General features: G+C 66.7%; 38 protein-coding genes, 1 pseudogene and 1 riboswitch (1 of these 40 running past the window's edge). Of the genes and pseudogenes, 27 read left to right on the forward strand and 12 right to left on the reverse strand.

Features of this window, described 5'->3' with window-relative positions:
• A partial coding sequence (locus tag AC5Y4F_RS23920) for an amino acid adenylation domain-containing protein (RefSeq protein WP_499999057.1) occupies positions 1 to 8,358 on the forward strand: 8,358 nt, incomplete at its 5' end.
• 14 nt (positions 8,359 to 8,372) lie between these two features.
• Positions 8,373 to 16,457: pseudogene (locus tag AC5Y4F_RS23925) on the forward strand (amino acid adenylation domain-containing protein); the annotation flags it as partial.
• A 31-nt stretch (positions 16,458 to 16,488) separates the two neighbouring features.
• Here AC5Y4F_RS23925 and AC5Y4F_RS23930 read toward each other — a convergent pair.
• A complete protein-coding gene (locus tag AC5Y4F_RS23930; RefSeq protein ID WP_499999059.1) occupies positions 16,489 to 17,163 on the reverse strand; it encodes a methyltransferase family protein in 675 nt (224 codons plus the stop codon).
• Between the two features lie 312 nt (positions 17,164 to 17,475).
• Between AC5Y4F_RS23930 and AC5Y4F_RS23935 the strand changes: the two genes are divergently transcribed.
• From AC5Y4F_RS23935 to AC5Y4F_RS23965, 7 genes are all read left to right on the forward strand, one after another.
• A complete protein-coding gene (locus AC5Y4F_RS23935; protein ID WP_082947546.1) occupies positions 17,476 to 19,050 on the forward strand; it encodes an MFS transporter in 1,575 nt (524 codons plus the stop codon).
• 116 nt (positions 19,051 to 19,166) lie between these two features.
• The gene (locus AC5Y4F_RS23940) at positions 19,167 to 20,888 is read left to right on the forward strand and encodes an AMP-binding protein (protein WP_067933298.1); all 1,722 of its coding nucleotides are present in this window, start codon (positions 19,167 to 19,169) and stop codon (positions 20,886 to 20,888) included.
• A gap of 63 nt (positions 20,889 to 20,951) precedes the next feature.
• Positions 20,952 to 21,518: a carboxymuconolactone decarboxylase family protein gene (locus AC5Y4F_RS23945; RefSeq protein ID WP_499999064.1), complete on the forward strand. Its 567-nt coding sequence runs from the start codon at positions 20,952 to 20,954 to the stop codon at positions 21,516 to 21,518.
• Between the two features lie 46 nt (positions 21,519 to 21,564).
• Complete coding sequence (locus AC5Y4F_RS23950; RefSeq protein WP_067933290.1) at positions 21,565 to 22,689, forward strand: NAD(P)H-dependent flavin oxidoreductase; 1,125 nt, start codon at positions 21,565 to 21,567, stop codon at positions 22,687 to 22,689.
• A 180-nt stretch (positions 22,690 to 22,869) separates the two neighbouring features.
• A riboswitch (M-box (ykoK) riboswitch) is annotated at positions 22,870 to 23,055 on the forward strand.
• A gap of 288 nt (positions 23,056 to 23,343) precedes the next feature.
• Positions 23,344 to 23,589, forward strand: a complete 246-nt coding sequence (locus AC5Y4F_RS23955; protein WP_067933288.1) for an Rv1535 family protein — start codon at positions 23,344 to 23,346, stop codon at positions 23,587 to 23,589.
• Between the two features lie 260 nt (positions 23,590 to 23,849).
• On the forward strand, positions 23,850 to 27,005 hold the full coding sequence (gene ileS / locus AC5Y4F_RS23960) for an isoleucine--tRNA ligase (RefSeq protein ID WP_499999067.1): 3,156 nt from the start codon (positions 23,850 to 23,852) through the stop codon (positions 27,003 to 27,005).
• 97 nt (positions 27,006 to 27,102) lie between these two features.
• Positions 27,103 to 27,963, forward strand: a complete 861-nt coding sequence (locus AC5Y4F_RS23965) for a type IV toxin-antitoxin system AbiEi family antitoxin (protein ID WP_499999069.1) — start codon at positions 27,103 to 27,105, stop codon at positions 27,961 to 27,963.
• 49 nt (positions 27,964 to 28,012) lie between these two features.
• On the opposite strand, the gene AC5Y4F_RS23970 is transcribed toward AC5Y4F_RS23965, so the two are convergent.
• Both AC5Y4F_RS23970 and AC5Y4F_RS23975 read right to left on the reverse strand, forming a co-directional pair.
• Complete coding sequence (locus AC5Y4F_RS23970) at positions 28,013 to 28,549, reverse strand: hypothetical protein (protein ID WP_499999160.1); 537 nt, start codon at positions 28,547 to 28,549, stop codon at positions 28,013 to 28,015.
• Positions 28,549 to 29,112 (reverse strand): class I SAM-dependent methyltransferase, encoded by a 564-nt coding sequence (locus AC5Y4F_RS23975; protein WP_499999071.1) that lies wholly within the window; start codon positions 29,110 to 29,112, stop codon positions 28,549 to 28,551. Before AC5Y4F_RS23975 ends, AC5Y4F_RS23970 begins: the two co-directional genes overlap by 1 nt.
• Positions 29,113 to 29,164: 52 nt before the next feature.
• Here AC5Y4F_RS23975 and AC5Y4F_RS23980 point away from each other — a divergent pair, with 52 nt between their 5' ends.
• Positions 29,165 to 30,574, forward strand: coding sequence for a DNA polymerase IV (locus AC5Y4F_RS23980; protein ID WP_067933282.1), 1,410 nt, complete (start codon positions 29,165 to 29,167; stop codon positions 30,572 to 30,574).
• On the opposite strand, the gene AC5Y4F_RS23985 is transcribed toward AC5Y4F_RS23980, so the two are convergent.
• Positions 30,539 to 31,495 (reverse strand): asparaginase, encoded by a 957-nt coding sequence (locus AC5Y4F_RS23985; protein ID WP_499999073.1) that lies wholly within the window; start codon positions 31,493 to 31,495, stop codon positions 30,539 to 30,541. The genes AC5Y4F_RS23980 and AC5Y4F_RS23985 overlap by 36 nt on opposite strands.
• Positions 31,496 to 31,548: 53 nt before the next feature.
• On the opposite strand from AC5Y4F_RS23985, the gene lspA reads away from it, so the two are divergent.
• Together lspA and AC5Y4F_RS23995 are read left to right on the forward strand one after the other, a co-directional pair.
• On the forward strand, positions 31,549 to 32,175 hold the full coding sequence (gene lspA, locus AC5Y4F_RS23990) for a signal peptidase II (RefSeq protein WP_082947545.1): 627 nt from the start codon (positions 31,549 to 31,551) through the stop codon (positions 32,173 to 32,175).
• Positions 32,168 to 33,094, forward strand: coding sequence for an RluA family pseudouridine synthase (locus AC5Y4F_RS23995; protein WP_499999076.1), 927 nt, complete (start codon positions 32,168 to 32,170; stop codon positions 33,092 to 33,094). The genes lspA and AC5Y4F_RS23995 overlap by 8 nt, the downstream gene beginning before the upstream one ends.
• 1 nt (position 33,095) lies before the next feature.
• On the opposite strand, the gene AC5Y4F_RS24000 is transcribed toward AC5Y4F_RS23995, so the two are convergent.
• The gene (locus AC5Y4F_RS24000; RefSeq protein WP_067933413.1) at positions 33,096 to 33,854 is read right to left on the reverse strand and encodes a class I SAM-dependent methyltransferase; all 759 of its coding nucleotides are present in this window, start codon (positions 33,852 to 33,854) and stop codon (positions 33,096 to 33,098) included.
• 103 nt (positions 33,855 to 33,957) lie between these two features.
• Positions 33,958 to 34,368: a group I truncated hemoglobin gene (locus AC5Y4F_RS24005; protein WP_499999079.1), complete on the reverse strand. Its 411-nt coding sequence runs from the start codon at positions 34,366 to 34,368 to the stop codon at positions 33,958 to 33,960.
• A 278-nt stretch (positions 34,369 to 34,646) separates the two neighbouring features.
• Between AC5Y4F_RS24005 and AC5Y4F_RS24010 the strand changes: the two genes are divergently transcribed.
• The 5 genes from AC5Y4F_RS24010 to dnaE all read left to right on the forward strand — a co-directional run bounded on the left by AC5Y4F_RS24010 (position 34,647) and on the right by dnaE (position 43,083).
• A complete protein-coding gene (locus AC5Y4F_RS24010) occupies positions 34,647 to 35,687 on the forward strand; it encodes an SDR family NAD(P)-dependent oxidoreductase (RefSeq protein WP_067933279.1) in 1,041 nt (346 codons plus the stop codon).
• 4 nt (positions 35,688 to 35,691) lie between these two features.
• Complete coding sequence (locus tag AC5Y4F_RS24015; RefSeq protein WP_067933278.1) at positions 35,692 to 36,495, forward strand: SDR family NAD(P)-dependent oxidoreductase; 804 nt, start codon at positions 35,692 to 35,694, stop codon at positions 36,493 to 36,495.
• A gap of 2 nt (positions 36,496 to 36,497) precedes the next feature.
• Entirely contained in the window at positions 36,498 to 38,750 is a 2,253-nt protein-coding gene (locus tag AC5Y4F_RS24020; protein ID WP_499999082.1) for an MMPL family transporter, read from the forward strand.
• Between the two features lie 248 nt (positions 38,751 to 38,998).
• Entirely contained in the window at positions 38,999 to 39,430 is a 432-nt protein-coding gene (locus AC5Y4F_RS24025) for a type II toxin-antitoxin system Rv0910 family toxin (protein ID WP_067933407.1), read from the forward strand.
• 119 nt (positions 39,431 to 39,549) lie between these two features.
• The gene (dnaE, locus tag AC5Y4F_RS24030) at positions 39,550 to 43,083 is read left to right on the forward strand and encodes a DNA polymerase III subunit alpha (RefSeq protein ID WP_499999085.1); all 3,534 of its coding nucleotides are present in this window, start codon (positions 39,550 to 39,552) and stop codon (positions 43,081 to 43,083) included.
• A gap of 89 nt (positions 43,084 to 43,172) precedes the next feature.
• Here dnaE and AC5Y4F_RS24035 read toward each other — a convergent pair whose 3' ends face one another.
• Positions 43,173 to 43,616 carry a PPOX class F420-dependent oxidoreductase gene (locus tag AC5Y4F_RS24035; protein ID WP_067933272.1) on the reverse strand — a complete coding sequence of 148 codons (444 nt, stop codon included), beginning with the start codon at positions 43,614 to 43,616 and terminating at the stop codon, positions 43,173 to 43,175.
• 61 nt (positions 43,617 to 43,677) lie between these two features.
• Here AC5Y4F_RS24035 and AC5Y4F_RS24040 point away from each other — a divergent pair, with 61 nt between their 5' ends.
• The 5 genes from AC5Y4F_RS24040 to AC5Y4F_RS24060 all read left to right on the forward strand — a co-directional run bounded on the left by AC5Y4F_RS24040 (position 43,678) and on the right by AC5Y4F_RS24060 (position 49,245).
• Positions 43,678 to 44,073 (forward strand): helix-turn-helix domain-containing protein, encoded by a 396-nt coding sequence (locus AC5Y4F_RS24040; RefSeq protein WP_067933270.1) that lies wholly within the window; start codon positions 43,678 to 43,680, stop codon positions 44,071 to 44,073.
• Positions 44,070 to 44,546 carry a VOC family protein gene (locus AC5Y4F_RS24045; RefSeq protein ID WP_067933268.1) on the forward strand — a complete coding sequence of 159 codons (477 nt, stop codon included), beginning with the start codon at positions 44,070 to 44,072 and terminating at the stop codon, positions 44,544 to 44,546. The genes AC5Y4F_RS24040 and AC5Y4F_RS24045 overlap by 4 nt, the downstream gene beginning before the upstream one ends.
• A 77-nt stretch (positions 44,547 to 44,623) precedes the next feature.
• Positions 44,624 to 46,450, forward strand: a complete 1,827-nt coding sequence (gene fadD11, locus AC5Y4F_RS24050) for a fatty acid--CoA ligase FadD11 (RefSeq protein ID WP_067933267.1) — start codon at positions 44,624 to 44,626, stop codon at positions 46,448 to 46,450.
• Positions 46,447 to 48,348, forward strand: a complete 1,902-nt coding sequence (locus AC5Y4F_RS24055) for a lysophospholipid acyltransferase (protein WP_067933265.1) — start codon at positions 46,447 to 46,449, stop codon at positions 48,346 to 48,348. Before fadD11 ends, AC5Y4F_RS24055 begins: the two co-directional genes overlap by 4 nt.
• A 117-nt stretch (positions 48,349 to 48,465) precedes the next feature.
• The gene (locus AC5Y4F_RS24060) at positions 48,466 to 49,245 is read left to right on the forward strand and encodes a DUF6065 family protein (protein WP_067933263.1); all 780 of its coding nucleotides are present in this window, start codon (positions 48,466 to 48,468) and stop codon (positions 49,243 to 49,245) included.
• Positions 49,246 to 49,252: 7 nt separating this feature from the next.
• Here the strand turns inward: AC5Y4F_RS24060 and AC5Y4F_RS24065 are convergent, their stop codons facing one another.
• Both AC5Y4F_RS24065 and AC5Y4F_RS24070 read right to left on the reverse strand, forming a co-directional pair.
• Positions 49,253 to 50,722: an FAD-dependent oxidoreductase gene (locus AC5Y4F_RS24065; protein ID WP_499999094.1), complete on the reverse strand. Its 1,470-nt coding sequence runs from the start codon at positions 50,720 to 50,722 to the stop codon at positions 49,253 to 49,255.
• A complete protein-coding gene (locus tag AC5Y4F_RS24070) occupies positions 50,719 to 51,126 on the reverse strand; it encodes a hypothetical protein (RefSeq protein ID WP_499999096.1) in 408 nt (135 codons plus the stop codon). Before AC5Y4F_RS24070 ends, AC5Y4F_RS24065 begins: the two co-directional genes overlap by 4 nt.
• Positions 51,127 to 51,223: 97 nt before the next feature.
• On the opposite strand from AC5Y4F_RS24070, the gene AC5Y4F_RS24075 reads away from it, so the two are divergent.
• The 4 genes from AC5Y4F_RS24075 (at position 51,224) to AC5Y4F_RS24090 (ending at position 54,566) form a co-directional block, all read left to right on the forward strand.
• Entirely contained in the window at positions 51,224 to 51,775 is a 552-nt protein-coding gene (locus tag AC5Y4F_RS24075; RefSeq protein ID WP_067933259.1) for a TetR/AcrR family transcriptional regulator, read from the forward strand.
• A 97-nt stretch (positions 51,776 to 51,872) separates the two neighbouring features.
• Positions 51,873 to 52,310 (forward strand): nitroreductase family deazaflavin-dependent oxidoreductase, encoded by a 438-nt coding sequence (locus AC5Y4F_RS24080; RefSeq protein ID WP_499999101.1) that lies wholly within the window; start codon positions 51,873 to 51,875, stop codon positions 52,308 to 52,310.
• 38 nt (positions 52,311 to 52,348) lie between these two features.
• Complete coding sequence (gene ilvA / locus AC5Y4F_RS24085; protein ID WP_067933255.1) at positions 52,349 to 53,632, forward strand: threonine ammonia-lyase; 1,284 nt, start codon at positions 52,349 to 52,351, stop codon at positions 53,630 to 53,632.
• Between the two features lie 16 nt (positions 53,633 to 53,648).
• Positions 53,649 to 54,566 carry a phosphatase PAP2 family protein gene (locus AC5Y4F_RS24090; protein WP_499999103.1) on the forward strand — a complete coding sequence of 306 codons (918 nt, stop codon included), beginning with the start codon at positions 53,649 to 53,651 and terminating at the stop codon, positions 54,564 to 54,566.
• Between the two features lie 13 nt (positions 54,567 to 54,579).
• Here AC5Y4F_RS24090 and AC5Y4F_RS24095 read toward each other — a convergent pair whose 3' ends face one another.
• Positions 54,580 to 55,251, reverse strand: a complete 672-nt coding sequence (locus AC5Y4F_RS24095) for a pyridoxamine 5'-phosphate oxidase family protein (RefSeq protein ID WP_067933250.1) — start codon at positions 55,249 to 55,251, stop codon at positions 54,580 to 54,582.
• Positions 55,252 to 55,291: 40 nt separating this feature from the next.
• On the opposite strand from AC5Y4F_RS24095, the gene AC5Y4F_RS24100 reads away from it, so the two are divergent.
• Complete coding sequence (locus AC5Y4F_RS24100) at positions 55,292 to 56,620, forward strand: aminotransferase class I/II-fold pyridoxal phosphate-dependent enzyme (RefSeq protein WP_067933248.1); 1,329 nt, start codon at positions 55,292 to 55,294, stop codon at positions 56,618 to 56,620.
• Between the two features lie 7 nt (positions 56,621 to 56,627).
• Here the strand turns inward: AC5Y4F_RS24100 and AC5Y4F_RS24105 are convergent, their stop codons facing one another.
• Together AC5Y4F_RS24105 and treZ are read right to left on the reverse strand one after the other, a co-directional pair.
• Positions 56,628 to 56,801, reverse strand: coding sequence for a hypothetical protein (locus AC5Y4F_RS24105; protein ID WP_197520524.1), 174 nt, complete (start codon positions 56,799 to 56,801; stop codon positions 56,628 to 56,630).
• Between the two features lie 55 nt (positions 56,802 to 56,856).
• Positions 56,857 to 57,671 carry the 3' portion of a malto-oligosyltrehalose trehalohydrolase gene (treZ, locus tag AC5Y4F_RS24110; protein ID WP_067933247.1) on the reverse strand. Its footprint extends 916 nt past the window's final position, so only the last 815 of its 1,731 coding nucleotides appear in the window; the start codon falls outside the window, past its right edge; the stop codon is at positions 56,857 to 56,859.

Below are 57,671 nucleotides of genomic sequence, written 5' to 3' on the forward strand. Positions count from 1 at the left end.
GCCGAGGCGCCCGGAGCACGGATGTATCGCACCGGGGATCTGGTGCGGTGGAGCGCTGACGGACAGCTGGAGTATCTGGGCCGCGCCGATGACCAGGTCAAGATCCGCGGCTATCGCATCGAGCTCGGTGAAGTCCAAGCCGCACTGTCCGGTTTGGACCGGGTGCAGCAGGCGGTAGTGATCGCGCGCGAGGATCGCCCCGGCGACAAACGTCTGGTGGGTTATGTGACCGGGACTATCGACCCAAGCACCGCGCGGACCGCACTGGCTCAGCAGCTGCCGCCGTATATGGTGCCCAGCGCGGTGGTCGTGTTGGAAGCCTTGCCCTTGACCGTCAACGGCAAGCTTGACAAGCGAAGCCTTCCGGCGCCGGAGTACCAGGATGGGGCTGGCTATCGGGCTCCGAGCACCCCCACCGAAGAGATCGTGGCCAGCATTTATGCGCAGGTGCTCGGTTTGGAGCGGGTGGGCGTCGAGGAGTCCTTCTTCGACCTCGGTGGAGATTCGTTGTTGGCGATGCGGGCGGTCGCCTCGATCAACAAGTCGCTGCGCGCCGGGGTTTCGGTCCGTGCTTTGTTCGAGGCGCCGACGGTCGCTCAATTGGTGCCCCATATCGGCGGAGGCGGGAATGGGCTGGAGCCGTTGGTGGCCGGCGAGCGGCCGGCGGTGGTTCCGCTGTCGTTTGCCCAATCCAGGTTGTGGTTCTTGGATCAGTTGCAGGGGCCGTCGGCCGTTTACAACATGGCGATGGCATTGCGGCTCGATGGGCCCTTGAATCCTGAGGCGTTGGGCTCGGCACTGGCCGATGTGGTGGCCCGCCATGAAAGTCTGCGGACGCTGTTTGTGGCGGCAGACGGCATCGCCCAGCAGGTCATACTGCCGGCTGAGCGGAGCGATTTCGGTTGGCAGGTCATTGATGCCAGCGGGTGGTCTACAGACCGGCTACGCGAGGCCGTCGGCGCCGTGGCCCGCCACAAGTTTGACTTGGCGACCGAAATCCCTTTGCAGGCAAGGCTTTTCCGAGTTGCCGACGACGAGCATGTGCTGGCGGCCGCGGTGCACCACATCGCCGCCGACGGCTGGTCGGTGGCCCCGCTGGTACGCCAGCTTGGTGTGGCGTATGCCAGCCGCAGCGTCGGGCAGGCTCCTGATTGGTCGCCATTGCCGGTCCAGTACGTCGACTACACGCTGTGGCAACGCGCGCAGCTAGGTGAGCTAGAAGACGTGGACAGCCGCGTCAGCATCCAGCTGGCCTACTGGAAAGACGCCCTGGCCGGAATGCCAGAACAGCTGCAGCTTCCCACCGACCGGCCCTACCCCCCGGTTGGGGGTTACGACGGCGCCACCGTGGCGGTGAACTGGCCCGCCGAGCTGCAATCGAGGGTGCGGGAATTGGCGCGTGAGCACAACGCGACCAGCTTCATGGTGGTCCAGGCCGGCCTGGCGGTGTTGCTGTCCACGCTCGCCGCCAGCACCGATGTAGCGGTCGGATTTCCCATTGCGGGACGCCGCGATGCCGCACTGGATGAGCTGGTCGGGTCTTTCGTCAACACCTTGGTCCTGCGGGTTGACCTGGCCGGTGATCCCACTGTTGCCGACTTGCTGGCCCAGGTGCGAGGGCGCAGTCTCGCCGCCTATGAGCATCAAGATGTGCCCTTCGAGGTGCTGGTGGAGCGCCTCAACCCGGCCCGGAGCCGCGCCCATCACCCACTGGTCCAGGTGTTGTTGGCCTGGCAGAACCAGCAGCCCGCGAAATTGAAACTAGGCGATTTGCAGGTCACTCCGCTGCCGGCGGAGACCCGCACTGCTCGCATGGATCTCGCGTTTTCGCTCGCCGAACGGTGGACCGATGCGGGTGAGCCGGCCGGGATCGGCGGGGAGGTGGAGTTCCGCACCGATATTTTCGATGCAGCGAGCATCGAGAGGCTGATCGAGCGGTTGCGGCGGGTGCTCGTCGCACTGACCACCGACTCGAAACGGCGATTGTCCTCGATCGATCTGCTCGATTTTGCCGAAGAGGCTCAGCTGTTTGACCTAGGCAATCGGGACGCGTTAGACCGGCCGGCAACGTCGCCGGTGTCGATCCCGGGGGCGTTTGCCGCGCAGGTGGCGCGCACCCCGGATGCGGTGGCGCTCACGTTCGACGGCCGCTCCATGACCTATCGCGAGCTCGATGAGGCCGCTAACCGGTTGGCGCATTTGCTGGCGGCTCAGGGTGCTGGACCCGATGAGTCGGTGGCCCTGCTGTTTTCCCGGTCGGCCGAGGCGATCGTTTCCATTGCCGCGGTGCTCAAGACCGGGGCGGCCTATGTGCCGATCGACCCTGGGCATCCCGACGAGCGGATCAGTTTCATGCTGGCCGATGCTGGCCCTGTCGTCGCCGTTACCGGCGCCGACCTACGCTCCCGGCTCGAGCGGCACGGGCTGCCGGTCATCGATGTGAACGACCCCGTCGTCGATGCTCAACCCAGCACGGCGTTGCCCGAGCCCGCTGTGGATGACATCGCCTACGTGATTTACACCTCGGGTACTACCGGCCTGCCCAAAGGGGTGGCCGTCACCCATGGCAACGTGACCCAGCTCCTGACTGAGACGGACGCTTATGTGCCGCCGGGGACCTGGACCCAGTGCAATTCCTATGGTTTTGACACCTCGGTCTGGGAGGTGTGGGGTCCGCTACTGCACGGCGGGCGGGTGCTGGTGGTGCCAGAATCGGTGGCGGCGGCCCCCGAAGACTTCCACTCCTTGTTGGTCGAGGAACGAACCAGTTTTCTTGCGTGGACCCCGTCTGCGGTGGCGACGTTGTCGCCGCAGGGTTTGGATCAGATGACATTGGCTGTCGCCGGTGAGGCGTGTCCGGCCGAGGTGGTGGACCGCTGGGCTCCGGGACGGGTGATGCTCAATGCCTACGGTCCTACCGAGACGACGATGGTTTTGACGTTCAGTGCCCCGTTGAGGGCGGGGTCGGGAGTGCCGCCGATTGGTTCGCCGGTGCCCGGGGCGGCCTTGTTTGTTTTGGACCAATGGTTGCGTCCGGTGCCCGTCGGTGTGGTCGGTGAGTTGTATGCGGCAGGTCGTGGCGTGAGCTATGGCTATGTGCGTCGGGCGGGGTTGACGGCGTCGCGGTTTGTGGCATGTCCGTTCGGCGGCGTCGGTGTGCGGATGTATCGCACCGGGGACTTGGTGCGCTGGAGCGCAGACGGGCAGTTGGAGTATCTGGGTCGCGCCGATGAGCAGGTCAAGATCCGCGGGTATCGCATCGAGCTTGGTGATGTGCGGACGGCGCTGGCCGGGCTGGACGGGGTGGATGACGCGGCGGTGATTGCGCGCGAGGACCGTCCCGGCGACAAGCGTCTGGTGGGTTACATCACCGGGACCGCGGACCCGAGCATGCTGCGCGAACAACTTTCGGATCGGTTACCGCCGTATATGGTGCCCGCCGCGGTGTTGACGATCGACGCTTTGCCGTTGACCGCCAATGGCAAACTCGACGTCCGTGCCTTGCCGGCGCCGGACTATCAGGACGGCCAGCACTACCGCGCGCCATCCGGCGCAGTCGAAGAAATTCTGGCCGGCATTTATGCCCAAGTGTTGGGGCTCGATCGGGTGGGCGTCGACGACTCATTCTTTGATCTGGGTGGGGACTCGCTGTCGGCCATGCGGGTCATCGCCGCAGCGAACAAGGCCTTGCGCGCCGGCCTGGCGGTACGCACCCTGTTCGAGGCGCCCACGGTCGCCCAATTGGCGCCCCGCGTCGGTGCTGGTGGTGGTGGGCTGGAGCCATTGGTGGCCGGCGAGCGGCCGGCGGTAATTCCGCTGTCGTTTGCCCAGAACCGGTTGTGGTTCCTGGATCAGCTGCATGGCCCGTCACCGGTCTACAACATGGCGGTGGCGTTGCGGCTGCGCGGACCGCTGGACGCCGAGGCGTTGGGTTCAGCGCTGGCCGATGTGGTGGATCGACACGAGAGCCTGCGCACCCTGTTCGCCGCCTTGGAGGGAACGGCTCAGCAGGTAGTCATTCCGACTGACCGGGCCGATTTCGGTTGGCAGGTTGTGGATGCCGTCGGTTGGTCGGTTGACCGGTTGGAGGAGGCGATCGGCGCCGCGGCGCGTTATGCGTTCGATCTGGCCAGTGAGATCCCATTGCAAGCGCAGCTTTTCAGGCTTGCCGAGGACGAACACGTGCTGGTGGCAGTGGTGCACCACATCGCTGCCGATGGCGCCTCGGTAGGCCCGCTGATGCGGGATTTGGGCGTGGCGTATGCCGGCCGGTCGGTGGGGCAGGCTCCTGATTGGGCGCCGTTGGCGGTGCAGTATGTCGACTACACGCTGTGGCAGCGCGCGCAGTTCGGCGAGCTCGACGACAGCGACAGCCGTATCGCTGGGCAGTTGGCCTATTGGGAAGATGTGTTGGCCGGGATGCCCGAGCGGGTGCAGTTGCCGACCGATCGGCCCTATCCGCCGGTGGCGGATTATCGCGGCGCCACGGTGGCCGTGGAGTGGCCGGCTGAGTTGCAGGCTCGCGTGCGTCAGGTGGCCGGTGAGCACAATGCGACCAGTTTCATGGTGGTGCAGGCCGCGTTGGCGGTGTTGTTGTCGAAGCTCAGTAGCAGCGTTGATGTGGCGGTTGGATTCCCGATAGCTGGGCGGCGTGATCCTGCGCTGGATGAGTTGGTGGGATTTTTCGTCAACACGTTGGTGTTGCGGGTGGATTTGGCCGCCGATCCGACCGTTGCGGACTTGCTGGCTCAGGTGCGTCAGCGCAGTCTGGCTGCCTACGAGCATCAGGATGTGCCGTTTGAGGTGCTGGTGGAGCGGCTTAATCCGGCGCGGTCGTTGACGCATCATCCGTTGGTTCAGGTGATGTTGGCGTGGCAGAACTGGCAGGACGCCGATGCCGCCGGGACGATGTTGGGCGACATGCAAGTCACGCCGATGCGGGCCGATACCCACACTGCGCGTATGGATTTGACGTGGTCGTTGGCTGAGCGTTGGACCGATGCCGGTGAGCCCGCCGGGATTGGTGGGGAGGTGGAGTTTCGCACCGATGTGTTCGATGCGGCCACCATTGAGGTGTTGATCGGGCGGTTGCAGCGGCTGGTGCTGGCGATGACCGTCGATCCGGCGCGGCGGCTGTCCTCGGTCGATGTGTTGGGCGCTGGTGAACTTGCCCAGTTGGAGGGTTGGGGGAATCGGGCGGCGTTGGCTCATCCCACGCCCTTGGGGCTGTCGATTCCGGCGGTGTTCGCCGCGCAGGTGGCCCGGGCGCCGGATGCGGTGGCGCTGACGTTCGACGGCGGCTCGATGAGTTATCGCGAGCTCGATGCGGCCGCCAACCGGTTGGCGCATCTGTTGGCCGGCCATGGTGCGGGACCGGGTCAGCGGGTGGCGTTGCTGTTGTCTCGCTCGACCGAGGCGATCGTGGCCATCCTCGCGGTGCTCAAGACCGGGGCGGCGTACGTGCCGATCGACCCGGCGGTGCCGGCAGCGCGGGCTGAGTTCGTGCTCGGTGATGCGAAGCCGATCGCTGCGGTCACCACCAGTGCACTGGTCGACCGGCTGAATAGTCATGGCCTCCTGGTCATCGATGTCGACGACCCGCGGATCGAAAGCCAACCCAGCATTGCCTCGCCCGGACCGGCCGCCGACGATGTTGCCTACCTGATCTACACCTCGGGCACCACCGGGATCCCCAAGGGCGTCGCGATCACCCACCACAACGTGATCCAGCTGTTGGAGTCCATGGACGACAGCCTGGAGCTAGCCGGGCAGGTATGGTCCCAGTGGCATTCCCTGGCCTTCGACGTCTCGGTGTGTGAGATCTGGGGCGCGCTGCTGCATGGTGGGCGACTGGTGATAGTGCCCGAGTCGTTGGCTCGCTCGTCCGAAGATTTCCACGCGCTGCTGGTACGTGAACAGGTCAGCATGTTGAGCCAGACCCCCTCGGCGTTCTATGCGCTGCAAGCCGCCGACGTGCACGCACCTGAGTTGGGGGATCAGCTCAAGCTCGAGACCGTGATATTCGCTGGTGAAGCCCTGGAACCACAACGCCTTGCGCCGTGGCTGGACCGCCACCCGGGAGTACCCCGGTTGATCAATATGTACGGCACCACCGAGACGACGGTGCACGCCTCGTTTCGCGAGATCGTCGACAGCGACACCGTTAAAAGTGCGAGCCCGGTCGGGGCGCCGTTGGCGCACCTTTCCTTCTTCGTGCTGGACCGCTGGCTGCGTCCGGTACCGCCCGGTGTGGTCGGCGAGTTGTATGTGGCCGGTTCGGGGGCGGGGTACGGCTACGTGCGCCGGGCCGGTTTGACGGCATCGCGGTTTGTGGCGTGTCCGTTCGGCGGCCCCGGGGTGCCCGGAGCACGGATGTATCGCACCGGGGATCTCGTGTCATGGGGCCCCGACGGGCAGTTGCAGTACGTTGGGCGTTCCGATGACCAGGTTAAGATCCGCGGCTATCGCATCGAGCTCGGTGAAGTCCAAGCCGCGCTGACCGATTTGGACGGGGTGCAGCAGGCGGTAGTCATCGCGCGCGAGGATCGACCCGGCGACAAGCGGCTGGTGGGCTACGTCACCGGTACAGCAGACCCCGCCGGGCTACGGGTGCAGCTGGCGGAGCGGCTTCCGGCCTACATGGTCCCGGCCGCGATAGTCGCGGTCGACGCAATACCGCTGACGGTCAACGGCAAGCTCGACAAGCGGGCCCTGCCGGAACCGGAATATCAAGATGCGGGAGGTTATCGGGCCCCCGCCAGCGCTGTCGAGGACATTCTTGCGGGTATCTTTGCTCAGGTGCTCGGGTTGGAGCGCGTCGGCGTCGACGAATCGTTCTTCGACCTGGGTGGTGATTCGTTGTTGGCGATGCGGGTGATCGCCTCGGTGAACCAGTCGTTGGATGCCGGCGTCTCGGTGCGCGCGTTGTTCGAGGCGCCCACGGTCGCCCAGCTGGCACCCCGTATTGGTAGCGATGACGATGGGCTGGAGCCGTTGGTAGCCGGTGAGCGGCCCGCGGTGGTGCCGCTGTCGTTTGCCCAATCCCGGTTGTGGTTCCTGGAGCAGTTGCAGGGGCCGTCGCCGATCTACAACATGGCGGTGGCGTTGCGGCTCGGTGGGCGATTGGAAGCCGAGGCGTTGGGTGAGGCACTGGCCGACGTGGTGGGCCGTCACGAGAGTCTGCGGACGCTGTTTGTGGCGGCCGACGGGATCCCTCAGCAGGTGATACTGCCGGTTGAGCGGATCGATTTCGGTTGGCAGATCATAGATGCCAGCGAATGGTCGGCGGCGCGGCTTGAGGAGGCCGTCGGCGCGGCAGCCCGTCACACCTTTGATCTGACGACCGAAATCCCGTTGCGGGCAACCCTTTTCCGGGTCACCGACGATGAACATGTGCTGGTGGCCGTGCTGCACCATATCGCCTCCGACGGGTGGTCGGTGAACGTGCTGGTGCGTGATCTGGGTGTGGCCTACGCCGATCGGTGTGTGGATAGGGCTCCTGATTGGTCGCCGTTGCCGGTTCAGTACGTCGATTACACGCTGTGGCAGCGCGCGCGGCTGGGCGATCTGGCCGATAGGAACAGTCGCATCGCCGCACAGCTGAGCTACTGGCAGGATGCCCTGGCCGGGATGCCCGAGCAGCTGCAGCTACCCACCGATCGGCCCTACCCGGCGGTCGCCGATCAGCGGGGTGCCACTGTGCTCGTGGACTGGCCCGCCGACCTGCAGGCGCGGGTGCGCAGGGTGGCCCGAGAGCATAAGGCGACCAGTTTCATGGTTGTCCAGGCGGCCTTGGCGGTGCTGCTGTCCAGGATGAGCGGGAGTAGCGATGTGGCGATAGGTTTCCCCATCGCCGGACGCCCCGATCCCGCCCTCAACGAACTGGTCGGGTTCTTCGTCAATACCTTGGTGCTGCGGGTTGACGTCGCCGGTGACCCCACTGTCGCCGAGTTGCTCGACCAGGTGCGAGAGCGCAGCCTGGCCGCCTACGAGCATCAGGATGTGCCTTTCGATGTGCTTGTTGAGCGGCTCAATCCGTCGCGAAACCTCGCCCATCACCCGTTGGTACAAGTGGCGTTGACTTGGCAGAATCTCGTCGGGCAGGACAATAACCTCGCCGCCGCATTGACCCTGGGTGATCTGCGGGTCACCCATATGCCCCTCGAAACCCACACCGCCCGTATGGATCTGGTTTTCTCGCTCATTGAGCGCTGGACCGATGCTGGTGAGCCCGCCGGGATCGGCGGGGAAGTGGAATTTCGGACCGACATCTTCGACACGGAAACCGTGGAGGCGCTGACCGAGCGGTTGCGCCGGGTAGTGGTGGCAATTACGGCCGATCTGGAAGAGGAGTCGTGACCGGCCGTCCGAAGCAGCGATTGTCGTCAATCGATCTGCTCGACGAAGATGAGCAAGCTCAGTTGGCCCGGTGGGGCAACCGCTCGGTGCTCAGCCAACCCCCGACCGCCGCGTCGTCTATCCCGGAAATGTTTGCCGCACATGTGGACAGCGCCCCGGAGTCAGTCGCGCTGTCATTCCAGGGTGGGTCCATGACCTACCGCGAGCTTGACGAGGCCACTAACCGGTTGGCACATCTGCTGCTGGGTTTCGGCGTGGGTCCGGGACAGAATGTGGCGCTGCTGTTTTCCCGGTCGGCTGAAGCGGTCGTTTCGATTCTGGCGGTTTTGAAGACCGGCGCGGCGTATGTGCCCATTGACCCGATGGTGCCGGCGGCACGGGTTGAGTTCGTCATTCAAGACGCTGCTCCGATCGCCGCCATCACCACGACCGACCTACGGTCACGGCTGGACGGATTCGGCCTGCCGGTCATCGACATAAACGACGCACCGGCCGATCTTCAACCCAGCACCGCATTACCGGCGCCGGCGCCAGACGACATCGCTTACCTGATCTACACCTCGGGTACTACCGGTATCCCGAAAGGCGTCGCCATCACCCACCAGAACGTGACCAGCCTGCTGAGTTCTCTGGACGCGGGCCTGCCGGCGCAGGGGGTTTGGCCGTTGTGTCATTCGCTGGCGTTCGATGTTTCGGCGTGGGAGATATTGGGTGCGTTACTGCGCGGCGGGCGCTCAGTGGTGGTGCCTGAGTCTGTAGTGAGTTCACCGGAAGACTTTCAGGAGTTGTTGGCTGCTGAGCAGGTCAGCGTGTTCACGCAGACTCCGTCGGCCGTAGGAACGCTCTCCCCGGAGAGATTGAAGTCAACGGCGTTGGTGATGGCCGGCGAGGCATGTCCGCCCGAGGTGGTGGAGCGGTGGGCGCCGGGACGGGTGCTGATTAACGCTTACGGCCCGACCGAGACCACGATGTGTGTGGCGATCAGCGCCCCGCTGACTCCGGGGCCGGGAGTGGTGCCGATCGGCTCGCCGGTACCCGGGGCCGCGTTGTTCGTGCTTGATGGGTCGCTGCGGCCGGCGCCGATCGGCGTTGTCGGGGAGCTCTATGTGGCCGGTGCCGGTGTCGGATGTGGTTATGTCGGCCGGTCGGCTCTGACGGCGTCCCGGTTTGTGGCGTGTCCGTTCGGCGGAGCGGCAGCGCCGGGTATACGCATGTATCGCACCGGGGATCGAGTGCGGTGGCGCTCTGATGGGCAATTGCAGTATCTCGGTCGTGTCGATGAGCAGGTCAAGATCCGCGGGTATCGCATCGAAGTCGGGGAAGTGCGCGCGGCGCTGGCCGGGCTGGACGGCGTGCGCCAGGCGGCGGTGATCGCACGCGAAGACCGCCCGGGTGACAAGCGCCTGGTCGGTTATGTCACTGGAACCGCCGATTCGGACGAGATTCGCGCTGCGCTGGCAGAGCGCCTGCCCGCCTACATGGTCCCGGCCGCGGTGATCGTGCTCGACGCGTTGCCGTTGACTTCCAACGGCAAGCTCGATACACGCGCCCTGCCGGCACCGGCTTACCAGGACTCGGATCACTACCGCGCCCCATCCAGCCCCGTCGAGGACATCCTGGCCGGCATCTATGCCCAAGTGCTCGGACTCGAGCGGGTTGGCGCGGATGAATCGTTCTTCGATCTGGGTGGGGATTCGTTAACGGCGATGCGCGTCATCGCCGCGGTCAACACCGCTTTGGATTCCGAACTCGCGGTGCGCGCTTTGTTCGAGGCGCCCACGGTCGCACGGTTGGCGACCCGTATCGGTGCTGGTGGTGGGGGGTTGGAGCCGTTGGTGGCCGGTGAGCGGCCGGCGGTGGTTCCACTCTCCTTTGCCCAGAACCGGTTGTGGTTCCTGGATCAGCTGCATGGGCCGTCACCGGTCTACAACATGGCGGTGGCGTTGCGGCTGCGCGGATCGCTGGACGACGAGGCGTTGGGTGCGGCACTGGCTGACGTGGTGGACCGCCATGAAAGCCTGCGCACCCTGTTCGTCGCGCTCGATGGCATTCCCCAACAGCTGGTGGTTACGGACCCTGTGCGAATCGATTTCGGTTGGCAGGTTGTGGATGCCACCGGCTGGTCGGCCGCCCGGTTGGAGGGGGCGATCGGCGCCGCGGCGTGCTATGCGTTCGATCTGGCCAGTGAGATCCCATTGCGGGCGCAGCTTTTCCGGGTTGCCGAGGATGAGCATGTGCTGGTGACTGTGGTGCACCATATCGCTGCGGATGGGTTGTCGGTGACTCCGCTGGTGCGGGATTTGGGTGTGGCGTATGCCGGCCGGTCGATGGGGCAGGCTCCTGACTGGGCGCCGTTGGCGGTGCAGTATGTCGATTACACGCTGTGGCAGCGTGCGCAGTTCGGCGAGCTCGACGACAGCGGCAGCCGCATCGGCGCACAGCTGGCCTACTGGGAAGACGTGCTGGCTGGGATGCCCGAGCGGCTGCAGTTGCCTACCGATCGGCCGTATCCGCCGGTCGCCGACTACCGCGGGGTCACCATGGCGGTGGAGTGGCCCGCGGAATTGCAGCATTTGATCCGCCAGATGGCCGGTGAGCACAATGCGACCAGTTTCATGGTGGTGCAGGCCGCGTTGGCGGTGTTGTTGGCGAAACTCAGCGCGAGCGCTGACGTGGCGGTGGGTTTCCCGATCGCTGGGCGGCGTGATGCCGCGCTAGACGAGTTGGTGGGTTTTTTCGTCAATACCTTGGTGCTGCGGGTCGATGTTGCGGGGGATCCCACCGTTGCTGAGGTGCTGGCTCAGGTGCGTCAGCGCAGTCTGGCTGCCTACGAGCATCAGGATGTGCCGTTTGAGGTGCTGGTGGAGCGCCTGAATCCGGCGCGATCGTTGACGCATCATCCGCTGGTTCAGGTGATGTTGGCCTGGCAGAACTGGCAGGACCGCGATCCGGCCGGCGGGGTGACCTTGGGAGATTTGGCGGTTACGCCGTTAGCGGCGGATACCCACACCGCGCGTATGGATTTGACGTTGTCGTTGGCCGAGCGTTGGACCGAGGCCGGTGATCCTGCCGGGATCAGCGGGCAGGTGGAGTTTCGCACCGACGTGTTCGATGCGGCCAGCATTGAGGTGTTGATCAAGCGGTTGCAGCGGGTTGTGCTGGCGATGACCGCCGACCCGACCCGGCGACTTTCGACGGTGGATGTGCTCGATGCTGGTGAGCTTGCCCAACTGGCAGGGTGGGGTAATCGGGCTGCGCTGGGCCGGCGCGCGGTTTCGGCGGTGTCGATTCCGGCGTTGTTTGCTGCGCAGGTCGCGCGGGCTCCAGAGGCGGTGGCGGTTAGTTTTGAGGGCCAGTCGCTGACATACCGCGAGCTGGATGAGGCCGCGAACCGGTTGGCGCACCTGTTAGCCGGTCATGGTGCCGGGCCGGGTCAGCGGGTGGCGTTGCTGTTTTCCCGGTCGGCCGAGGCGATCGTGGCGATCTTGGCGGTGCTCAAGACCGGAGCGGCCTACCTACCGATCGATGCGGCGATGCCGAACACCAGAGCCGAGTTCATGCTCGGAGATGCGAAGCCGGTCGTGGCGGTCACCACCAGCGGGTTGGCCGAGCGGCTGCACAAACATGACCTGCCGGTCATCGACGTTAATGACGCGCGGATCGATACCCAGCCCAGCACCGCGTTGCCGGCGCCGGCCGCCGATGATGTTGCCTACCTGATCTACACCTCGGGCACAACCGGCGTCCCCAAAGGGGTGGCGGTCACCCATCGGAACGTGACTCAACTATTGGAGTCGCTGAACGCTGACCTCGAATTGACCGGGCAGGTGTGGTCCCAGTGCCATTCATTGGCCTTCGATTTCTCGGTGTGGGAGATGTGGGGTGCGCTGCTGCATGGTGGCCGGCTGGTGATTGTGCCCGAATCCGTCGTCCGGTCCTCGGAGGAGTTGCACGCGTTGCTGGTCCGTGAACAGGTCAGCGTGTTAAGCCAGACGCCTTCGGCGTTTTATGCGCTGCAAGCGGCCGACGCGCACGCACCGGAGTTGGGGGATCAGCTCAAGCTCGAGACGGTGGTATTCGGCGGTGAGGCGCTGGAACCCCCGCGGCTTGGGCCCTGGTTGGACCGCCATCCGGGATCGCCCCGCCTGATCAACATGTACGGCATAACCGAGACGACGGTGCATGCGTCATTTCGGGAGATCGTCGACACCGACGCGGCCAGCGCCGCCAGTCCTATCGGAGTACCGCTGGCCCACCTCGGTTTTTTTGTGTTGGACGATTGGCTGCGACCGGTGCCGGCCGGTGTGGTCGGCGAGTTGTATGTTGCCGGCGCGGGGCTCGCCCAGGGGTACGTCGGCCGGGCGGGACTGACCGCGTCGCGATTCGTGGCGTGTCCGTTCGGCGGCGCGGGAGCGCCCGGAATCCGGATGTACCGCACCGGGGATGTCGTGTCGTGGGGGGCCGACGGCCAGTTGCGATACCTGGGGCGTTCCGATGATCAGGTCAAGATCCGCGGCTATCGCATCGAGTTGGGTGACATAACGGCGGCAATGTCCGGGCTGGACGGCGTGCAGCAGGCGGTAGTCATCGCGCGCGAGGATCGACCCGGCGACAAGCGGCTGGTGGGCTACGCCACCGGTACCGTAGATCCCGCCGGGCTGCGCGCACAGCTGGCCGAGCGGCTCCCGGCGTACATGGTCCCGGCCGCGGTAGTCGCGGTCGACGCCCTACCTTTGACTTCGAACGGCAAACTGGATATCCGGGCCCTCCCAGAGCCGGAGTACCAAGATGGGGACCATTACCGGGCGCCGGCGACCGCCATAGAAGAAATCCTGGCCGACATCTACGCCGAAATCCTGGGGCTGGAACGGGTCGGCGTCGACGACTCGTTCTTCGGGCTGGGCGGAGACAGCATTTTGTCGATGCAGGTGGTGGCGCGGGCCCGGGCAGCCGGTGTGTTGTGCCGACCGCGCGACATTTTCGTCGAGCAGACCGTGGCTGGTCTGGCGCGGGTGGCCACGGTGGTCGACGACGTTGACAGGACGGTCGATGAGGGCCTCGGGCCCGTGATAGCCACCCCGATCATGCACTGGCTGCAGCGACTGGACGGCGCTGTCGATCAGTTCAACCAGACCGTGGTGGTGCAGGCTCCATCGCGTGTGACCGAAGCCGACGTGTTGGTGGTGTTGCAGGCCTTGCTCGATAGGCACGCCATGTTGCGGCTGCGTGTCGACGACGGCGCAGGCGTATGGTCGCCAAAGGTGCCCGACCCCAGTTCGGTCGATGCCCGTAGGTGCCTGCAATCAGTGGACGAGTTGTCGGAGGAGGCGTTGCTCGCGGCGCGCTCCCGGTTGGACCCCGGAGCCGGAGCGATGCTCAGCGCGCTATGGGCGACGCGCACCGGCCAGCTGGCGTTGATCATTCACCATCTGGCCGTCGATGGGGTGTCGTGGCGGATATTGCTGGAGGACCTCAATATCGCTTGGGCACAGCATCACAGCGGGCAGCCGATAGATCTCCCGGCGACCGGGACGTCGTTTGCCCGGTGGTCGGCAATGCTCGCCGCGCACTCGCGCCACCCTCGCACAGTCGACGCGGCCGGGGCGTGGCAGCAAGTATTGGCGACCCCGGCCGCGTTGCCGTCTTCCCAACCTACGGTCGATACCTTCGTCACCGCTGGACACCTATCGATGGAACTCGATGTACGGACTTCCGGCATGCTGCTTGGCGAAGTGCCCAAGGCATTTCATGCCGGGGTGCAAGACATTTTGTTGATTGCGTTCGCATTGGCGTTGGCGGAGTTTGTGGGAACCCGAGCCGCGCCGATCGGCATCGACGTGGAAGGCCACGGTCGTCACGAAGAACTGATGCCGGATGTGGACCTGTCGCGGACCGTCGGGTGGTTCACGGCCATCTACCCGGTGTCCCTCGCAGTCGACGACTTGCCGTGGGCGCAGGTGGTGGCGGGCGAGGCTGCACTGGGAGCGGTGATCAAGAGTGCCAAAGAACAGTTGCGCGCCCTCCCCGACCCCCTGAGCTACGGGCTGCTGCGTTACCTGAACACCGATGTCGGCCTGGTCGGGTCCGACCCGCCGATCGGCTTCAATTATCTGGGGCGCCTAGGCGGTGCCGTGGGTGGGGATTCGACTGATCTGTGGCAAATCAGTCACGACGGTCTGTCATTGACTCGGGCGGCTGTGGCGGTGCCCATGGCGTTGCCGCACGCGCTGGAGCTCAATGCCGCCACCGAAGAAACCGACGTTGGCCCGCGCCTGCACGCGAATTGGACGTGGGCGCCCTCCGCATTGGATCGCGAACAAATCAGCCGCCTCGGCCAGTTGTGGTTCGACGCTTTGACCGGTATCTGCGCCCATGTGAGCCGCGGCGGGGGCGGGCTGACACCTTCCGACATCCCGTCTGCCCGACTGACTCAGCAGCAGATCGACACGCTGCAGGCGCAATACCGTATCGCTGACGTTCTGCCCCTGACGCCGCTGCAACGCGGACTGCTCTTTCATGCCAGAGCGGCTCAGGACAGCGACGACGATGTGTACGCAGTGCAACTCGACGTCTCGGTGACCGGCCCGCTCGACCGCAGCCGGTTACGCCAGGCGGTACACGCGGTCGTCACCCGGCATCCGAACCTAGCGGCCCGATTCAGCGAACAGTTCGACCAACCCGTCCAGATCATCCCGGCTGATCCCGTCGTGCCGTGGCGCTGCGTCGAGCTCGAGGGCGATGCCGACGTCGATGAGCACGTCCAGCGAGTGTGTGCGACCGAGCGCGCCGCGGTATGCGACTTGGCTGACCAGCCGGCCGTGCGCGCCGCTCTGGTCCGCACCGGGGCAGACCAACATCGGTTTGTGCTGACCAACCATCACATCGTGCTGGATGGCTGGTCGATGCCGATCCTGCTGGGAGAGATCTTCGCCAGCTATCACGGCCAGCGCCTACCGGCGCCGGTTGCGTTTAGCAGGTTTTGTACGTGGCTGGCCGATCGGGACAGTGCCGCCGCGCAGGAGGCCTGGCGTGAGGTCCTCGCCGGTTTCAAGGAACCCACACTTGTGGGCCCGCCCGATCGATTGGGGTTGGGACCGCGAGGCGTTGCGTCGTTCAAGGTCCCCGAGGAGACCACGCAGGCGCTCAACGAGCTCGCGCGTTCGCACCACACAACTGTCGGCTCGTTGCTGCAAGGCGCGTGGGCGCAGCTGCTGATGTGGATGACCGGCCAGCGCGACGTGGTGTTCGGCACGGTGGTTTCGGGTCGTCCGGCGGAAGTGGCCGGCGCGGAGTCGATAGTGGGCCTGTTGGTCAACACGGTGCCGGTGCGGGTCCACATCACGGCGGAGACCACCACCGCAAACCTGCTGGATCAGCTGCAGAGCGCGCACAACAACACCCTCGATCACCAGCACCTGGGGCTTAGCGACATTCACCGGATCACCGGTCACCAACAACTCTTCGACACCGTTTTCGTGTACGAGAACTACCCGAACGCCACCACGGCATCATGGGGCGAGCAGCAGTTGACCGTCGCCGATTTCCGCGATTACTACCACTATCCGCTGACGGTCCAGGCCGGCCCGGGCCGCGAACTGGACCTGCGCGTTCAATTCCGCAGCGACGTGTTCGGCATTGCCGGCATCGAGGCGCTAATCGAACGACTGCAGCGAATTCTGGTGGCCATGGCCTCCGATCCGGTGCGGCCGTTGGTGTCGACGGGTCTACTGGAGGACGGCCGGGGCCACCATGTAGCGGGTGCCCGGTCGGCGAGCGCGACGGTGGCCGAACCCGACAGGCGCGACAACGGTGATGGTCATCGCGCGCCGGCGACCGTGGTCGAGCAGATGCTGGCCGACATTTACACCGCGGTGCTGCGGGTAGACGGCTTCGGGGCCGACGAGTCGTTCTTCGACCTGGGTGGTGATTCGCTGTCGGCTTTGAAGGTGGTTGCTGCAATCAACGCGGTATTCGACGGCGGCGTTTCGCTGCGTACCTTGTTCGAGGCGCCGTCGGTGCGAGCTTTGAGCCGGCGCTTGGGCAGTCAAGCCGGTTCGGTAAACGAAGTCCGCGACGGTAGCCATACTGGCGACCGCTAAGACGTAGGCCCAATCTGGCCCCGGACGGCGGCTACCACATGAGTGGCACTACGCGATAGCGAACTTTCTGCCTGTACTCGCGGTATCCATCCAACTGTTCCTCGAGAAGTCTTTCCTCGTCGCGGATTCGCACGGCGAGCACGATCAGGTGCGGTATGACGAAGATGAGGCCCCAGTAGGAACCGAGCGCGAGGGGGACGCCGACCATCATGATCACATTGCCGGTGTACATCGGATGGCGCACGAGCCCATACAGACCAGTCGAGGTGAGCTTCTGGCCTTCTTCCACTCGCACGGTCGCGGCCGCATAGCTGTTTTGAATCACCACCAACATCACCACGCCAAGTCCGGCGGCGACCAGCACATCACCGACCAAGCAGACCGCCGTGGGTACCGCCGACCACCCAAAGCGATGGTCGAGGGCGCTGACCACCAGCGTCGCCGTCAGCGACATCCATATGCCACCCATCACGAACTTCTGGACCGTTCGCGACTCCGCTGCTGGCCCCCCACGCATTCGCCGCTGCAGCGCAACGGGATTCGTTCGCAACAAGTAGATGCTGGGAATCCATGCCGAAACGGCATACACCGCGAGAAACACCCATGCTTGCCAGTAATGCAGCGTGAATGCCGACAAAAAGAGGATCAAGCCAAACATGCCCGGCTCAATCAGGCCGAATACCAACATCTTAGGAATGGTCTTCAAAAATTTTCCCTACCCTCCGTCCGGTGCACCACGCTAACAGCGCGCACACCGCGGCGCCGAAAAGCCGCCGCTCCCAGCGCACCGCCGATTGTCAGCGGCCACAACAACAGCGCAGGGCTGACACTACCGTCGGCTATCCAAAGGTTGTGCGCGATTGGGCAAAGGGTGAGTGGCCGGGCCAAGCCGCAAAGCCGTCTCGTCCGGCTTCGCGATTGGCCCGCCAGTTGCCTGGCCTCACCAGCAAAGGCGTTGAGCGCGGCGATTTACCGAACGGTGTCTGCGCGTTGCGCGTTTGCTGTACCCTAGCCCGCTATGGCGGGGGGTTCCCATCGGCCCAGAGCCGGCACGATCTCGCTAGACGACATAACTCGCAGGATCAGCGGCCTCGACGCCGCCCACAGTTGCCACGCTATTGCGCAGGAAGCGTATCCGCCGGCCGGACTGTCTCGGGGACGATTCATCGCCGCGATCATCGCGCTCGGCAGCGCGGAGCTGATGGCGTCGATAGAGCTCACGATCGGGATTGTGGCGCTGCCCAGGATCCAGAATGAGCTGAACCTGTCGAGCGCTGGGCGAAATTGGGTAGTGTTCGCCACCCTGTTGGCCTGCAACGGATTGATATTGGTGGGCGGTCGTCTCGGTGACACGATCGGCCGCAAACGCGCCTTCGTCATCGGCACGGTGCTCTCCACCGTCGCGTCGGTGATGTCCGCGATCGCGTGGGATGAAGGCAGCCTCGTTGTGGCGCGGATGCTGAAAGGCGTATCTATCGCGATCCTCGCGCCGACGTGTTTGGCCCTGGTCGCGACGACATTCCCGAAGGGCCGCCTACGCAATGGCGCGATGGCGGTATTCACCGCGATGGGGAGCGTCGGCTCGGTGCTGGGCCTGGTAGTGGGCGGAATAATCACCGAAGTGTCTTGGCGGCTGGCGGTTTTCGTGACCGCTCCGATCGGGCTGCTGGCGCTCTACCTGGCCCACATTGCGCTTCGGGAAACCCAGAAGGAGCGGATGAAGCTCGACGCCACCGGGGCTGTGCTGGCCACGTTGGGCGTCACCGCGGTGGTCCTCGGCTTCTCGATGCAGTCGGGTGAGGGAGTGCTGTCGGGCTCCACCATCGGGGCAGGTGTGGTGGCTCTGGCGGCTTTCACCGCATTCGTCGTGGTCGAGCGCAGGGCGGAGAACCCGGTCCTGCCATTCAGCTTGTTCGCCGACCGCAATCGGCTGGCGACGTTCGCTGCCTTGTTTTTGACCGGTGGGGTGATCATGTCGCTGATGCTCGTGGTCACCGTGTACGTGCAGGACATCATGGGCTACAGCACGCTTCAATCCGGCCTGGCCTTCATCCCGTTCGTCGTGGCGGCGGCCGTCGGGCTGGGTGCGGCCTCGCGGCTGGTGGCGTCGTTCCCGCCGCGGCTGGTGGTGATCGCCGGGAGCATCTTGATGTTCGGCAGCGCGGTGTACGCGTCGAAGCTGCACCGTGGCGTCCCATACTTTCCCGACCTGGCGCTGCCGATCGTCGTCGCCGGTGTGGGCGTCGCCCTGATCGTCGTGCCGCTTTCGCTATCGGTGATAGCCAGCGTAGGCGCCGACCGCATCGGGCCCACCTCGGCGATCGCTGTGGTGTTGCAGGGCCTGGGCGGTCCGGTGGTGCTGTCCGTGATCCAGGCCGCCATCACCTCCCACACGCTGTCCCTGGGCGGCGTCAGCGGCCCGGCGAAGTCCATGACCGCCGCCCAGCTGTATGCGCTCGACCGTGGCTATACCTATGGCTTGCTGTGGCTTGCCGGGGTGGTCGTCCTGCTGGCCGCGGTGGCGCTGCTCATCGGTTACAACGCGCAGGAGGTGGCGCGCGCGCAAGAAGCGAAAATGGCCGCTGAGCTCTAGCTGCCGCTGCGCATCGCCTATGCCTGCGAACGCGAGCGGGTGGCGGGTGAGCCACAGCTAACCCAATCTGCCCTATTCGAACATCCAGCGGCGAGGGCCCCGGTAATCTCAGGCACGTGTTTGAGACGTCCATTCCGGATGTGCTGCGTGAGCGTGCAAGTTTGCAGCCCAACGACCCAGCGTTCACGTTCATCGATTACGAGCAGGATTGGGCCGGAGTCCCCGAAACCCTGACCTGGTCGCAGCTGTATCGCAGAACTTCGAATGTCGCACACGAACTCAGCCGCAGCGCATCCAGCGGTGACCGGGCGGTGATCTTGGCACCCCAGGGGCTCGACTACATCGCCGCATTTATCGGCGCATTACAGGCCGGGCTCATCGCTGTGCCGCTTTCGGCTCCCACGGGCGGCGTCCACGACGAACGGGTCGACTCGGTCCTGCAGGACACGTCGCCGTCGGTCATCCTCACCACGTCCTCCGTCGTCGGCAATGTCGGCGAGTATGTCCAGTCGCGCAACGGTGATTCCCGTCCGTCGGTCATCGAGATCGACGCCCTGGACCTGGACTCGCACGCAGCCTCGGACGGCGGCAGCGCTCGGTCCGATACCGCCTACCTGCAATACACGTCCGGATCGACGCGCCGGCCCGCCGGCGTCATGATCTCGTATGAAAACGTGCTGGCCAACTTCCAACAGTGGGTGCAGGCCTACTTCGCCGATACCGGCATGGACATGACCGTCGTGTCGTGGCTGCCGTTCTATCACGACATGGGCCTGATGGCCGGAATCTGCAAGCCGATCCTCGGCGGGGTGCACGCCGTTCTCATGAGCCCGGTGGCTTTCCTCCAACGCCCCGCACGCTGGATGCAACTGATGGCAACCCATAGGCGCGCCGCCACGGCAGGACCGAACTTTGCCTACGAACTGGCGGTACGAAAAACCACGGACGACGACATGGCCGGGCTTGATCTCGGCGACGTTCTGGCGTTCATCAGTGGCAGCGAACGCATCCATGCGGCGACGGTGCGGCGTTTCACCGAGCGGTTCGCCGAGTTCAATCTGGACCACAGGGCCATTCGTCCCTCGTATGGGCTGGCCGAGGCAACCGTGTACGTGGCGACCAGCGCGTCGGGTCAGCCCCCACGGATCGCTCGCTTTGACTCCGATGCGTTGTCCGCCGGCCGTGCGGAGCGTTGTGCCAGCGCCGGCACCCCGCTGGTCGGCTATGAGCTGCCGCAGTCGCCGACGGTGCGGATCGTCGATCCCGAGACCAGCACCGAGTGCTCGGACGGAACGACCGGGGAGATCTGGGTGCACGGCGACAACGTCGCGACGGGTTACTGGGGCAAACCCGATGAAACGCAGAAAACGTTCCGCGCGAAACTTGTCAGTCCATCGGTGGGCACCCCCGAGGGGCCGTGGCTGCGGACCGGTGATCTGGGTTTCATTTCGGATGGCGAGATGTTCGTCATGGGCCGCATCAAGGATCTTTTGATCGTCTACGGGCGCAACCACTCTCCCGACGACATCGAGGCGACCATCCAGGAGATCACGCGGGGCCGCTGCGTGGCGATCGCGGTCCCCGACAAGGAGACCGAAAAGCTCGTCGCGATAATCGAGTTCAAGAAGAACGGCGATAGCGCAGAGGTCGCGGCGGAAAAGCTGTTGGCCGTCAAACGCGAAGTCGCCTCGGCGATCTCCAATTCACATGGTTTGGGTGTGGCCGACCTCGTTGTGGTAGCTCCCGGTTCGATCCCCATCACCACCAGCGGCAAGGTCAGGCGAGCGGCCTGCGTCGAGCAGTACCGGCAGAATCAGTTCGCCCGCTTGGACGCTTAGGCATTGGCCCAGCGTCTGGGAGCGTCGGCGGCGTTTGCGCCGAACGCGTGGGATGCTCAGACCATGACCACAGCCCGTGTCCCGGGACTGCCGCCCGGTGAGGCCAAAGCCGCCGCCGACGAAGCTGCCGTGCCCAACTACATGGCCGAACTCCATATCTTCCAAGTGCTTCTCAACCATCCGCCGCTGGCGCGCGCGATCAACGATCTGCTCGCCACCATGCTCTGGCATGGTGCGCTCGACCCGCGGTTGCGCGAGTTGGTGATCATGCGAATCGGCTGGCTCACCGCGTGCGACTACGAATGGACACAGCACTGGCGGGTCGCGTCGAGGCTGGGCGTGGCCCCCGACGACCTGCTCGGGGTCCGCGACTGGCAAACCCACGCCGGGTTCGGTCCCACCGAGCGCGCTGTGCTGGCCGCGACCGACGACGTGGTGCGCGACGGTGCGGTGAGCGCCGAGAGCTGGGTGGCCTGCGAGCGTGAATTAGAGGGCGACACAACGGTTCTCATCGAGCTCGTCACCGCCATCGGCGCGTGGCGAATGGTTGCGTCGATTTTGGATAGCCTCCGGGTCCCGCTCGAAGAGGGCGTGTCCAGTTGGCCGCCGGACGGTCGACAGCCCGCGTAGGCGCAATCGATTGACAGATCAATCCGTAGCTCCTTAGCGTCGGGCAATGAGAACCAGGGTCGCCGAGATGCTCGGAGTGGAATTCCCGATCTGTGCCTTCAGCCACTGCCGCGACGTGGTGGCGGCTGTGACCAACGCCGGCGGCTTCGGGGTCCTGGGCGCGACCGCGCACAGTCCCCGACGGCTGCAGAGCGAGCTGACCTGGATCGAGGAACAGACCGGGGGCAAACCCTATGGGGTCGACCTACTGCTGCCGCCCAAATACGTCGGTGCCGAGCAGGGCGGCATCGACACCACAAAGGCCCGCACCCTGCTGCCCGACGAGCATCGCGCGTTCGTCGAGGACCTCCTGGCCCGCTACGGCGTCACGGCGACCGCCGAGGAACCGCGCGGCTCCTTGGGCGGTCTGAGCGTCTCGCCCAAGGCGTACGAGCCGCTGCTCGACGTGGCCTTCTCCCACAACATCCGGCTGATCGCCAGCGCGCTCGGGCCGCCCCCGGCGGACCTCGTCCGTCGGGCGCACGACCAGAACGTGGTGGTGGCCGCGCTGGCCGGTACCACCCGGCACGCGCAACGCCACGCCGCCGCCGGCGTCGACCTGATCGTCGCGCAGGGCACCGAGGCGGGCGGTCATACCGGCGAGGTGGCAACCATGGTTTTGGTGCCCGAGGTCGTCGATGCCGTGGCGCCGGTGCCCGTCCTCGCCGCCGGCGGCATCGCCCGCGGCCGCCAGATCGCCGCGGCGCTGGCTCTGGGCGCCGAGGGCGTGTGGTGCGGCTCGGTGTGGCTGACCACCGAAGAGGCCGAGACGGTGCCCGTGGTCAAGGAGAAGTTCCTGGCCGCCACCTCGTCGGACACTGTGCGGTCGCGCTCGATGACGGGCAAGCCGGCGCGGATGCTGCGCACGGCCTGGACCGACGAGTGGGAGCGGCCGGAAAACCCGGATCCGCTGGGCATGCCGTTGCAGACCGCGCTGATCACCGAGCCGCAGGTGCGCATCAACCAAGCCGCCGCCCATCAGGGCGCAAAGGCGCGTGAGCTGGCTACCTACTTTGTCGGACAGGTGGTGGGCTCGCTGGATCGGGTCCGCCCGACGCGCTCTGTCGTGCTCGACATGGTCGACGAGTTCATCGACACCATCGGCCGCCTCGACGGCCTGGTCGAGACGTGATGCCCCGCGGACCAGCCGCGCCGCACTGACGTTTCCCTGCCCACTGGTACGGCAAACGCCCAGGTCAACCCGGTGGGCCTGGCCGAATGCTGTGGGCACCCCTGGCGAATGCGTACAGATCTTCCGACACGCTATCGGGGGATTTGACCGCGTCATACCCGTCGTGCATTATCGGTCCGGTAAGCACCTCGTTAGGTGAGGCGTCTACACGAATACAGGCCACTGACCCCGAACGTCGAAAGACGCCCCGGGTCAGGACAGCTCCTCCCGGCTTAAGGGTTGAGCCCAGGTGGCTTCCGGCTCGGATTGTGTTTCTGGGCCAGGACACGTCGTGTGGTGCCGAAGCTCTGACGAGAGGGGTGCGGATCTCCGACGGTCGTCGGATTCTGTTCCTCTGCTGCGCATAGATTGCATGCGACCCGCGCATGCGTCGTGACCGCGAGGAGGTGAGGGACACATGAGTTCAAGCGATAGTCCGGACCGAAGTCCGAACGGTGTCTCGTCCCGATCCGGTCTCCGGCGCGACCTTCTCGGTTGAGTCGTTCGCAACGCTGAGTCGTTCTCGGCCAAGCGTTTTGAGATCGGAACCGCCACGGGACGGGACACATACGTCTGTCCAATGAGTCCCCGTCGGATCTCCCTCTAGGAGCGAAAATGACCGCAGCCTTCTACGACGAAGTAACGACCGTAGCGCCCGCCCGCATGCTGACCGTGGTGCGCGACACCGATACGTTTCCGGCTCCCGCTCCGGTGGCCAAGGACCGCCGCCGTGGCGACACCCCCCGATTCGGCGCCGGTGGCGACCCGCTGGTGGACGGCGCGGCTCGCCTGCTGAGCGTTCCGCTGCGTCACGTGTACGCCGCGCTGTGGCGAGCTGGTGTCCTCGAAGTGCGGGCCTGACGGCCCAACCGTGAGAGGCGTCGAGAAACGTATTTGCGGGTCTTCGTAGAATCGTCTTACTGGCGTCGATCCGGCCATCACCGGGGAGCCTTCGGAAGAACAGCCGTCGGCGGCTCAGTAGAACCGAACGGGTAGGCCCGTCACAGCCGCGATCGAGTGGCCACGCGAAAGCGCGGCAAGCGGGGTGGTACCGCGGCGCTCGCGCAGCCAGCGCATCGTCGTCCCCGGTTTGCACCGTGGCACAGGAGACAACGCGCACAGTGACCGATACATCCGGCTCCGAAGCCGACCTAAAGGCTCAGCCCGCGGATTCCGTCCAGGCGTACCCGAAGCCAGGGGCGCCCGACTTCCCGGCGCTCGAGCTCGAGGTGCTGGACTATTGGGCTCGCGACGACACCTTCCGCGCCAGCATCGCGCGTCGTGACGGCGCACCGGAATACGTGTTCTACGACGGGCCGCCGTTCGCCAACGGGCTGCCGCACTACGGGCACCTGCTCACCGGCTACGTCAAGGACATCGTCCCGCGCTACCGCACCATGCGCGGCTACAAGGTGGAGCGCCGCTTCGGCTGGGACACCCACGGCCTGCCGGCCGAACTCGAGGTCGAGCGCCAACTGGGCATCACCGACAAATCGCAGATCGACGACATGGGCATCGCCGCGTTCAACGAGGCTTGCCGCGCCTCGGTGCTGCGCTACACCGACGAGTGGCAGGCCTACGTCACCCGCCAGGCGCGCTGGGTCGACTTCGACAATGACTACAAGACGCTGGATTTGCCCTACATGGAGTCGGTGATCTGGGCGTTCAAACAGCTGTGGGACAAGGGGCTGGTCTACGAGGGCTACCGGGTGCTGCCGTACTGCTGGCGCGACGAAACGCCGTTGTCCAACCACGAATTGCGGATGGACGACGACGTGTACCAGAGCCGGCAGGACCCCGCCCTTACGGTGGGGTTCAAGGTGGTCGGCGGACCGTTGGACGGGGCCCACCTGCTGGTGTGGACGACGACACCGTGGACCCTGCCGTCCAACCTCGCCGTCGCCGTCAACCCCGACGTGACCTACGTCGAGGTAAAAGCCGACGGGCGTCGTTTCGTCCTCGCGCAACCGAGACTGGCCGCTTACGCCCGGGAGTTGGGTGAAGAACCGGAGATCCTCGCCAGTTATCTCGGCGCGGACCTGCTCGGCACCCGCTACCTCCCGCCGTTCGCGTATTTCATGGATACGGCGAACGCATTTCAGGTGCTGCCCGGCGACTTCGTCACCACCGAGGACGGCACCGGCATCGTGCACATCGCGCCGGCCTACGGCGAGGACGACATGGCAACCACCGACAAGGCCGGCATCGCCCCGGTCACGCCGGTCGATTCCAAGGGCCGGTTTGACGCAGCGGTCCCGGATTACCAGGGACAGCACGTTTTCGACGCCAACCCGCACATCATCCGCGACCTGAAAAACGGTAGCGGTCCCGTCGCGGCCAACGGTGCGATACTGCTTCGCCACGAAACCTACGAGCACCCCTACCCGCATTGCTGGCGCTGCCGCAATCCGCTGATCTATCGGGCGGTGTCGTCGTGGTTCGTCGCGGTCACCGAATTCCGGGACCGCATGGTCGAACTCAACCAGCAGATCACCTGGTACCCCGAGCATGTCAAGGACGGTCAGTCCGGCAAATGGCTGCAGGGCGCCCGCGACTGGTCGATCTCACGAAACCGCTACTGGGGCAGCCCGATTCCGGTATGGAAGTCCGACGACCCCGCATACCCGCGGATCGACGTCTACGGCAGCCTCGACGAACTCGAACGCGACTTCGGGGTGCGGCCCACCAACCTGCACCGGCCCTTCGTCGACGAGCTGACCCGGCCCAACCCCGACGATCCGACGGGTGCCAGCACGATGCGGCGCATCCCCGACGTGCTCGATGTCTGGTTCGACTCGGGGTCCATGCCGTACGCCCAGGTGCACTTCCCGTTCGAGAACGAGGAGTGGTTCGACGGTCATTACCCGGGCGACTTCATCGTCGAGTACATCGGGCAGACCCGCGGCTGGTTTTACACGCTGCACGTGCTGGCCACCGCGCTGTTCGACCGTCCCGCCTTCAAAACCTGCGTGGCACACGGCATTGTGCTGGGCTCTGATGGCCAGAAGATGAGCAAGTCGCTGCGCAACTATCCCGATGTCAGCGAGGTGTTCGACCGCGACGGATCCGACGCCATGCGCTGGTTCCTGATGGCCTCGCCGATTCTGCGCGGGGGCAATCTCATCGTCACCGAGCAGGGCATCCGCGAGGGCGTGCGCCAGGTGCTGCTGCCGTTCTGGAACGCCTATAGCTTCCTGGCCCTCTATGCGCCCAAAGTCGGTACCTGGCGCACCGATTCGACGCAGGTGCTGGACCGCTACATCCTGGCCAAGCTCGCCGAACTGCGCGACGACCTGACCCACGAGATGGACACCTGCGATATCTCGCGGGCCTGCGAGCAGCTGCGCCAGTTCACCGAGGCGCTGACGAACTGGTATGTGCGACGGTCGCGTTCGCGGTTTTGGGAGGAGGACGTCGAGGCAATCGATACCTTGCACACCGTGCTGGAGGTGACCGCACGGCTGGCCGCGCCGCTGCTTCCCTCGGTGACCGAGATCGTTTGGCGCGGCCTGACCGGGGGACGGTCGGTGCACCTGACCGATTGGCCGCACGCCGGCGAGCTGCCCGCCGACCCCGACCTGGTCGCTGCGATGGATCAGGTGCGCGAGGTCTGCTCGGCGGCGTCCTCGTTGCGGAAGGCCAAGAAGCTGCGGGTGCGGCTGCCGCTGCCGAAACTGACGGTGGCGGTGGATAATCCAGGGCGCCTCGAGCCGTTCGTCGACCTCATCGCCGACGAACTCAACGTCAAGAGCGTCGAGCTGACCGATGCGATCGACGCCTACGGGCGCTTCGAGCTCACCGTCAACGCTCGGGTGGCCGGGCCGCGGCTGGGCAAGGATGTGCAGGCGGCTATCAAGGCCGTCAAGGCGGGACAGGGCGTCGTCAATCCGGACGGCACCCTGACCGCCGGACCCGCGGTGCTGCAACCCGAAGAATACAGCTCACGGCTGGTCGCGGCCGACCCGGAATTCACCGCGGCACTACCCGACGGGGCGGGCTTGGTGGTGCTGGACGGTACGGTGACCCCCGAGCTCGAGGCCGAGGGCTGGGCCAAGGACCGGATCCGCGAGCTGCAGGAGCTGCGCAAATCGACGGGTCTGGATGTCTCCGACCGGATTTCGGTGGTGATGGCGGTGCCCGGGGAGCGCGCCGACTGGGCGCGCGCCCACCGCGACCTCATCGCGGGTGAAATCCTGGCCACCAGTTTCGAGTTCGGCGATCCGGTCGACGGTGCCGAGATCGGTGACGGCGTGCGGGTGAGCATCGCCAAGGCCTAACTACCCGCGAAACTGTATTCCATGACGTATTTCCCAAGTGGAGCTGTCGGCAGTTGCAGTCTCGTGACATGTCAGGAGCGTCTGGCACCCTGCTGTCGTGAGCGCAGAACCCTTCATCGGTACCGAGGCCGTCCGCGCAGGAGCGTATACGGAACGTGAGCTTCGTGGCTCGTGCACCCGCATCTACCGGAACGTGTACCAACTGCGCGGCAGGGAGCTGACTGCCCGGGATCGCGCGATCGCCGCGTGGCTATGGTCCGGGAAAGAAGCCGTCGTGGCAGGTTGCTCCGCAGCAGCGCTTCTCGGCGCTGAGTGGATCGATCCCCACACACCTGCTGAATTGGTATGTGACCGCACCCGTCCGCCGTCGTTGATCATCACCCGCAACGAGACTTTGACCGAGGGTGAGGTTGTAGCGGTCAACGGCGTGCCGGTCACCTCGCCCGCCCGTACGGCGTTTGACCTTGGGCGGCGGCCAGGCTTGACGGTCGCGGTGATCCGGATCGATGCCCTGGCACGAGCCACCGGAGTTACCGCCAAAGACGTGTACCCACTGGTGCACTCCCGCCGTGGCGCTCGCGGCATGAAGCAGTTGCGGCGCGTGCTGCCCTTGATCGACGCGGGTGCCGAATCGCCGCAGGAGACGAGGACCAGGCTCGTCCTGATGCGCGGCGGCCTGCCCAGGCCGCAGACCCAAATCGAGGTGCGCAACGTCTGGGGCGCGGTGTTGGCGAGGATCGACATGGGCTGGAAGGAGTGGCTCGTCGGGGTGGAATACGACGGCGCGCAGCATTGGATGGATCCGCGCATTCGCGCCGACGATATCGATCGCACCGCCGAACTGGAGCGACGGGGATGGCGCTTGGTCCGGGTCAGCGCCGACCTACTACGCCATCGGCCCCAGGTCGTCGTGGACCGGACGCGACGTGCTTTGGCCGCCGCCGGCTGTCCAGTGTGACAGCGAGATTGCAACTGGCGACACGTTTCTCGAGAAGACCGGTCGCCACTTACAGTGTCGCGGAGGAATTCCGAGACCGCAGCGCCCGGTGGGCATGCGGCCAGAACGGCATGCCCGCCACCACCGTCGCCCCGGTGGCGATCAGCCCTACCGCCACATCGACGCTCTTACGACCATCCGATGCCCAGTAGACGTCCTTGAGGTCTAACAGCAGCGCCAGTTCGTCGACGATCATGGCGTTCGCGGCGCCATACGCCACCGCCGCTGCGGGATGCCGCCGTTGCTTGTCGCTTCCACGCAGCCCCACACCGGCCACCGTCGCCAGCATTCCGATGCCGATGTTGTAGTGGTGGAAGTGCGTGCCGCCCAAGGATATACCACCACCCGAGGGTCCATGGCCGGCGCGAATCCAGTGGGTGAGGCCGCGCAGGCCGGCGAAGGTGAGGGTGAACGACGCCCACGCCAGCACCGTCGTTTGCTCCCCGGGTTGCAGCCGCTCGTCCCATTGATGACGCAGCCGCGCCCGTCGCGTCGAGGGCGGCGAACCCCCGGGCGGGACGGCCGCGTCGCCGGGCTCGGCGCCCATCATTTGACCGCGCGCCAGCGCAGCCGACCTCGGCGAACGTCCACCTCGACGCGGTCAAACCCGGGCGCGCGCAATCGATCCGGCAGGGTATCCGGGGACACCGTGTTGCAGGTGTCACGGAAATGCAGGATCCGGAACCGCAGCGAGTTCACGCTGTCGCTGCCGGCGAACACGCCGCCGGGGCGAAGGACCCGGAACGCCTCGGCGAACAACCGGTCCTGCAGCTCGGCGGTCGGGACGTGATGCAGCATGGTGAACGACACCACCGAGCTGAACTCGTCGGCCGGCAAGCCGGTGGCGGTGGCGTCGCCGTTGATGATGCGCGCCCGGTCGCCGTAGAGGCGCTGCAGTCGTTCGGCCATCGGCGTGTCGATCTCCACCGAGGTAAGCCGTGGCGTCTTGTCGACCAAGACCCGCAGGATCGCGCCGTAACCGGGCCCGATCTCGAGCGTGTTGTCGCCCAAGTCCACATCGGCGAGCGCCCACGGGAGCAGATCCTTTTCGACAGCCTTCGCCCAGCGCTTCGAGCTGCAGATCCGGCGGTGCGCCAGGTTCATGGCCACGGCGAAAACGTTAGTCCAACTGGCCCGTCATGTGAGCCCTAGCATCGAGCCTGTGGAGTCGCGGTGGGTGCTGCACCTGGACATGGATGCGTTCTTCGCCTCCGTCGAGCAACTCACCCGCCCGACGTTGCGCGGGCGCCCGGTGCTCGTCGGCGGTGTGGGCGGGCGCGGGGTGGTGGCCGGGGCCAGCTACGAGGCGCGCGTGTTCGGGGCTCGCTCTGCCATGCCCATGCATCAGGCAAGACGGCTCGTCGGTGTCAGCGCGGTGGTGCTGCCGCCGCGTGGCGTGGTGTACGGGCTGGCCAGCCGGCGCGTTTTCGACACCATTCGCGCCGTGGTGCCCGTCGTCGAGCAGTTGTCCTTCGACGAGGGTTTCGCCGAGCCCGCCCAACTCGCCGGTGCCCCCGTCGAGGACGTGGCGGCGTTCTGCGAAGGCCTGCGGCGACGGGTCCGCGACGACACCGGCCTGATCGCCTCGGTGGGCGCCGGTTCGGGCAAGCAGATCGCCAAGATCGCCTCCGGACTGGCCAAGCCGGATGGGATCCGGGTGGTGCGCCGTGACGAAGAACGACCGCTGCTGGGCGGGTTGCCGGTGCGCCGGTTGTGGGGGATCGGCCCGGTCGCCGAGGAGAGGCTGCATCGTCTCGGCATCGAGACCATCGGCGAGCTGGCCGCGCTGACCGAGCCCGAGGCGGCCAACATTCTGGGCGCCACGATCGGGCCGGCGCTGCACCGGCTGGCCCGCGGTATCGACGACCGCCCGGTTGCCGAGCGTGCCGAGGCCAAACAGATCAGCTCGGAATCGACCTTCGCCGTAGACCTGACCAGTCTGGAGCAGTTGCGTGAGGCCATCGAGCCGATCGCCGAGCACGCCCATCACCGGTTGATGCGCGACGGCCGCGGCGCGCGCACCGTCACCGTCAAGCTGAAGAAATCCGACATGAGCACGCTGACCCGGTCCGCGACGCTGCCCTATGCCACCACCGAGGTCGCCACGCTGGCGGGCATGGCCCGCCGGCTGCTGCTGGATCCACGCGAGATCGGGCCCATTCGCCTTCTCGGCGTGGGCTTTTCGGGGCTGAGCGACGTGCGTCAGGAATCGCTGTTTCCGGACCTGGAACTGCCGGAGCCGCAACCGGATTCATCGTCGGTCGAAACCGCGACCGAGGCAATGTTTGGACCCGGCGCCCAGGCCGGAGAGGACGCCGGCTGGCGGATCGGCGACGACGTGGCCCACCGCGAGCTCGGGCACGGCTGGGTCCAGGGAGCGGGCCACGGTGTGGTCACCGCGCGGTTCGAGACCCGCAGCTCCGGTCCCGGCCCGGCCCGGACGTTTCCCGCCGACGGCGGCGACCTGGTGCGCGCCAACCCGGTGGATTCACTGGATTGGCCCGATTACACCGGCGGGCTGCAGGCCGAGGCGCTGTCAGCCCCACCGGGCGACGACGTCGGCGACCGGTAGCTCCGCGGCCAGCGCGGCGATCAGCAAGACGCGCGCCTGAGCCGGTCGCAGCCGCGGCACCATCACCGCCCCGGCGGCGGCCATGTCGTGCCCGGGGCCGTAGCTGGCGCCGACCCGCCCGCCGGGGACGCGGGTGGACACCGCGACGACGATGCCGTCGCCGCAGTGCCGGCGCACCCCGTCGACCACCGCGGGCCCGGCGTTTCCCGAGCCCAACGCCTCGAGCACCACGCCCCGCGCCCCGGCGGCCACGCACGCATCGAGGGCCACCGTGTCGCTGCCCAGGTACGCCGCGACGATGTCGACGCGCGGCGCGGCGGCGGCCCGCAGGTCGCCGACGTACGGGCGTGTCTTCGGGCTGGTCAGCGCCACGCCGTCGGCCACGGTGCCGAGCAGCTGACCGGTGAAGCCACTCAGGTCCTCGGTGGCCACCTTGCTCATGCCCAGCGGTTGCAGCACCCGTCCGGCGAAGCACAGCACCACGCCCAGGTCCCTGGCGGCGGGACTGGCCGCCACCGCCATGGCGTCGCGCACATTCGCCGGACCGTCCGCGTCGGGGGCGTCGGCGCTGCGCATCGCGCCGGTCAGCACGACCGGGGCCCGGCCCGCATAGGTGAGATCGAGCCACAGGACGCTCTCCTCCATGGTGTCGGTGCCATGAAGCACCACCACACCGTCGGCGCCGCCGTCGACCGCGGCCCTCACCGCATCGCCGATGCGGTCCCAGTCGGCCAGCGTCAGCTCCGAACTGTCGACCGCCAGCAGGTCAACGACGTCCACCTCGTGCTGGTCACGGAAGGACGCCGTCAGATCCGCCCCGCTGTAGGACGGCCGGTGCACGCCGTCGGGGCCGGTGCCGGTCGATATCGTGCCTCCGGTGGCGATCACGGTGAGGCGGGCCATGCTGGCATCATTGCGCATCGGCGCTGCGCGAACATGGCTAGCCTGCGTGGGCAGTAGGGGATGATGGGGAAGTGCCTGAAGAACCAACGAAGTCGACTGAGCCGGTGACCTCAGCCCAAGAGGCTGGTGCGGCCGCCCCGGTCGAGCGGGACGCGGTGCCGGAAACCGACGCGGCACCCGAACGTGCGCCACGGCGGTTGCGGCTGCTGCTGTCGATCGCGGCGATAGTCCTGATCCTCGACGTCGTCACCAAGGTCCTCGCCGTCAAACTGCTGCCGCCCGGCCAGCCGGTGCCGATCATCGGCGACACGGTGACCTGGACCCTGGTGCGCAATTCGGGCGCGGCCTTCTCGATGGCTACCGGCTACACCTGGGTGCTCACGCTGATCGCGACCGGTGTGGTGGTCGGCATCTTCTGGATGGGGCGGCGGCTGGTGTCGCCCTGGTGGGCGGTGGGCCTGGGCATGATCCTCGGCGGCGCGATGGGCAACCTGGTCGATCGCTTCTTCCGCGCCCCCGGACCGCTACGCGGGCATGTCGTGGATTTCCTGTCGGTCGGCTGGTGGCCGGTGTTCAACGTCGCCGACCCCTCGGTGGTCGGCGGCGCCATCCTGCTGGTGGTGCTCTCGATCTTCGGGTTCGACTTCGACTCCGTTGGCCGGCGCAAGGGCGACGGCGGAGACCGCGCGGGTGAGTGACCGCTCGATGCCCGTCCCGGACGGGTTGGCGGGCATGCGCGTGGACGCCGGGCTGGCGCGGCTGTTGGGGTTGTCGCGGAGCGCGGCGGCCGCCTTGGCAGAAGACGGCGGCGTGGAACTCGACGGCGTGCAGGCCGGCAAGTCCGACCGGCTGACCGGCGGCGCCTGGCTGCAGGTGCGCCTGCCCGAGCCGCCCGCGCCGCTGCAGAACACGCCCGTTGACATCGAGGGCATGACGATCCTGTACTCCGACGACGACCTCGTCGCGGTGGACAAGCCGGCGGCGGTCGCCGCGCACGCCTCGGTGGGGTGGACCGGGCCCACGGTGCTCGGTGGCCTGGCCGCCGCCGGTTACCGGATCACCACCTCGGGGGTGCCCGAGCGGCAGGGGATTGTGCATCGGCTCGACGTCGGCACGTCCGGGGTGATGGTGGTGGCGCTGTCCGAACGGGCTTACACCGTGCTCAAGCGGGCGTTCAAACAACGCACCGTCGACAAGCGCTATCACGCGCTGGTGCAAGGACATCCGGATCCGTCCAGCGGGACCATCGACGCCCCGATCGGACGTCACCGCGGCGGCCAGTGGAAGTTCGCGGTCACCAAGGACGGCCGGCACAGCCTCACCCATTACGACACCGTGGAGGCGTTCGTCGCCGCCAGTCTGCTCGACGTGCACCTGGAAACCGGTCGCACCCACCAAATCCGGGTGCATTTCTCCGCACTGCACCACCCGTGCTGCGGTGACCTCGTCTACGGTGCCGATCCGAAGCTCGCGAAAAGGCTTGGGCTGGAACGCCAATGGCTGCATGCCCGCTCGCTGTCATTCGCCCATCCGGCCGACGGCAGGCGGATCGAGATCGTCAGCCCCTACCCGCCCGACCTGCAACACGCGCTGGACGTGTTGCGCGAGGAGGGCTGACTCACCCGGGCTTGCGGGCCTCGACGAGCAGCCGCACGGAGTGGGCGACGAACGGACCGCCGGATTCGATGCGCTCGTGCAGTTCGGCCAGCCGCTCGCGGTAGCGCTGCACGGTGAAATCGGGCACCGTCCAGATCACCTTGCGCAGGAAGTACACGACGGCGCCGACGTCGAAGAACTCGGCCCGCATCCGCTCCATCCGCAGATCCACGATCTGCAGGCCGGCCGCCTCGGCCTGTGCACGCACGGCATCCGGATGAAACTCGGCCCATTTCTGTGGCTGTGGCCCGATGAAGTACTCGACCAGCTCGCCCATGGTGGCCGGTCCGATGTGCTGTGCGAAGTACGTGCCGCCCGGCCGGAGCACCCGCAGGATCTCGGTCCACCAGACGGAGATCGGATGGCGCGTGGTCACCAGGTCGAAGGCGGCATCGGCGAACGGCAGCGGCGGTTCGTCGCGCGTCGCGACGACCACCACGCCGAGCGGATGCAGGCGCTGGGTGGCCAGCGCGGCGTTCGGCGGCCACGTCTCGACCGCCGCCATGGTGGGCGGGAACGGCGCCGCGCCGGACAACACCTCCCCACCGCCGGTGTGGATGTCCAGCGCGGCCGACACCGTCGCCAACCGGCTCTTGAGCAGGCGCTGGTAACCCCACGACGGGCGTTCCTCGGTGGCCCGCCCGTCCAGCCAGGAAAACTCCCAGCCATCGACCGGGGCGGCCTGTGCCTCGGCGATCAGGTCGTCGAATGTGCGCCGCATGTCAGGCATGCTAGGCACTGTTGCACGCCCGTAGGCCGCGATTGCCGCCATGGCCGTCGCCGGCGCGCCGACGCCGGTGCGATGGCGATCCGGGCGGACCCGTTTAGACCTTGACCTTGCCGACGTCGGCGGTCGCGATCTCGGGGGCCAACGGTGCGATCGCGCCGAGTATCTCGGACACCGTCTCGGACGGCACCCCGGCGGCGGCCAGCGCGTCGGCCAAATGCCCGGCCACCAAACTGAAGTGGTGCATGGTGATGCCGCGGCCTTGGTGCACCTGCTTCATCGGGGCGCCCGTGTAGGGCTCCGGGCCGCCCAGGGCGGCGGCGAAGAACTCAACCTGTTTGCCCTTGAGGCGGTTCATATTCGTGCCGGTGAAGAAGCCGGACAGCTGTTCGTCGGCAAGCACCCGGACGTAGAAGTCCTCGACCACGACTTCGATCGCCTCGTGTCCACCGATCCGGTCATAGATGGGAGCCGGTGCCGACTTGCGGAAGCGAGCCAGAATTTTCATGAGCACGATTGGAACATCTCGACGTTGCTCGTCAGTAAGTGCGCGATCACACTCGAATTGCCCTGTGTAACAAGCAGATTGCCCACAGGTGGCAATTGTTCTCGGCGAGCTGTGAGAGCGGGCGTCCTGTCACATGACGGCAATTTGCATCGAGGTGAGCCGCTGATGCCCTAGGTTGGCTTAATGATGCACGTCACATCACTCGCCCGGCCCAGTGTCATGGTCTACGGGCAGGCCAGTTGGGTTCGGGGGGCTCTGATCATCAGGAGCGAAAGCCGATGAATCTTGGTGACTTAACGAACTTGGTGGAGAACTCGATCGGGAACCTGGTGGAAAAGCCACTGGCTGCGGTGTCTCAGATCGTCAACACCCCGAACTCGGCCGGACGGTATCGGCCGTTCTATCTGAGGAATCTGCTCGACGCGGTGCAGGGCCGCACGCTCGCGGAGGCCGTCAAGGGCAAGACCATCCTGATTACCGGCGGATCCTCGGGCATCGGTGAGGCCGCGGCGAAGAAGATCGCGGAGGCCGGCGGCGCGGTGGCGTTGGTGGCTCGCACCCGAGAAAACCTCGAGAAGGTCGCCGACGAGATCCGCGGCGACGGCGGCACCGCCAACGTGTACCCCTGCGACCTGTCCGACATGGACGCGATCGCCGCGATGGCCGATCAGGTGCTCAGCGACCTCGGCGGCGTCGACATCCTGATCAACAACGCCGGGAGGTCGATCCGGCGCTCGCTGGAGCTGTCCTACGACCGGATCCACGACTACCAGCGCACCATGCAGCTCAACTATCTGGGCGCGGTCCAGCTCATCCTCAAATTCATCCCCGGGATGCGGGAACGCGGCTTCGGCCACATCGTCAACGTCTCCTCGGTGGGCGTGCAGACCCGCGCGCCGCGGTTCGGGGCCTACATCGCCAGCAAGGCCGCGCTGGACAGCCTGTGTGACTCGCTGCAGGCCGAGACCGTGAACGACAACGTGCGGTTCACCACGGTGCACATGGCGCTGGTCCGCACCCCGATGATCAGCCCGACCACGCTCTACGACAAGTTCCCGGCACTGACGCCGGACCAGGCGGCCGGCGTGATCGCGGACGCGATCGTGCACCGCCCCCGCCGCGCCAGCTCCCCGTTCGGACAGTTCGCCGCCGTCGCCGATGCGGTCAACCCGGCGGTGATGGATCGGGTACGCAACCGGGCGTTCGCCATGTTCGGCGACTCCAGCGCCGCAAAGGGCGGTGAAACTTCAACCGACACAACAGAATTCGATAAACGCAGCGAGAACTTCGTGCGGGCGACCCGAGGGATACATTGGTGACACCATGAGCCTGCCAAAACCTGACATCCAGACCACCGTTGTCATCACCGGCGCCTCGTCCGGCATCGGGGCCGAACTGGCTCGCGGGCTGGCCCGTCGCGGCTTCCCGCTGTTGCTGGTCGCGCGTCGTCGCGAGCGCCTCGACGAGTTGGCCAACGAGGTGGGCCGGGAGTACTCGGTCGCCGTCGAGGTGCTGCCGCTGGATCTCGGCGACAGCAAGGCCCGCGCCCAACTGGCTGATCGGCTGCGCAGCGAGTCGATCGCCGGCCTGTGCAACAGCGCCGGTTTCGGGACCAGCGGCGTGTTTCACGAGCTGCCGCTGGACCGCGAGAGTGAAGAGGTCACCCTCAACGCGCTGGCATTGATGGAGCTGACCCACGCGACGTTGCCCGGCATGGTCGAGCGCGGTGCCGGCGCGGTGATGAACATCGCGTCGATCGCGGGGTTTCAGCCGGTTCCCTTCATGGCGGTGTATTCGGCCACCAAGGCTTTCGTGCAGACGTTCTCCGAAGCGGTGCACGAGGAGTTGCACGGCACGGGGGTGTCGGTCACCTGCCTGTGCCCTGGACCGGTGCCAACGGAGTGGGCCGAGATCGCCAACGCCGAGCGGTTCAGCATTCCCATCGCGCAGGTCTCGCCGCGCGACGTGGCCGAGGCGGCGATCGGCGGCATGCTGTCCGGCCGGCGCACGGTGGTGCCCGGCGTGGTACCCAAGGTGGTCAGCACCGGCGGCCGCTTCGCGCCGCGCAGCCTGCTGCTGCCCGGCATCCGGATCGGCAATCGATTCCGCGGCGGCCCCAAGAACTGACGGTGCTACGGGGAGCCGCTCGACTCGCGATAATCGCGCCGCGCAGAATCGTGACCGCGGCTTTCCTGGTCATGGTCGCAGCCGGAATTTTCGGGTTCGCCGCCCTCGAAGTGCTGTCGGCGGGGGGCTATCAGGATCCGTCATCGCAGTCGTCACAAGCTCAGCGGGTGCTCGCGGAGAAGTTTGACCTCGGCGACCAACAGATGGTTTTCGAGGTGACCACCGCGGCGGGCGCCCAAAGCGACTCCGCCCGAAACGTGGCAACCGACATCGTCGCGCAGCTTGAATCGTCGCCGGATGTTGCCCAAGTCAGCTCGGCCTGGACCCTTCCGCCCCCGGCCGCGGCCGGCCTGATCAGCAAAGACGGTAAGACCGGACTGATCGTCGCCGGCGTTCGCGGTGGCGAAACCGGCGCCCAGAAGAACGCCGCGGCATTGGCGAAGAAACTCGCGCACGATCGTGACGGCGTCACGGTGCAGGCGGGGGGCGAGGCCCTGACGTACGCACAGATCAACAAGCAAAGCGAAAAGGACCTGTTGGTCATGGAATCCATCGCGTTTCCATTGAGCTTCGTTGTCTTGGTCTGGGTGTTCGGCGGAATGCTCGCCGCGGCGATTCCGATGGCGGTCGGCGGCTTCGCCATCGTTTCCACCTTGGCGACGCTGCGAGCGATCACACTCTTCGCCGACGTCTCGATATTCGCGCTCAACCTGACGGTGGCCATGGGTTTGGCGTTGGCGATCGACTACACCCTGTTGATCGTCAGCCGATACCGCGACGAGCTCGCCGCCGGCATGCAGCGCGACGATGCACTGGTTCGCACCATGCGCACGGCCGGGCGAACCGTGCTGTTCTCGGCGACGACCGTCGCACTGTCCATGGTCACGATGGTGCTGTTCCCGATGTACTTCCTGAAGTCGTTCGCCTACGCGGGCGTCGCGGTGGTCGCTTTGGCGGCCGTCGCTGCGGTGGTGATCACTCCAGCCCTGATCGTGCTGCTCGGCGACCGGTTGGACTCGTTCAACGTGCGGCGGCTGATTCGCCGAGTGACCGGGCGCCCAGAGCCGGTGTCAGGCCCGATCCACGAGACCTTCTTGTACCGCTCGACGAAAGCCGTGATGCGACGGCCTATTTCGATCGGCGTAGCCGTCATCACGTTCTTGTTGGTGCTGGGGGCGCCCTTTCTGGGGGCGAATTGGGGCTTCTCCGACGAACGAGTGCTGCCGAGATCGGCATCGGCGCGTCAGGTCGGCGACGACATGCGCTCAGATTTCATGGTCGACACTGGTAGGGACGTGACCGTCGTGATCCCTGATGCGACCGGATTGGCGCCCGGCGAAATCGAGCGCTATGCCGTCCAACTCTCGCAGGTATCCGACGTCGTGTCGGTGTCAGCGCCTGGTCGGACCTTCCAGAACGGCGGGCCGATCGGGCCGCCGTCCGCACCCACCGGCGCGAAAGACGGCAGTGCCTTCCTCACCGTGCGCAGTGCGGCCGCGTTGTACTCCGTCGCATCCGAAAGACAACTGGATCGTCTGCGAGCCATCGCCGGACCTGGCGGCCGAGACGTGAAATTCACCGGCAGAGCGGGGATTAACCGCGACAGCGCGGGGGCCGTGACGTCGCGGCTGCCACTTGTCTTGTCGGTCATCGCAGTGATCACCTTCGCGCTGTTGTTCTTGTTGACCGGCAGTGTGGTGATGCCGCTGAAAGCTTTGGTGCTCAACGTCTTATCGCTGACCGCTGCATTCGGCGCGCTGGTATGGATCTTCCAGGAAGGCCATCTGCATGGCCTGGGCACCACCGCCAACGGCACCCTGATGGTCCACATGCCGGTGCTGCTGTTCTGCATCGCGTTTGGTCTTTCCATGGATTACGAGGTCTTTTTGGTGTCCCGGATCCGCGAGCACTGGTTGGCGTCGGACAGAACGCCGGAGGATAACGACGAGGCCGTCGCGCAAGGCGTGGCTCGCTCCGGTCGGGTCGTGACAGCAGCGGCGCTCTTGATGGCGATCTCGTTCGCCGCGTTGATAGCCGCGCGGGTGTCGTTCATGAGGATGTTCGGCCTGGGACTCACTCTGGCGGTGGTGGTCGATGCGACGCTCGTTCGGATGCTGCTGCTTCCGGCGTTCATGCGCTTGATGGGCCGCGCCAACTGGTGGGCGCCTAAACCGTTGGTCAAGCTGCACGAGCGCATCGGCATCAACGAGGAAGTAGGCGACGTTCGGCCTCGGGCCCTCAGCCCCGAACAGTGATGTTGCGCGGTTGCCCGATTCGAGCAACACAGCGATGCGTGCGCGCCGGAGCACACCCGTCGCAGCCGTCTTAGAGCGGCGTGTGTGGTGAATTGCCCGCCTTGAAGCGACAACTGGGCTGGCGTGGGTGGCCATGGCCGGCTTTCCCGCCCGCCCCTCTCGCGTTGTCGCTCAAACGCGGGCAACTGACCACATGCGTCGGCGGTGAGGCCGCAGTGGCGGATGTGACGAAGCGCTACGCTCAGGCGGTGGCTGCTGTGGACCTGACCGCCGACGTCCCGATGACCCCGCAGGACATGTGGGACCGCGTCTCCGACCTGTCAGATTTGGGCGAGTGGCTGATCCTGCACGAGGGATGGCGCGGCGAACTGCCCGACGAGATCGCGGAGGGCACCCAGATCGTCGGCGTGGCACGGGCTAAAGGCCTGCGCAACCGGGTGACCTGGACGGTGACCACATGGGACCCGCCGCACGAGGTGGCGATGTCGGGATCCGGCAAAGGTGGGGCGAAATACGCCGTCACGCTGACCGTGCGGCCCACCGACGAGGGATCGATGCTGGGTCTGCGCCTCGAACTGGGCGGACGTGCGCTGTTCGGGCCGGTGGGCTCGGCGGCGGCACGCGCCGTCAAAGGCGACGTCCAGAAGTCCCTGCAGAACTTCGTCGAGTTGTACGGATAGGACGTCGTGGCGATCGCAAGCGCGGCGAAGCCGAGCGCGGCGGGCGCCACCAATAAACACAGACACACGCCGCGACACGCCGAACTCGTGTCGGTCCGCGGTCATAGACTGGCGTCCCTATGAACCACTCGTCCTTCGTGCACTTGCATAACCACACCGAGTATTCGATGTTGGACGGTGCCGCGAAGATCGCGCCGATGCTGGCCGAGGTGGACCGGCTGCAGATGCCCGCGGTCGGGATGACCGACCACGGAAACATGTTCGGCGCCAGCGAGTTCTACAACGCGGCGACCAAGGCCGGGATCAAACCGATCATCGGCGTCGAGGCCTACATCGCGCCGGCCTCGCGCTTCGACACCCGGCGGATCCTGTGGGGTGACCCGGGCCAGAAGTCCGACGACGTATCGGGTAGTGGTTCCTACACGCACATGACGATGGTGGCCGAGAACGCCACCGGCCTGCGCAACCTGTTCAAGCTGTCGTCGCTGGCGTCATTCGAGGGTCAGCTCGGCAAGTGGTCGCGGATGGATGCCGAGATCATCGCCGAACACGCCGACGGGATCATCGCCACCACCGGTTGCCCGTCGGGTGAGGTGCAGACCCGACTGCGGCTGGGGCATGAGCGCGAGGCGCTGGAGTCGGCCGCCAAGTGGCGCGAGATCTTCGGCGCCGACAACTACTTCTTGGAGCTGATGGACCACGGGCTGTCCATCGAGCAACGGGTCCGGGACGGTTTGCTGGAGATCGGCCGCAAACTGGGCATCCCGCCGCTGGCCACCAACGACTGCCACTACGTCACCCGCGACGCCGCCCACAACCACGAGGCGCTGCTGTGCGTGCAGACCGGCAAGACGCTATCGGACCCCAACCGGTTCAAGTTCGACGGCGACGGCTACTACCTGAAGTCGGCCGCCGAAATGCGACAGATCTGGGACGGGGTGGTTCCCGGTGCCTGCGACTCGACCCTGCTGATCGCCGAGCGGGTGCAGTCCTACGACGAGGTGTGGTCGCCGCGCGACCGGATGCCGATCTTCCCGGTCCCCGAGGGGCACGACCAGGCCACCTGGCTGCACCACGAGGTGATGGCCGGGCTGCAGCGCCGCTTCCCGTCCGGTGTCAGGCAGGACTACGTCGACCGCGCCGAGTACGAGATCAAGGTCATCTGCGACAAGGGCTTCCCGTCCTACTTCCTGATCGTCGCGGACCTGATCAACTACGCACGGTCGGTCGACATCCGGGTGGGGCCGGGGCGTGGCTCGGCGGCGGGCTCGCTGGTGGCGTACGCGTTGGGTATCACCAACATCGACCCGATCCCGCACGGGCTGTTGTTCGAGCGCTTCCTCAACCCGGAGCGTCCGTCGGCACCGGACATCGATATCGACTTCGACGACCGTCGTCGCGGCGAGATGGTGCGCTACGCCGCCGAGAAGTGGGGCTCCGACCGCGTCGCCCAGGTGATCACCTTCGGCACCATCAAAACCAAAGCAGCGCTTAAGGATTCGGCGCGTATCCACTACGGCCAGCCCGGGTTCGCGATCGCCGACCGGATCACCAAGGCGCTGCCGCCGCCGATCATGGCCAAAGACATTTCGCTGTCGGGCATCACCGACCCGGGCCATGAGCGGTTCAAGGAGGCCGCCGAGGTGCGCGGTCTGATCGAGACCGATCCGGACGTGCGAACCATCTACCAGACCGCGCGCGGCCTGGAAGGCTTGATCCGCAACGCCGGTGTGCACGCGTGTGCGGTCATCATGAGCAGCGAGCCGCTGACCGAGGCCATCCCGCTGTGGAAGAGGCCCCAGGACGGGGCCATCATCACCGGCTGGGACTACCCCTCGTGTGAGGCGATCGGCCTGCTGAAGATGGACTTCCTGGGTCTGCGGAACCTGACGATCATCGGCGACGCGCTGGAGAACATCAAGAGCAACAGGGGAATCGACCTCGACCTGGAATCGGTGCCGCTGGACGACCGGTCCACCTACGAGCTGCTCGGCCGCGGCGACACTCTGGGTGTGTTCCAGCTCGACGGCGGGCCGATGCGAGACCTGTTGCGCCGCATGCAGCCCACCGAGTTCAACGACATCGTCGCGGTGTTGGCCCTGTACCGGCCCGGGCCGATGGGCATGAACGCCCACAACGACTATGCCGACCGCAAGAACGGTCGTCAGGCGGTCAAGCCGATCCACCCGGAGCTCGAGGAGCCGCTGCGCGAGATCCTGGCCGAGACGCACGGCCTGATCGTCTACCAAGAGCAGATCATGTTGATCGCCCAGAAGGTCGCCTCCTACACGATGGGTAAGGCCGACGCGCTGCGCAAGGCGATGGGTAAGAAGAAGCTCGAGGTGCTCGAGGCCGAGTACAAGGGCTTCTATGAGGGCATGACCGCCAACGGCTTCTCGGAAAAAGCGGTGAAAGCGTTGTGGGACACCATCCTTCCGTTCGCCGGCTATGCGTTCAACAAGTCGCACGCGGCGGGCTACGGTCTGGTCTCCTATTGGACCGCCTACCTGAAGGCCAACTATCCGGCCGAGTACATGGCCGGCCTGCTGACGTCGGTGGGCGACGACAAGGACAAGGCCGCGGTCTACCTGGCCGATTGCCGGAAGCTCGGCATCACGGTGCTACCGCCGGACGTCAACGAGTCGCTGGTGAACTTCGCCTCGGTCGGACGGGACATCCGGTTCGGGCTGGGCGCGGTGCGCAACGTCGGCGCCAACGTGGTCGGCTCGCTGATCGGCACCCGCAACGGAAAAGGAAAGTTCACCGACTTCTCGGACTACCTGAACAAGATCGATGTCGCGGCCTGCAACAAGAAGGTCACCGAATCGTTGATCAAGGCGGGCGCCTTCGACTCGCTGGGCCACGCCCGCAAGGGCCTGTTCCTGGTGCACACCGACGCCGTCGACTCGGTGCTGGGCACCAAGAAGGCCGAGGCGATGGGCCAGTTCGACCTGTTCGGCGGCGACGACGGGTGCACCGAGTCGGTGTTCAACATCAAGGTGCCCGACGACGAGTGGGAGGACAAGCACAAGCTAGCCCTGGAGCGAGAAATGCTGGGCCTGTACGTGTCCGGTCACCCGCTCAATCAGGTGGCGCACCTGCTGACCGCCCAGGTCGACACCCAGATTCCGGCCATCCTCGACGGCGAGGTCCCCAACGACGCCCAGGTGCGGGTGGGCGGCATCCTCGCGTCGGTCAACCGGCGGGTCAACAAGAACGGAATGCCCTGGGCATCAGCCCAATTGGAAGACCTCACCGGTGGCATCGAGGTGATGTTCTTCCCGCAGGCGTACTCGGTGCACGGTGCCGACATCGCCGATGACGCCGTGGTGCTGATCAAGGCGAAGGTGTCGCTGCGCGACGACCGCGTTGCACTGATCGCCAATGAACTTGTGGTGCCCGACTTTTCCAATGCGCAGCCGAACCGGCCGCTGGCGGTCAGCCTGCCGACGCGGCAGTGCACCATCGACAAGGTCACCGCGCTCAAGCAAGTGCTGGCCCGGCACCCCGGCACGTCGCAGGTGCATCTGCGGCTGATCAGCGGGGACCGGATCACCACGCTGGAACTGGATGCCTCCCTTCGCGTTACGCCGTCGCCGGCGCTGATGGGAGATCTCAAGGCGCTGCTCGGGCCTGGCTGCCTGGGCGGCTAGGCGGATCGCCAATTCTCCGCGAGTGTGAACCTAGCCGCACCCTCGCGCTCGAACGTGAAGCTAGCCGCACACTCGATCGGGCGGAGGCCCTACAGCTCCACCCGCACGATGACGCTGTCCGGCCACACCCCGCGGTCGCGGGCGCGCCGCAACTTCTCACGCGCACAGAGATCTCGGTGCACGTTGGTCACGCCGGGAACCTTGATCAGCGGGACGATATTCCACTGCCAGCCGTAGCGCCGGTGCAGCACGCGGTTGGCGCGGGTGGCCTCGGCACCGGACAGCACCGTGGCGCGACCCGCGAGCGTCGCCGCGCCGGGGCGAACCTGGCCCCGGTAGTCGCAGGCGACGAGTTCGACATCACGGCGCGCAGCCAATCGCCTGGTCTTGGGGCCCACCTTGGTCCGGAACAACAAGCCGCCGTCGTCGATCGCGAACCAGATCGGGGTGTCGACGGGCGTGCCGTCGCGGCGAAAAGATCGCAGCAGGGCGTAGCGAGAACCGCTCAGTTCGGCGTATCGGGGGATGGTCATAACCACAGTCAAGGACTTAGAGTTGACTCGAAGTCAAGCATTGAATCCTCAGGAGGCTGCGGTGGCGCCGAGCCTGACCATCGGGGACGTGGCGCGCCAGACCGGGGTGGCCGCGACTGCGCTGCGCTACTACGAGCAGATCGGCCTGGTGCCGGAGCCGGCGCGCCGTGGCGGTCAGCGCCGCTATGACGACTCCATTCTGGCCCGCCTCGAGGTGATCGCGCTCTGCAAGACCGCCGGGTTCTCGTTGGAAGAGATCCAGCTGTTGTTCGCCGACGATGCTCCCGGGCGGCCGGCCAGCCGCGCGCTGGCCGAAGCCAAACTGGCCGAGATCGACGCGCAGATGGACTCGCTCGCCCGCGCCCGGGCCGTCATCGAGTGGGGGATGCGCTGCACGTGTCCCTCAATTGACGCCTGTACCTGTGGCATTCATCCACCCGGCAAGGAGCGCTCATGACACGACAGCACCCCGTCGCGGTGCAGAACTTCTCCCACATCTGCATCGGCGTCTCCGACATTGAGGCGTCGCTGGCCTTCTATACCGCGGTGCTGGGCATGGACGTGGTGTTCGACGTCGAACTCGAAGGCGCCGGACTGGATGCGGTCACCGGGGGAGCCGCCCAGCGGGGCCGCATGGTCGGCGGGCTGATCGGCGCGGCGATGGTGGAGCTACTGTCCTTGGGCGCCGTGCCCGAGTGCCCGAGCGGCCCGCACCTGGGCTACACCAACATGTCGTTTCGCGTCGACGACCTCGACGCCGCCCACGAGACGGTGACGCGCGACCATCCCGGCGTCCGGGCCGACCCGCCTGTCGACATCGGCGGAGTGCGGATGTTCTTCATCTACGATCCCGATGGCACGCCGATAGAGCTGGTCGAACTGCCCGGAGGAGTGACGAGCACGGTGCAGCTCTGGCGTCCCGCGTCATGACCCGATATGCTCCCTGCCCCCGTGCTCGGACGTAGGCTCACCAAGGCAGTGCTGATGTGGCGCCGAGGAGGACGGACATGACGACGACGCAGGACCCGGCCACCTTTTGCGAGGCTTTCCAGCGCACCGCATCGATCGACCCGGAGGCCGTCGCGCTCCGGACGCCCGGCGGCACCCAGGTATTGACATGGCGGGAGCTTGCGGCGCAGGTGCGCAAGGTGGCCGCCGGCCTGGCGGGCCTGGGGGTCCGGCGCGGTGACACGGTGTCGCTGATGATGGCCAATCGGATCGAGTTCTATCCATTCGAGATCGGCGCCCAACACCTTGGGGCCACATCGTTTTCGGTGTACAACACGTTGCCCGCCGAGCAGCTGACCTACCTGTTCGACAACGCCGGCACCACGGTCGTGATCTGCGAGGAGCAGTACGTGGACCGCATCCGCGCCAGCGGCGTGCCCATCGAGCACATCGTCTGCATCGACGGTTCGCCGCCCGGCACCATCTCGGTGGACGACCTGTACGCCGCCGCGCAATCCGACTTCGACTTCGAGGCGACGTGGCGAGCGGTGCGACCCGAGGACGTCATCACCCTCATCTACACCTCCGGGACCACCGGAAATCCCAAGGGCGTGGAGATGACGCACGCGAGTCTGCTCTTCGAGGCGCGGGGACTCGACGCCGTGCTCGGCAGCCGGTTCGGCGATCGGACCACGTCGTACTTGCCGTCGGCGCACATCGCCGACCGGATGATGGCCCTGTATCCCCTGGAGGTCTTCGGCACTCAGGTGACCCCCGTGGCCGACGCCCGCGCCATTGCGACGGCGCTACCAGACGTGCGGCCCACAGTTTGGGCGGCGGTGCCCCGAGTGTGGGAGAAGCTCAAGGCCGCAATCGAATTCGTCGTCGCCAGCGAAACCGACGAAGCGAGGCGCCAGGCGCTGCAGTGGGGCTTGGCGGTGGCCGCCAAGCGGGCCGCCGCCCTGGTGTCCGGCGAGCCGGAGCTCGCTGAGGTGACGGCTGAGTGGGCCAAGGCCGACGAGCTGGTGCTGTCCAAGCTGCGCGAGCGGCTCGGGTTTGCCGAGCTGCGCTGGGCCGTGTCCGGTGCCGCGCCGATCCCCAAGGAGACACTGGCGTTCTTCGCGGGGATCGGGATCCCCATCTGCGAGGTGTGGGGCATGTCGGAGCTGAGTTGCGCTGCCAGCGTGGCACATCCGGACGAGACCCGGCTGGGCACCGTCGGCAAGCTGCTTCCCGGCCTCGAGGGCAAGGTCGCCGAGGACGGCGAATATCTGGTCCGCGGTCCGCTGGTGATGAAGGGCTATCGCAAGGAACCGGAGAAGACCGCCGAGGCGATCGATCCCGACGGCTGGCTGCACACGGGCGACATCATCGACGTCGACGCCGACGGTTACCTGCGAATCGTCGACCGAAAGAAAGAGCTGATCATCAACGCGGCCGGAAAGAACATGTCCCCGGCCAACATTGAGAACGCCATCCTGGCCGCGTGCCCCATGGTCGGAGTGGTGATCACCATCGGTGAGGGGCGGCCGTACAACACCGCGTTGATGGTCTTCGATGCCGACTCGGTCGGCCCGTATGCGGCACAGCGCGGATTGGCCGACGCCTCGCCCGCCGCCTTGGCGTCCGACCCCGAGGTCGTCGCCCAGATCGCCGCGGGGGTGGCCGCGGGCAACAACAAACTCTCCCGGGTGGAACAGATCAAGCGGTTCCGCATCCTGCCCACCTTGTGGGAGCCCGGCGGTGACGAGATCACGCAAACAATGAAGCTCAAGCGCAAGCCGATCATGGCGAAATACGCCGACGAGATCGAGCAGCTCTACACACCCGAACCGCAGCCGGACGTGCACGAGCCTGCCGAAGCCGCCACGGTGCAGCCGGCGTGAGCGCGGGACCGGCGGGGACCGCCCGGGAAATCGGTCGGGTAGGAATGCGAAAGCTGTTGCAGCGCACCGGTATCGTGGAGGAATCGACGTCACCGCTGTCGACCGACCCGGCCGAGGTCGTCGAATTGCTGGGCGCCCCCTGGTATGACGACCGGCTGGGCAAGCTGGCCAACGAGCTCGGGCGCGAGCCGGACAGCGTGCGCGCCGAGGCCGCCTGCTACCTGCGCGAGATGGCGCCCTCGCTCGACGAGTCGGCCATGGCGGCCTGGCGCGGCTTCAGTCGCTGGTTGATGCGCGCCTACGACGTGCTGACCGACGAGGACCAGATCACCCAGCTGCGCAAGCTGGATCGCAAAGCCACACTGGCGTTTGCCTTTTCGCATCGCTCCTACCTGGATGGCCTGTTGCTGCCCGAGGTGATCCAGGCCAGCCGGCTCTCACCCGCGCTCACCTTCGGCGGCGCCAACCTGAACTTCTTCCCGATGGGGGCCTGGGCCAAGCGCACCGGAACCATCTTCATTCGGCGACAGACCAAGGACATCCCGGTCTACCGCTTCGTGCTGCGCGCCTACGCCGCCCAGCTGGTGCAAAACCACGCCAACCTGACCTGGTCCATCGAAGGGGGCCGGACCAGGACCGGCAAACTGCGGCCCCCGGTGTTCGGCATCCTGCGGTACCTCGCCGACGCTGTCGACGAAATCGACGGCCCTGAAGTCTATTTGGTGCCCACTTCGATCGTGTACGACCAGCTACACGAGGTGGAAGCCATGACCACCGAGGCCTACGGTGCCGTCAAACGGCCTGAGGACTTTCGCTTCTTGATCCGGCTCGCCCGCCAGCAGGGCACCCGGCTGGGGCGGGCGTACCTGGACTTCGGCGAGCCGCTGCCGTTGCGTAAGCGCCTCGAGGAGTTGCGGTCCGACGATTCGGGCGTCGGGACCGAGATCGAGCGCATCGCGTTGGACGTCGAGCACCGCATCAATCGCGCGACGGCAGTCACCCCCACCGCGGTCGTCAGCCTGGCACTGCTGGGCGCGGACCGCTCGCTGTCCATCAGCGAGGTGCTGGCCACGGTGCAACCGCTGGCGAGTTACATCGCGGCGCGGAACTGGGCGGTGGCCGGGGCGGCCGACCTGACCAATCGCTCTACCATCCGCTGGACCCTGCACCAGCTCGTGGCCTCCGGGGTGGTGAGCGTTTACGACGCCGGAACCGAGGCGGTGTGGGGCATCGGCACCGACCAGCACCTGGTCGCGGCGTTCTACCGCAACACCGCGATCCACATCCTGGTCGACCGCGCCATCGCCGAGACGGCGTTGCTGGCCGCGGCGGAGGACGCCGAACAGTCCGCGGACGGATCGGTGCTGCCGGCGACCGTGCGCGACGAGGCGCTGAAACTGCGCGAACTGCTGAAATTCGAGTTCTTGTTCTCCGCCCGCGCGCAATTCGAGAAGGACCTCGCCGACGAAGTCCAACTGATCGGTCCGGCGGAGAACCCCGTGGACACCAGCAAAGCCGCCAGGCCCGTCTTCGTGCGCGGGCTGCTGGAACGGGCCGATCTGCTGCTCGCGCATCTGGTGTTGCGCCCCTTCCTGGACGCCTATCACATCGTTGCGAACCGGCTGGCCGCGTACGAGGACGAATCGTTCGACGAGGACGCCTTTCTCGCCGAGTGCCTGCAGGTCGGCAAGCAGTGGGAGCTGCAGCGCAAGATCGCCAGCGCCGAGTCGCGGTCGATGGAGCTGTTCAAGACCGCGCTGCGGCTGGCCCGGCACCGCGAGCTGGTGGACGGCTTCGAGGACCCGGAGCTCGCCCGGCGGCGACGTGAGTTCGCCGACGAGATCGCGGTGGCTGTCCGGCGGGTGAACGCCATTGCGGAGCTGGCCCGACTGCGCTGATCGCCGGTTCGCGGCCGGAGGCCGGGTTCACGGACCGTTAACGTGTGGTCGCGATAGTGCAGGCGACGTCGGTGATGGTCGACGGTGTTCGATAGGGGCCGGTGAAGAGAGGATTCGATGAGCGAGCAATCCGGTGGGCAGTCCCGCCCACTGATCGGATACGTCACCCACGAGATCGCGCCGCCGATTCGCCCCGCGCCGATAGGCCGGACGTGGATGTCGGAGATACGGCAAGGGTGGCCGCATCGTTGTCTGCCGATGCTGATCGCCAACCAGAGCGGTTGGGAGGTGCGCAACCGCAGCGCGTTCACCGCTACGTGGATGGGCGGAAACGACCGCACGAACCTGATGATCGCGCCCGATACCCGTGAAAGCGGTCAGTTTCTGCCCTCGAGCCACTTCGGCTACGGCATCCTGACCTGGCATCTGCCGATGCTGTTCCGCACCCCGCCGGGCTACAACCTGCTGGTTCGCGGCCCGGCCAACCATCCGAAGGATGCCATCTGTGCTCTGGAAGGCATCGTCGAAACCGACTGGTCCAGTTCGAGTTTCAGCATGAACTGGAAATTCACCCGTGAGTTCATGCCGGTGCGATTCGAGGTCGACGAACCGATCTGCATGATCGTGCCGCAACGCCGGGGCGAGTTGGAGGAGTTCGCTCCCGAGCTCAGGCCCATCGAATCCGACGAAGAGGTGCACCGCAAGCACGAGCACTTCCTCGGTTCACGCGGCGCGCTGGGCCGCGAGCAACAAGCCGCGGGGGGCGCGGAGAACGAGAAGGTGCCGTGGCAAGGCGATTACACGCGGGGCCGGCACAGCGACGGCGAGCCCGGCGCGCACGATCACCAAACCCGCCGCCGGCTGCGGTCGTTCGTCACGCCCGAGAACACGGACTAGGACGAAATCACCGTGCGGGCAAGGCAACTGCCGTTCCCGCCGCGATCTTCGTGACCGCGTCGGGCGCCTGTGCCGACGCGCCGGCCCAGGCGATGTACCCGTCTGGGCGCACCAGCACCGCCGGCCCGCGGTCGGCCCGCTCGGCCTGCAGCGTTCCGGGTGTCTCGACCGGGGCGGCGCCGTATTCGCGGATGAAGACGTAGCCGCCGCCGCGCTGCAGGTGCGTCAGCCGTCCCTCGACGAGGGGAATCGTGGCCGCACGGGTGCCGACCAGGCCGCGCCGGCCGTAACGCAACGTCGTGCCCGCGAAGCTGCCCGCGACGAAGTCCTGCACCGCGGATATCCGAAGGAGGTTGGTAGCCAGCAGATTACGTAACCAGATCGCGGGTCGCCGATGCAGCGTCGCGCCACGCGCGATCATCCCGGACTGCAACAGCACCCGCTTGCCGATCGGGTGGCGTTCGTCCTGGTAGGTGTCCAGCAGTCCGTCGTCGGCGCCGTCGAGCACGGCGTCGAGCTTCCAGGCGAGGTTTGCGGCGTCCTGGATCCCGGTGTTCATGCCCTGGCCGCCCATGGGGGAGTGCACGTGCGCGGCGTCGCCGGCCAAAAACACCCGTCTGTGCCGGTACTGCGCGACTTGCCTTTCGTCGCAATGGAATCGCGATTTCCAGCCGATCTCGATCACACCGTAGTCGGTCCGCATGGCGCGACCCAGCACGTCGATGATCTCGTCGTCGTCGACGGGCGCGCTGTCGGGCAGCTGATGGCCGCGGTCCCATACCAGGGCCCGGTACCACGAGCCGTCCTCGTCGTGGCGGTTATACGGGGCCAAGAACCCCAGCACGTCGCCGGTGGTGCCCACCACCAACCCGCCGGCCGACGGGCCCTGGGCCAGCTTGACGTCGGCCAACATGAGCGAGGTCAGCACCGTCTTGCCGGGAAACTCGACGCCCAGCAGCGTTCGGACCGTGCTATGCGCGCCATCAGCGCCGATCACGTACCGGGCTCGCCACGCCTGCCGGTGTGCGGGATCGTCGTCATCCTTGGGCCGGGCGGTGACGGTGACGCCGGCGGCATCCTGCTCGAGCGCGACCACCTCGACGCCGCGCCGGATGTCGGCCCCTTCGGCCATCGCGTAGCGGTGCAGTGCCGTATCGACGTTGGTCTGCGGGGTGATCAAGACGAACGGGTAGGCCGAATCGAGGCGGGTCAGGTCGAGGCGGGCCTTGGCGAACAGTGTCACGTCCGGTCCGCGCGAGCCGAGGGCCAGCAGTTCGTCGGCGGCGTCCCGCGCGTCGAGGAGCTCCAGCGTGCGGGGCATGACGGCGAACGCGCGGCTGGTCGGGTTTTCGGCGGACCAGCGCTCCAGGACGGTAACCGACCGTCCGGCGCGGGCCAGGTCCCCGGCGGCGGTCAGGCCCGTGGGGCCGGCTCCCACCACCAGGACGTCGACATCGCGAACAGCGGTTGTACTCATCGGATCGCTCCCTGCGGGTCGGGGTACCAGCGACGGATGTCGCCGGGCGTGGCTTGCGCTGCCTGGTTGAAGACGAAACGGCAGCCGGGCCGGGTGGCGTGCGCGATGTTGACGATCGACTCGAACAGCAGCGTGTTGCCGGCGACCAGGCGAATTCCGGCCCCGATCAGTACAGCGTCATAGCGCTTGGCGCGCAGCCACTCGCCGGCCTTCTCGGCGCCGGCGGCGCCGAAGTCGATCAGGCAGTTGTCGACCCGGTATCCCGCGGCGCGCAATCCCACGACGTTCTCGTCGTTGGCGGCCCGTAGTACATCCTTCGACAGGCCTGCGAACTGGGCGAACTCCGGTGACGAGTAGTCGATCAGGTCGGGGTCGAGCCCGATCTGGATGACGGTCACGGTCATGTCGGACCTCCTCGACGACACCATTTCAACAACTGTTGAAATCAACGTAAGCCCCGGCTGGTAGCGATGTCAACAGTTGTTGAACTAGAATTTCGGGATGCCCCCCCGCGACGGCAAAGTCACCCGCGCGACGATCCTCAGTGCGGCACGTAACTTGTTCTCCACCCACGGCTTCGAGCGGACCACCATCCGTTCGATCGCGGCGGAGGCCGGCGTCGATCCCGCGCTCGTGATGCACTACTTCGGCAATAAGGCCGGCTTGTTCGCCGCGGTCTCGCGGCTCGATATCACCTTTCCCGACCTCACCGGTCTCGCCCCGGAGCGCATCGCCGACGTGCTGGTGCCGTTTCTCGTCCGGGTGTGGGATCCGGCCGGATCTTTCCTGCCGCTGCTGCGCGCGGCGGCAACCAACCGGGCCGCCGCCGACGCGCTACTGGAAGTGTTCGTCGAAAAGGTGGCCCCGGCCCTGACCACCATCACTCCCGACCGGGCCGCCGAGCGGACCGCGATGGTGGGATCGCAGGTGTTGGGAATCGCCATGGCGCGCAACGTCGTCGGCGTGCCCGCGCTGGTCGCGATGGATGACGCGACACTGACCGAATGGCTACGCCCGGTGCTCGCCCACTACCTCACCGGCTCGGCGCCGTGAAGGCCGGCCGCGACAACTGGCTGGTGATCGCTGGGGCGGGCAAGCCAATGCGGCAAAGCGGCGCGACCGCGAAAATCGCGCGCCTAGAGTTGACGGCATGCCGCTACAAGGGGAGTACCTGCCGAGCCCATGGGATTGGTCTCGCGAGCAAGCCGACAAGTACGCCGAGTCGGGGGGAACCGAAGCCGCCGACATGAAGGGCAAGCCGATCATTCTGCTGACCACCGTCGGCGCCAAGACCGGCAAACTCCGCAGGACGCCCCTGATGCGCGTCGAGCACGACGGCCAGTACGCGGTGGTCGCCTCCCTTGGTGGGGCGCCGAAGCACCCGGTCTGGTACCACAACATCAAGAAGAACCCCCGCGTCGAGCTGCAGGATGGCCCGGTGACCCGCGATTACGACGCCCGCGAGGTCTTCGGCGATGAGAAGGCGACCTGGTGGGAGCGAGCCGTCGAGGCGTGGCCGGAATACGCCGAATATCAGACCAAGACCGACCGCCAGATCCCGGTGTTCGTCCTGACCCCGGTCGACTGAATTCCGGAGTTGGCAGTCTGTCGTGGCACCATTGACCAGTGTCCGCCGAATTGAGCCATCACCCGAGCGTCTCGCCGTTGTCCGCGGCTGAGATCGACGGCGCGGCCAAGCGGATCGCCGCGGTCGTCACGCCGACCCCGCTGGAGTTCAGCGACCGATTGTCGGCGATCACCGGCGCGCAGGTCTACCTCAAGCGCGAGGACCTGCAGATCGTGCGCTCCTACAAGCTGCGCGGCGCTTACAACCTGCTGGTCCAGCTGTCCGAGGCGGAGCTGGCCGCGGGCGTGGTGTGCTCGTCGGCGGGTAACCACGCCCAGGGCTTCGCCTACGCGTGCCGGATGTTGCAGGTGCACGGCCGCGTCTATGTGCCGGCCAAGACGCCCATGCAGAAGCGCGACCGGATCCGCTACCACGGTGGCGACTTCATCGACCTGATCGTGGGTGGCGCCACCTACGACCTCGCCGCCGAGGCGGCGCTGACCGACGTGGAAAGCACCGGCGCCATCCTGGTACCGCCCTATGACGATCTGCGCACCATCGCGGGCCAGGGCACGATCGCGGCGGAATTGCTCGACCAGCTCGACGGTGAGCCGGATCTGGTGGTCGTGCCGGTGGGCGGTGGTGGCTGCATTGCCGGCATCACCACGTATCTGGCCGAGCGGACCGATAACACGTCGGTGCTGGGCGTCGAGCCGGCCGGCGCCGCGGCGATGATGGCCGCGCTGGCGGCGGGGGAGCCGGTGACGCTGGACAACGTCGACCAGTTCGTCGACGGCGCCGCGGTGCGGCGCGCCGGAGACCTGACCTACGCCGCGCTTGCGGCCGCCGGTGACATGGTGTCGATCACCGCGGTGGACGAGGGCGCGGTGTGCACCGCGATGCTCGACCTCTATCAGAACGAGGGCATCATCGCCGAGCCCGCGGGCGCGCTGTCGGTCGCCGGATTGCTGGACGCCGACATCGAGCCCGGTTCGACGGTGGTCTGCCTGGTTTCGGGCGGCAACAACGATGTGTCGCGTTACGGCGAAGTGCTCGAGCGCTCGCTGGTCCACCTCGGCCTCAAGCACTATTTCCTGGTCGACTTCCCGCAGGAGCCCGGCGCGCTGCGCCGCTTCCTCGACACGGTGCTCGGGCCGAACGACGACATCACCTTGTTCGAGTACGTCAAGCGCAACAACCGGGAGACCGGCGAGGCGCTGGTCGGCATCCAATTGGGATCTTCCGCCGACCTGGACGGCCTGCTGGCACGGATGCGCGCCACGGAGTTGCACGTCGAGACCTTGAAACCCGGCTCACCCGCCTACCGCTACCTGCTCTTCTAGCCCGCGGGCGGCGAACATGCAGCAGCCGTTCGGACCCGGTGCCGGCGGTTTCGGGCTGGTTAGCGCCTTCGTCGTAGGTTCGCTCGTACTGCTTGTGTGGGCGGCGATTTGGGTTGCTCGGCGGGGGCCGCGATTACTGGGACTCGGGCAGCGGATTTCCGAAGTTGCCGCGATCAACAAGACCACGGCATGGGTGCGGCGGCGCATCGGCGAGAAGGGGCGGGCGCTGACCGATCGGCTGCCCACGAGCGAACTCGCCAGCGTCGCATTGCTGCTCGGGCTGGTCGTGGTCGTGTCATTGGCGGTCGGTTTCACCGAAGTGCTCGACGACGTGCTCGAGGGCGACGGCATCGCCGGATTCGACCGGCCGATAACTTCGTGGCTTGCGGCCCACCGCGACCTGTGGCTGACCACCGTCCTGCGGGTGGTCACCCTCGCAGGCGGTCCGCTCTTGCTGGCCGCCCTTGCCTTGCCAATCTCCGTTGCCGCGGCCTGGCGGTGCAGGTCGTGGCGGCCCGTGGTGCTCGCTCTCGTTGGTGGCGGTGGCGTTCCACTGGTGCTCTTCACCGCCAAAGCCTTGGTAGGTCGCGAGCGCCCGCCTTTGCCTTTCGCCCTGGTCGACGCGGACGGGTATTCGTTTCCGTCCGGACACGCGACCGGTACCGCCGCGATCATGTTCATCACTGCGTGGATGCTGGCGCGCTGGCTGATCTCCTGGTGGAGCGGGCGCGTGATGGTTTGGACCGCGGCAATCGGTGCGGTGTACGTGATCGGGTTCTCCCGCGTGTATCTGGGAGTCCACTACGTCAGCGACGTGGTCTCCGGCTGGCTGCTGGGCATGGCCTGGGCCGGCGCCGTCATCCTCGCCGGATTCTGGTGGGATAACACCAGGCGGGCGCGCGGCCGGGTCGGCCCCCGGCAGCCGGACGCGTGAGCAACCCGGCTGCTCAGGGGCGGCGGTGGCTGAGGTATGGCGGCACCGAAGTGCCGGGGTTGAGGTCGTCGGCCGGCACCGGTGTTCCGGCGGCCAGGCTCAGCGGCACCACGCCCGCCCAGTGAGCCAGCGCAACGTCCTGGGGATCGTCGGCCGGGGGGCCGTTCCGCACCTTCGCCGACACCTCGACGAGGTCGAGGGCGAGCACCCCGGTCGCTGCGAGCTCGCGGGCATTGGGGGACCTGCAATCGTCGGCGCGCCCCGGCGCGATGTGGTCCAGCAGGCAGTGCAACGCCTGCGACTTCTCCGCCGGATCGTCGACGATGCGCGCATCGCCCACCACGACCACGGAACGGAAATTCAGCGAATGGTGCATCGCGGACCGGGCCAGCACCAGGCCGTCGACCAGGGTGGCGGTGACGCAGACGGGCAGACCCACCCCCGCTCGGTTGGCCGCCTTGGCCGCCAGCAACGGGCCGCTGCCAGTCGAACCGTGCAGGTAGAGCGTTTCACCGAACCGGGCATGCGTCGTGGGCAAGACCACTGGCCGCTGCCCGCTCGAGTAGCCCACATGGCAGATCAGCGCCTCGTCGAGGATGGCGTGAATGGTGCGGCGGTCGTAGTGGGCGCGCTCGCGGTACCGGGTGGGGGTAGTGCGTGCCGTCGGCTGATATCCGGTCTCCACGAAATTGCCCTCTACATTGTCCTAGTACATAATTCATTGCGTGCCAGTACAAAGCAGCATAACGGGAAGCGGCGCGGAATCCATAGCCGGCAGCATCGAAGCGGCGATCTCGGCCGGCGCCCTGGCGCCCGGTGACGCGCTCCCGCCGGTTCGCGAGCTGGCCGCCCGGCTCGGCGTGAACGCCAACACCGCCGCCGCGGCCTACCGCCTGCTGCGTCATCGCGGCGCCGTCGAGACCGCCGGCCGGCGCGGCACCCGCGTGCGCCGCCGCCCGGCGACGACTCCGCGCTCACTGCTCGGCCTGGACGTGCCCGCGGGCGTGCGCGACCTGTCGACCGGCAACCCGAACCCGGAGCTGTTACCCATCGCGGGCGCCTCGCCGGCCGGTTCGGGCGCCGGTCGGGTGGTGCTCTACGGCGAGCAAGCCGTCTCGCCGAGGCTGGAGGAGTTCGCCCGGCACGCGCTGGCCGCGGATGGGGTCCCCGCAGATCGCCTGGCCGTGACCAGCGGTGCACTGGACGGCATCGAACGCGCGCTCACCGCGCATCTACGCCCCGGCGATCGCGTCGCCGTGGAGGATCCGGGCTGGGCCAACCTCTTCGATCTCCTTGCCGCACTGGGGCTTTCGGCCGAGCCGGTGCGGGTCGACGACGACGGTCCGCTGACCGACGACCTGGCCCGGGCCTTGCGGAGCGGGGTGCGCGCTGTCGTGCTCACCAACCGCGCGCAAAACCCAACGGGCGCTGCGCTTTCGGCGGATCGTGCCGAGTCGTTGCGTGAGCTGTTGACACAGCGGGCGGGCGACCTGCTGTTGGTCGAAGACGACCACTGCGCGGGCATCGCCGGTGTACCGCTGCACGCCTTGGCCGGCTGCACCGCGCACTGGGCGTTCGTCCGCTCGGCTTCCAAGGCGTACGGCCCCGATCTGCGGGTGGCCGTCCTGGCCGGCGACCACCGTACCGTCGAGCGGGTGCATGGCCGGTTGCGGCTTGGGCCTGGCTGGGTCAGCCATTTCCTGCAGCGGCTCGCCGCCGACTTGTGGTCCGATCAGGCGGCGGCGGTGCTGGTCGCGACGGCCGAACGGCATTACGCCGCCAGCCGTCAACGGCTGTGCAGCGCCTTGGGCGAGCGCGGCCTATCGGCGCACGGGCGTTCCGGGCTCAACGTGTGGGTGCCCGTTCCCGACGAGGCGGTCGCAATTTCCCGGCTGCTCGGCGCGGGCTGGGCGGCCGCGCCGGGCAGCCGGTTCCGGATGACCACGCCGGCGGGCATCCGCATCACGATCTCGGATCTGACCCTCGATGAGATCGATCCGCTCGCCGACGCGGTGGCACGAGCGGTGCATCCCGCCGGCCGCGCGATCGTGTAGCCGCGACTCAAGCGCCCTCGTCGTCGCTGGCACCGGGGCGGGGACCGCTCCATAACGGCTCGCCGCCGGCAGAAGGCGCGATGTCGTGGCGCACGGTGCGCCGGTCCGACGCCGTGTTCGGGGCGCGGTGGCTTGGCTTGCGCAGGCAGATCCGTCGGGGACGGAATTCAGATGGACTCATGGCGACATCATCGGGCGTGGGCCGGCCGGCCGCCAGTCAGTTATCCACAGTCCGCTCAGGTTGACAGGATGGCGAACGAATGACCTTGTAGCACAGTGCTGTCCGCGTCGACGGTTGGCTCGTCCCAAGCAAGGACGACATCACCGCCGACCGGGATCCTGACCTGCTCGCCGCCCAGGTTGCACGTGATGCGCAACCGGCCCCGACGCACGATGATCCAGCGCTCGTCCTCGTTGTAGTCGACCGTCAGGTGGTCCAGCCAGGAGTCGGCCATGTCGGGGTGGCTGCGCCGCAACGCGATCAGGTCCCGATACAGGCGGTGTAGCCGGGCGTGCTCGCCCGTGCCGACCTCGGTCCAGTCCAGTTTCGAGCGGGCGAACGTCTGAGGGTCCTGCGGGTCGGGGATCTCGTCGGCGTCCCAGCCGTGTTCGGCGAACTCGGCCTTGCGTCCTTCGGCGGTGGCGCGGGCCAGCTCCGGTTCGGGGTGCGAGCTGAAGAACTGGAACGGCGTCGAGGCCCCGTATTCCTCACCCATGAAAAGCATGGCGGTGTAGGGGGATCCGAGCGCCAGCGCGGCTTTGACCGCCAGCTGGCCAGCGGTCAGGTTCTGCGACGGACGATCTCCCAGGGCGCGGTTGCCGACCTGATCGTGCGTGCAGGTGTAAGCGACCAGCCGGGTCGCCGGGATCCCGGATTCCTCACTGGTATCCAGCGGCCGCCCATGGCGGCGACGCCGGAACGACGAATAGGTGGCGGCGTGGAAGAAACCCTGGCGCAGCGTCTGCGCCAGGGTGGCCACGCTGCCGAAGTCGTCGTAATAGCCCTGGCGTTCGCCGGACACCGCAGTGTGGATGGCGTGATGAATGTCGT

It is taken from the genome of Mycobacterium sp. NGS56, assembly GCF_059812425.1.

What these genes read in the sequence shown, in the direction of transcription:
- AC5Y4F_RS24105 (WP_197520524.1), bottom strand. Translation starts at nt 56,801, where the DNA reads ATGAGTCCATCTGAATTCCGTCCCCGACGGATCTGCCTGCGCAAGCCA.
- AC5Y4F_RS24075 (WP_067933259.1), top strand. Translation starts at nt 51,224, where the DNA reads ATGCCCCCCCGCGACGGCAAAGTCACCCGCGCGACGATCCTCAGTGCG.
- AC5Y4F_RS24080 (WP_499999101.1), top strand. Translation starts at nt 51,873, where the DNA reads ATGCCGCTACAAGGGGAGTACCTGCCGAGCCCATGGGATTGGTCTCGC.
- AC5Y4F_RS24090 (WP_499999103.1), top strand. Translation starts at nt 53,649, where the DNA reads ATGCAGCAGCCGTTCGGACCCGGTGCCGGCGGTTTCGGGCTGGTTAGC.
- AC5Y4F_RS24015 (WP_067933278.1), top strand. Translation starts at nt 35,692, where the DNA reads ATGAGCCTGCCAAAACCTGACATCCAGACCACCGTTGTCATCACCGGC.
- AC5Y4F_RS23945 (WP_499999064.1), top strand. Translation starts at nt 20,952, where the DNA reads ATGACCACAGCCCGTGTCCCGGGACTGCCGCCCGGTGAGGCCAAAGCC.
- AC5Y4F_RS23950 (WP_067933290.1), top strand. Translation starts at nt 21,565, where the DNA reads ATGAGAACCAGGGTCGCCGAGATGCTCGGAGTGGAATTCCCGATCTGT.
- AC5Y4F_RS24065 (WP_499999094.1), bottom strand. Translation starts at nt 50,722, where the DNA reads ATGAGTACAACCGCTGTTCGCGATGTCGACGTCCTGGTGGTGGGAGCC.
- AC5Y4F_RS24060 (WP_067933263.1), top strand. Translation starts at nt 48,466, where the DNA reads ATGAGCGAGCAATCCGGTGGGCAGTCCCGCCCACTGATCGGATACGTC.
- AC5Y4F_RS24045 (WP_067933268.1), top strand. Translation starts at nt 44,070, where the DNA reads ATGACACGACAGCACCCCGTCGCGGTGCAGAACTTCTCCCACATCTGC.
- AC5Y4F_RS24070 (WP_499999096.1), bottom strand. Translation starts at nt 51,126, where the DNA reads ATGACCGTGACCGTCATCCAGATCGGGCTCGACCCCGACCTGATCGAC.
- dnaE (WP_499999085.1), top strand. Translation starts at nt 39,550, where the DNA reads ATGAACCACTCGTCCTTCGTGCACTTGCATAACCACACCGAGTATTCG.
- AC5Y4F_RS23955 (WP_067933288.1), top strand. Translation starts at nt 23,344, where the DNA reads ATGACCGCAGCCTTCTACGACGAAGTAACGACCGTAGCGCCCGCCCGC.
- AC5Y4F_RS24010 (WP_067933279.1), top strand. Translation starts at nt 34,647, where the DNA reads ATGAATCTTGGTGACTTAACGAACTTGGTGGAGAACTCGATCGGGAAC.
- AC5Y4F_RS23985 (WP_499999073.1), bottom strand. Translation starts at nt 31,495, where the DNA reads ATGCGCAATGATGCCAGCATGGCCCGCCTCACCGTGATCGCCACCGGA.
- AC5Y4F_RS24005 (WP_499999079.1), bottom strand. Translation starts at nt 34,368, where the DNA reads ATGAAAATTCTGGCTCGCTTCCGCAAGTCGGCACCGGCTCCCATCTAT.
- fadD11 (WP_067933267.1), top strand. Translation starts at nt 44,624, where the DNA reads ATGACGACGACGCAGGACCCGGCCACCTTTTGCGAGGCTTTCCAGCGC.
- AC5Y4F_RS23970 (WP_499999160.1), bottom strand. Translation starts at nt 28,549, where the DNA reads ATGGGCGCCGAGCCCGGCGACGCGGCCGTCCCGCCCGGGGGTTCGCCG.
- AC5Y4F_RS24035 (WP_067933272.1), bottom strand. Translation starts at nt 43,616, where the DNA reads ATGACCATCCCCCGATACGCCGAACTGAGCGGTTCTCGCTACGCCCTG.
- AC5Y4F_RS24000 (WP_067933413.1), bottom strand. Translation starts at nt 33,854, where the DNA reads ATGCGGCGCACATTCGACGACCTGATCGCCGAGGCACAGGCCGCCCCG.
- AC5Y4F_RS23935 (WP_082947546.1), top strand. Translation starts at nt 17,476, where the DNA reads ATGGCGGGGGGTTCCCATCGGCCCAGAGCCGGCACGATCTCGCTAGAC.